45 protein-coding genes and 3 tRNA genes (1 of these 48 only partly in view) are annotated in these 56,641 nt (G+C 69.3%); 14 read left to right on the top strand and 34 right to left on the bottom strand.

The genetic code is table 11. The features are described 5' to 3' along the window. A protein-coding gene (locus tag ACGTNG_RS10730; RefSeq protein ID WP_394577007.1) for a hybrid sensor histidine kinase/response regulator crosses the window boundary here: on the top strand, positions 1 to 3,721 show its 3' portion. 227 nt of this gene lie to the left of the window's left edge; 3,721 of the gene's 3,948 nt are visible here — the last part of the coding sequence; its start codon lies off the left edge, out of view; its stop codon occupies positions 3,719 to 3,721. A gap of 164 nt (positions 3,722 to 3,885) precedes the next feature. Here ACGTNG_RS10730 and ACGTNG_RS10725 read toward each other — a convergent pair whose 3' ends face one another. The 3 genes from ACGTNG_RS10725 to ACGTNG_RS10715 form a co-directional block, all read right to left on the bottom strand. Then, positions 3,886 to 4,548, bottom strand: a complete 663-nt coding sequence (locus ACGTNG_RS10725) for a LuxR C-terminal-related transcriptional regulator (RefSeq protein WP_394577006.1) — start codon at positions 4,546 to 4,548, stop codon at positions 3,886 to 3,888. 217 nt (positions 4,549 to 4,765) lie between these two features. Beyond that, a complete protein-coding gene (acs, locus tag ACGTNG_RS10720; protein WP_394577005.1) occupies positions 4,766 to 6,715 on the bottom strand; it encodes an acetate--CoA ligase in 1,950 nt (649 codons plus the stop codon). Between the two features lie 163 nt (positions 6,716 to 6,878). Continuing rightward, positions 6,879 to 7,439 (bottom strand): SprT family zinc-dependent metalloprotease, encoded by a 561-nt coding sequence (locus ACGTNG_RS10715; protein WP_394577004.1) that lies wholly within the window; start codon positions 7,437 to 7,439, stop codon positions 6,879 to 6,881. 101 nt (positions 7,440 to 7,540) lie between these two features. On the opposite strand from ACGTNG_RS10715, the gene ACGTNG_RS10710 reads away from it, so the two are divergent. Beyond that, positions 7,541 to 8,191, top strand: coding sequence for a YecA/YgfB family protein (locus tag ACGTNG_RS10710; RefSeq protein WP_394577003.1), 651 nt, complete (start codon positions 7,541 to 7,543; stop codon positions 8,189 to 8,191). A 29-nt stretch (positions 8,192 to 8,220) separates the two neighbouring features. Here ACGTNG_RS10710 and ACGTNG_RS10705 read toward each other — a convergent pair whose 3' ends face one another. Continuing rightward, on the bottom strand, positions 8,221 to 9,342 hold the full coding sequence (locus tag ACGTNG_RS10705) for a phospholipase D-like domain-containing protein (protein ID WP_394577002.1): 1,122 nt from the start codon (positions 9,340 to 9,342) through the stop codon (positions 8,221 to 8,223). A 126-nt stretch (positions 9,343 to 9,468) separates the two neighbouring features. Here ACGTNG_RS10705 and plsB point away from each other — a divergent pair, with 126 nt between their 5' ends. Then, positions 9,469 to 11,922, top strand: coding sequence for a glycerol-3-phosphate 1-O-acyltransferase PlsB (gene plsB / locus ACGTNG_RS10700; protein ID WP_394577001.1), 2,454 nt, complete (start codon positions 9,469 to 9,471; stop codon positions 11,920 to 11,922). A 30-nt stretch (positions 11,923 to 11,952) separates the two neighbouring features. Here the strand turns inward: plsB and ACGTNG_RS10695 are convergent, their stop codons facing one another. The 6 genes from ACGTNG_RS10695 to ampD all read right to left on the bottom strand — a co-directional run bounded on the left by ACGTNG_RS10695 (position 11,953) and on the right by ampD (position 20,155). After that, entirely contained in the window at positions 11,953 to 12,657 is a 705-nt protein-coding gene (locus tag ACGTNG_RS10695) for a class I SAM-dependent methyltransferase (protein ID WP_394577261.1), read from the bottom strand. Positions 12,658 to 12,716: 59 nt separating this feature from the next. Beyond that, entirely contained in the window at positions 12,717 to 13,421 is a 705-nt protein-coding gene (gene tsaB / locus ACGTNG_RS10690; RefSeq protein WP_394577000.1) for a tRNA (adenosine(37)-N6)-threonylcarbamoyltransferase complex dimerization subunit type 1 TsaB, read from the bottom strand. A 121-nt stretch (positions 13,422 to 13,542) separates the two neighbouring features. Next, positions 13,543 to 14,199, bottom strand: coding sequence for an adenylate kinase (gene adk, locus ACGTNG_RS10685; protein ID WP_138181359.1), 657 nt, complete (start codon positions 14,197 to 14,199; stop codon positions 13,543 to 13,545). 264 nt (positions 14,200 to 14,463) lie between these two features. After that, positions 14,464 to 16,494, bottom strand: a complete 2,031-nt coding sequence (aceF, locus tag ACGTNG_RS10680) for a pyruvate dehydrogenase complex dihydrolipoyllysine-residue acetyltransferase (RefSeq protein WP_394576999.1) — start codon at positions 16,492 to 16,494, stop codon at positions 14,464 to 14,466. A gap of 75 nt (positions 16,495 to 16,569) precedes the next feature. Further along, the gene (aceE, locus tag ACGTNG_RS10675) at positions 16,570 to 19,242 is read right to left on the bottom strand and encodes a pyruvate dehydrogenase (acetyl-transferring), homodimeric type (protein ID WP_394576998.1); all 2,673 of its coding nucleotides are present in this window, start codon (positions 19,240 to 19,242) and stop codon (positions 16,570 to 16,572) included. A gap of 349 nt (positions 19,243 to 19,591) precedes the next feature. Beyond that, positions 19,592 to 20,155, bottom strand: a complete 564-nt coding sequence (gene ampD, locus ACGTNG_RS10670; protein ID WP_394576997.1) for a 1,6-anhydro-N-acetylmuramyl-L-alanine amidase AmpD — start codon at positions 20,153 to 20,155, stop codon at positions 19,592 to 19,594. 78 nt (positions 20,156 to 20,233) lie between these two features. Here ampD and nadC point away from each other — a divergent pair, with 78 nt between their 5' ends. Next, positions 20,234 to 21,085: a carboxylating nicotinate-nucleotide diphosphorylase gene (gene nadC, locus ACGTNG_RS10665; protein WP_394576996.1), complete on the top strand. Its 852-nt coding sequence runs from the start codon at positions 20,234 to 20,236 to the stop codon at positions 21,083 to 21,085. 27 nt (positions 21,086 to 21,112) lie between these two features. Here the strand turns inward: nadC and ACGTNG_RS10660 are convergent, their stop codons facing one another. After that, positions 21,113 to 21,673 (bottom strand): GNAT family N-acetyltransferase, encoded by a 561-nt coding sequence (locus tag ACGTNG_RS10660; protein WP_394576995.1) that lies wholly within the window; start codon positions 21,671 to 21,673, stop codon positions 21,113 to 21,115. Positions 21,674 to 21,766: 93 nt separating this feature from the next. Between ACGTNG_RS10660 and tsaA the strand changes: the two genes are divergently transcribed. Beyond that, on the top strand, positions 21,767 to 22,495 hold the full coding sequence (gene tsaA / locus ACGTNG_RS10655; protein ID WP_394576994.1) for a tRNA (N6-threonylcarbamoyladenosine(37)-N6)-methyltransferase TrmO: 729 nt from the start codon (positions 21,767 to 21,769) through the stop codon (positions 22,493 to 22,495). A 235-nt stretch (positions 22,496 to 22,730) separates the two neighbouring features. Here tsaA and purC read toward each other — a convergent pair whose 3' ends face one another. The 4 genes from purC to dapA are packed head-to-tail and all read right to left on the bottom strand — an operon-like array spanning position 22,731 to position 26,170. After that, on the bottom strand, positions 22,731 to 23,444 hold the full coding sequence (gene purC / locus ACGTNG_RS10650; RefSeq protein ID WP_394576993.1) for a phosphoribosylaminoimidazolesuccinocarboxamide synthase: 714 nt from the start codon (positions 23,442 to 23,444) through the stop codon (positions 22,731 to 22,733). Positions 23,445 to 23,484: 40 nt separating this feature from the next. Beyond that, on the bottom strand, positions 23,485 to 24,270 hold the full coding sequence (locus tag ACGTNG_RS10645) for an MBL fold metallo-hydrolase (RefSeq protein ID WP_394576992.1): 786 nt from the start codon (positions 24,268 to 24,270) through the stop codon (positions 23,485 to 23,487). After that, positions 24,270 to 25,238 carry a lipoprotein, NlpB gene (locus tag ACGTNG_RS10640; protein ID WP_394576991.1) on the bottom strand — a complete coding sequence of 323 codons (969 nt, stop codon included), beginning with the start codon at positions 25,236 to 25,238 and terminating at the stop codon, positions 24,270 to 24,272. The genes ACGTNG_RS10645 and ACGTNG_RS10640 overlap by 1 nt, the downstream gene beginning before the upstream one ends. Before the next feature lie 47 nt (positions 25,239 to 25,285). Further along, a complete protein-coding gene (gene dapA, locus ACGTNG_RS10635; RefSeq protein ID WP_394576990.1) occupies positions 25,286 to 26,170 on the bottom strand; it encodes a 4-hydroxy-tetrahydrodipicolinate synthase in 885 nt (294 codons plus the stop codon). A 228-nt stretch (positions 26,171 to 26,398) separates the two neighbouring features. Here dapA and ACGTNG_RS10630 point away from each other — a divergent pair, with 228 nt between their 5' ends. Further along, entirely contained in the window at positions 26,399 to 26,872 is a 474-nt protein-coding gene (locus tag ACGTNG_RS10630; protein ID WP_394576989.1) for a peroxiredoxin, read from the top strand. A 57-nt stretch (positions 26,873 to 26,929) separates the two neighbouring features. Here the strand turns inward: ACGTNG_RS10630 and ACGTNG_RS10625 are convergent, their stop codons facing one another. Together ACGTNG_RS10625 and ACGTNG_RS10620 are read right to left on the bottom strand one after the other, a co-directional pair. Then, positions 26,930 to 28,030, bottom strand: a complete 1,101-nt coding sequence (locus ACGTNG_RS10625) for an AI-2E family transporter (protein WP_394576988.1) — start codon at positions 28,028 to 28,030, stop codon at positions 26,930 to 26,932. Continuing rightward, positions 28,027 to 28,275 (bottom strand): sulfurtransferase TusA family protein, encoded by a 249-nt coding sequence (locus ACGTNG_RS10620; RefSeq protein WP_394576987.1) that lies wholly within the window; start codon positions 28,273 to 28,275, stop codon positions 28,027 to 28,029. Before ACGTNG_RS10620 ends, ACGTNG_RS10625 begins: the two co-directional genes overlap by 4 nt. A gap of 142 nt (positions 28,276 to 28,417) precedes the next feature. Between ACGTNG_RS10620 and ACGTNG_RS10615 the strand changes: the two genes are divergently transcribed. Then, on the top strand, positions 28,418 to 29,926 hold the full coding sequence (locus ACGTNG_RS10615; protein WP_394576986.1) for a M48 family metalloprotease: 1,509 nt from the start codon (positions 28,418 to 28,420) through the stop codon (positions 29,924 to 29,926). A 126-nt stretch (positions 29,927 to 30,052) separates the two neighbouring features. On the opposite strand, the gene nadA is transcribed toward ACGTNG_RS10615, so the two are convergent. The 8 genes from nadA to ACGTNG_RS10575 form a co-directional block, all read right to left on the bottom strand. Then, positions 30,053 to 31,081 (bottom strand): quinolinate synthase NadA, encoded by a 1,029-nt coding sequence (nadA, locus tag ACGTNG_RS10610; protein WP_349758143.1) that lies wholly within the window; start codon positions 31,079 to 31,081, stop codon positions 30,053 to 30,055. 270 nt (positions 31,082 to 31,351) lie between these two features. After that, positions 31,352 to 31,427, bottom strand: a tRNA-Lys gene (locus ACGTNG_RS10605). A gap of 41 nt (positions 31,428 to 31,468) precedes the next feature. Further along, positions 31,469 to 31,544: transfer RNA gene (locus ACGTNG_RS10600), tRNA-Lys, on the bottom strand. Positions 31,545 to 31,625: 81 nt separating this feature from the next. After that, positions 31,626 to 32,483, bottom strand: coding sequence for a 23S rRNA pseudouridine(2605) synthase RluB (gene rluB, locus ACGTNG_RS10595; protein WP_394576984.1), 858 nt, complete (start codon positions 32,481 to 32,483; stop codon positions 31,626 to 31,628). After that, a complete protein-coding gene (scpB, locus tag ACGTNG_RS10590) occupies positions 32,480 to 33,385 on the bottom strand; it encodes an SMC-Scp complex subunit ScpB (RefSeq protein ID WP_394576983.1) in 906 nt (301 codons plus the stop codon). The genes rluB and scpB overlap by 4 nt, the downstream gene beginning before the upstream one ends. Beyond that, positions 33,382 to 34,338, bottom strand: a complete 957-nt coding sequence (locus ACGTNG_RS10585; protein WP_394576981.1) for a segregation and condensation protein A — start codon at positions 34,336 to 34,338, stop codon at positions 33,382 to 33,384. Before ACGTNG_RS10585 ends, scpB begins: the two co-directional genes overlap by 4 nt. A 132-nt stretch (positions 34,339 to 34,470) precedes the next feature. Next, on the bottom strand, positions 34,471 to 36,282 hold the full coding sequence (radD, locus tag ACGTNG_RS10580; RefSeq protein WP_394576980.1) for a DNA repair helicase RadD: 1,812 nt from the start codon (positions 36,280 to 36,282) through the stop codon (positions 34,471 to 34,473). A gap of 68 nt (positions 36,283 to 36,350) precedes the next feature. Beyond that, a complete protein-coding gene (locus tag ACGTNG_RS10575; RefSeq protein ID WP_394576979.1) occupies positions 36,351 to 36,866 on the bottom strand; it encodes an AmiS/UreI family transporter in 516 nt (171 codons plus the stop codon). Between the two features lie 227 nt (positions 36,867 to 37,093). Between ACGTNG_RS10575 and ACGTNG_RS10570 the strand changes: the two genes are divergently transcribed. Then, the gene (locus tag ACGTNG_RS10570; RefSeq protein WP_394576978.1) at positions 37,094 to 37,306 is read left to right on the top strand and encodes a hypothetical protein; all 213 of its coding nucleotides are present in this window, start codon (positions 37,094 to 37,096) and stop codon (positions 37,304 to 37,306) included. A 116-nt stretch (positions 37,307 to 37,422) separates the two neighbouring features. Here the strand turns inward: ACGTNG_RS10570 and purL are convergent, their stop codons facing one another. Continuing rightward, positions 37,423 to 41,370: a phosphoribosylformylglycinamidine synthase gene (gene purL, locus ACGTNG_RS10565; protein WP_394576977.1), complete on the bottom strand. Its 3,948-nt coding sequence runs from the start codon at positions 41,368 to 41,370 to the stop codon at positions 37,423 to 37,425. A 211-nt stretch (positions 41,371 to 41,581) separates the two neighbouring features. Between purL and mltF the strand changes: the two genes are divergently transcribed. After that, entirely contained in the window at positions 41,582 to 42,991 is a 1,410-nt protein-coding gene (gene mltF / locus ACGTNG_RS10560) for a membrane-bound lytic murein transglycosylase MltF (RefSeq protein ID WP_394576976.1), read from the top strand. Here the strand turns inward: mltF and tadA are convergent. Continuing rightward, entirely contained in the window at positions 42,988 to 43,473 is a 486-nt protein-coding gene (gene tadA, locus ACGTNG_RS10555) for a tRNA adenosine(34) deaminase TadA (protein WP_394577260.1), read from the bottom strand. The genes mltF and tadA overlap by 4 nt on opposite strands. A gap of 85 nt (positions 43,474 to 43,558) precedes the next feature. On the opposite strand from tadA, the gene ACGTNG_RS10550 reads away from it, so the two are divergent. After that, positions 43,559 to 44,374 (top strand): acyl-CoA thioesterase, encoded by an 816-nt coding sequence (locus ACGTNG_RS10550; RefSeq protein WP_394576975.1) that lies wholly within the window; start codon positions 43,559 to 43,561, stop codon positions 44,372 to 44,374. Positions 44,375 to 44,417: 43 nt separating this feature from the next. Continuing rightward, positions 44,418 to 44,493: transfer RNA gene (locus ACGTNG_RS10545), tRNA-Thr, on the top strand. A 111-nt stretch (positions 44,494 to 44,604) separates the two neighbouring features. Here ACGTNG_RS10545 and ACGTNG_RS10540 read toward each other — a convergent pair. Next, positions 44,605 to 45,090 (bottom strand): hypothetical protein, encoded by a 486-nt coding sequence (locus ACGTNG_RS10540; protein WP_394576974.1) that lies wholly within the window; start codon positions 45,088 to 45,090, stop codon positions 44,605 to 44,607. A gap of 154 nt (positions 45,091 to 45,244) precedes the next feature. Continuing rightward, positions 45,245 to 46,387, bottom strand: a complete 1,143-nt coding sequence (locus ACGTNG_RS10535) for a 4-helix bundle domain-containing protein (protein WP_394576973.1) — start codon at positions 46,385 to 46,387, stop codon at positions 45,245 to 45,247. Positions 46,388 to 46,536: 149 nt separating this feature from the next. Between ACGTNG_RS10535 and ACGTNG_RS10530 the strand changes: the two genes are divergently transcribed. Continuing rightward, entirely contained in the window at positions 46,537 to 47,211 is a 675-nt protein-coding gene (locus tag ACGTNG_RS10530; protein ID WP_394576972.1) for a Fe2+-dependent dioxygenase, read from the top strand. Between the two features lie 24 nt (positions 47,212 to 47,235). Here ACGTNG_RS10530 and ACGTNG_RS10525 read toward each other — a convergent pair whose 3' ends face one another. Both ACGTNG_RS10525 and ACGTNG_RS10520 read right to left on the bottom strand, forming a co-directional pair. Continuing rightward, positions 47,236 to 48,510, bottom strand: coding sequence for a Y-family DNA polymerase (locus ACGTNG_RS10525; RefSeq protein WP_394576971.1), 1,275 nt, complete (start codon positions 48,508 to 48,510; stop codon positions 47,236 to 47,238). Continuing rightward, entirely contained in the window at positions 48,507 to 48,992 is a 486-nt protein-coding gene (locus ACGTNG_RS10520) for a LexA family protein (RefSeq protein WP_394576970.1), read from the bottom strand. Before ACGTNG_RS10520 ends, ACGTNG_RS10525 begins: the two co-directional genes overlap by 4 nt. A 104-nt stretch (positions 48,993 to 49,096) precedes the next feature. Between ACGTNG_RS10520 and ACGTNG_RS10515 the strand changes: the two genes are divergently transcribed. Beyond that, the gene (locus ACGTNG_RS10515) at positions 49,097 to 51,061 is read left to right on the top strand and encodes an acyl CoA:acetate/3-ketoacid CoA transferase (protein ID WP_394576969.1); all 1,965 of its coding nucleotides are present in this window, start codon (positions 49,097 to 49,099) and stop codon (positions 51,059 to 51,061) included. A 67-nt stretch (positions 51,062 to 51,128) separates the two neighbouring features. On the opposite strand, the gene ACGTNG_RS10510 is transcribed toward ACGTNG_RS10515, so the two are convergent. Next, complete coding sequence (locus tag ACGTNG_RS10510; protein ID WP_394576968.1) at positions 51,129 to 54,212, bottom strand: bifunctional diguanylate cyclase/phosphodiesterase; 3,084 nt, start codon at positions 54,210 to 54,212, stop codon at positions 51,129 to 51,131. 198 nt (positions 54,213 to 54,410) lie between these two features. Here ACGTNG_RS10510 and ACGTNG_RS10505 point away from each other — a divergent pair, with 198 nt between their 5' ends. Then, on the top strand, positions 54,411 to 55,691 hold the full coding sequence (locus ACGTNG_RS10505; RefSeq protein WP_394576967.1) for an MgtC/SapB family protein: 1,281 nt from the start codon (positions 54,411 to 54,413) through the stop codon (positions 55,689 to 55,691). 27 nt (positions 55,692 to 55,718) lie between these two features. Here the strand turns inward: ACGTNG_RS10505 and ACGTNG_RS10500 are convergent, their stop codons facing one another. Both ACGTNG_RS10500 and ACGTNG_RS10495 read right to left on the bottom strand, forming a co-directional pair. Beyond that, a complete protein-coding gene (locus tag ACGTNG_RS10500) occupies positions 55,719 to 56,216 on the bottom strand; it encodes an SRPBCC family protein (protein ID WP_394576966.1) in 498 nt (165 codons plus the stop codon). Positions 56,217 to 56,348: 132 nt separating this feature from the next. Further along, positions 56,349 to 56,570, bottom strand: a complete 222-nt coding sequence (locus tag ACGTNG_RS10495; protein ID WP_394576965.1) for a hypothetical protein — start codon at positions 56,568 to 56,570, stop codon at positions 56,349 to 56,351. Positions 56,571 to 56,641: the final 71 nt, after the last annotated feature.

Raw genomic sequence — 56,641 nt, 5'->3', positions numbered from 1 at the left:
GATCCTCACCCTGCTGCTGTTCTGGCCGGTGCTGGCCAAGATGATCCGCGTCGCCAAGCACCAGAACGTCACCTCCATCGCCGACTTCATCGCCTCGCGCTACGGCAAGACCCAGTCGCTGGCGGCCTTCGCGAGCCTGGTGGCGCTGATCGGCACCCTGCCCTACATCGCCCTGCAGCTGAAGGCGGTCTCGACCTCCTTCAGCGTGATCACCTCGGCCTCGGACATCACCCGGGCCCCGCTGTTCGGCGACACCGCCTTCTACGTGGCGGTGGTGATGGCCGCCTTCGCCATCCTCTTCGGCACCCGCCACACCGATGCCACCGAGCACCACGAGGGGCTGATCCACGCCGTGGCCTTCGAGTCGCTGGTCAAGCTGGTGGCCTTCCTGGCGCTGGGGGCCTACGTCACCTGGGGCATGTTCGACGGCCTGGGCGACCTGTTGGGCCGCGCCGAGGAACAGCTGGCGCTGCAGCGCCAGCTCGCCGACCAGGACTTCGGCCAGAGCTTCTGGGCCCAGACCCTGCTGGCGATGCTGGCGATCCTCTGCCTGCCCCGCCAGTTCCACGTCGCGGTGGTCGAGAACATCCACCGCGACGACGCCACCAAGGCGCGCTGGCTCTTCCCGCTCTACCTGCTGGCCTTCGCCTTCTTCGTCATCCCGATCGCCGCGGCAGGCCTGACCATCTTCTCCGAGAGCCGCATCGAGCCCGACACCTACGTGCTCGCCCTGCCGATGGCGGCCGACAACGCCTGGCTGACGCTGCTGACCTTCATCGGCGGCTTCTCGGCGGCCACCGGCATGGTGATCGTCGCCGCCGTGGCGGTCTCGATCATGATCTCCAACGAGATCGTCATCCCGGCGCTGTTCCGCCTGCGCTGGTTCGATACCAAGCCCCGCGACTACGGCCGCCTGGTGCTGCGCGCCCGGCGCATCACCATCGTGGTGATCCTGGCGATGGCCTACGGCGTCTACCACATGATCGGCGAGTTCAGCTCGCTGGCCAACATCGGCATGCTCTCGTTCGCCGCCGCGGCGCAGTTCGCCCCGGCGCTGATCGGCGGCCTCTACTGGAAACGCGGCAACCGGCTCGGGGTGATCGTCGGCATGAACGCCGGCTTCGCCATCTGGGCCTACAGCCTGCTGATGCCGACCATGATCACCACCGGCGTGCTGCCGCTCGACTGGGCCGACGGCGGCCCCCTGGACATCGCCTGGCTGGCCCCCACCTCGCTGTTCGGCCTCAACGTCGGCGACAGCTTCACCCATGGCGTGATGCTCTCGCTGGGGGTGAACCTCTTCTGCTACATCTTCGTCTCCCAGATGACCCCGCAGCGGGTGGTCGAGCGCATCCAGGCCTCGCTGTTCGTCGACAGCGTCGAGACCCGCCAGACCTCGGTGAACCGCCCCTGGACCGGCGCCACCACCGTGGGCGATCTGAAGGTGCTGTGCGAGCGCTTCCTGGGCGCCGGCCAGGTGAGCCGCGCCTTCGACGACTATGCCCGGCGCACCGGCAAGCCGCTGGAGGACAACACCCGGGCCTCCATCGACGTCATCCAGTTCACCGAACGCTTCCTCGCCTCGGTGCTCGGCGCCTCCTCGGCACGCATCGTCGTCAACTCCGCCCTGCAGGGCCGCGGCATCGGCATCTCCGACGTGATCTCCATCGTCGACGAGGCCTCCCAGGTACTGGAGTTCAACCGCGCCCTGCTGCAGGCCACCATCGAGAACATCAACCAGGGCATCAGCGTGGTCGACCAGAACCTGCGCCTGGTGGTGTGGAACCAGCGCTACCTGGAGCTGTTCCGCTTCCCCGACCACCTGATCCGCGTCGGCGCGCCGATGGACAAGATCTTCCGCTACAACGCCCACAACGGCGAGTACGGCCCCGGCGACCCCGAGGAGCACGTACGGCTGCTGATCGACAACATCCGCGAGGGCCAGCCGCACCGCTACGTGCGCTACCGCCAGGACGGCAGCGTGCTGGAGGTCCAGGGCAACCCCATGCCGGGCGGAGGCTTCGTCTACACCTACCAGGACATCACCCAGCAGAAGCGCATCGAGGAGGCGCTGATCCGCTCGGAGAACAACATCCGCATCTACACGGATAACGTCCCGGCGCTGATCGCCTACTTCGACAAGGAGTGTCGCTACCTCTTCACCAACCGCGCCTACGAGCAGGCCTTCGAGATCGACCGCAACGCCGTGATCGGCAAGCGCATCGATGAGGTCATCGCCCCCGACATGGCCCGCGAGCGGGCCCCCTGGATCGAGCGCGCGCTGGCCGGCGAGCGGGTGAACTTCGAGGTCTCGCTGCCCATCGGCGAGGCGCGGCGCTACATGCTGGTCACCTACACGCCGCACTTCGGCGACAGCGGGGCCATCCTCGGCTTCTTCGCCCTCTATCAGGACATCACCGAGCGGCGGCGGGCCGAGATCGCGCTGAAGGAGACCAACGAGACCCTCGAGGAGCGCGTGCGCGAGCGCACCCAGGCGCTCTCCGAGGCCAACGCCGCGCTGCGCCAGGAGAACCGCGTGCGTGCCGAGGCGGAGCTGGCCCTGCGCCAGGCCAAGCAGCTCGCCGAGGACGCCAACGCCTCCAAGACGCGTTTCCTGGCCGCCGCCAGCCACGACCTGCTGCAGCCGCTCAACGCCGCGCGGCTCTTCACCTCGGCGCTGGCCCAGGAGATGGACGCCGAGGACATGAAGCGCACCATCGGCCATATCGACAACTCCCTGCAGGCCGCCGAGGAGCTGCTCGGCACCCTGCTCGACATCTCCAAGCTCGATGCCGGCGCCCTGACGCCGCGGCGCAGCCACTTCGCCCTGGCCGACATCATCCGGCCGCTGCGTGCCGAGTTCGCGGTGATGGCCGAGGAGCGCGGGCTGGACCTGGTGGTGGTGCCGACCGGCCAGTGGGTCGACAGCGATCCCCAGATGCTGCGCCGGATCGTCCAGAACTTCCTGTCGAATGCCATCCGCTACACCCAGGCGGGTCGCGTGCTGCTGGGCTGTCGCCGCCACGGCGACCGGCTCACCATCGAGGTGTGGGACTCCGGCCCGGGGATTCCCGAGGCCAAGCAGGCCGAGATCTTCCAGGAGTTCCGGCGCCTCGATCAGGCCACCCGGCACAAGGAGAGCGAGAAGGGGCTGGGGCTCGGCCTCTCCATCGCCGACCGCATGGCCCGGGTGCTCGACCACCCCATCCGGGTGCGCTCCCGGGAGGGCGTCGGCACCATGTTCTCGGTCAGCGTGCCGACGGTGGCACCGCGCACCGCGACCCAGCAGGCCGAGGACGCCGCGCCGAAGCGGGCCGGCAACAAGCTCGACGGCACGCGCATCCTGTGTATCGACAACGAGTCGCTGATCCTCGAGGGCATGAAGGCGATGCTCTCGGGCTGGGGCTGCGAGGTCTTCACGGCGACGACCATCGGCGGCGCCAAGTCGGTGCTACGCCACCTGGACGGCGGCCCGGACGCGATCCTCGCCGACTACCACCTGGACAACGAGGTCACCGGCCTGATGGCCCTGGAGGCCCTGGGCGATCGGCTGGAGGTGGCCGTGCCGGGCATCGTGATCACCGCCGATCGCACCGAGGAGGTCGCCGAGGAGATCAAGCGGGCGGGCTATCAGCTGCTGTTGAAGCCGGTGCGCCCAGCCGCGCTGCGCGCCCTGCTCACCCGCACCCTGCAGGCCAGCCGGGCGGAGCGACACTCCTAGCGCCGCGACCAGGCGGCCAGTGCTCGTTCGGTCGAGGCCCGATCGAGCACAGGCCCGCTCACGAAAGCTCCGCTAGCGAAAGCCCCATCAACGCAACGCCCCGCCGGAGGCGATCCGGCGGGGCGTTATCAGGCGTGCAGTGCGAGGCGAGTGAAGGCCCCGGGTCAGGACTCGACCTTGGGCGGCTCGACCTCGAGCTTCTGGGCGGCGATCACCGCCTGGGTACGGGAGTGCACGCCGAGCTTTCTGAGGATGGCGGTGACGTGGGCCTTGATGGTCGCCTCGGAGACACTGAGCTCATAGGCGATCTGCTTGTTGAGCAGCCCCTCGGTGAGCATGTTGAGCACCCGGAACTGCTGGGGGGTCAGCGAGGCGATCGCCTCGGCGAACTTGGTCTCGTCCTCGTTAGCCTCGCCGAGGGCGTCGGCCATCTCGGCCGGCAACCACACCTCGCCGTCGAGGATCTCGCCCACCGCCTCGGCGATCAGCTGCAGCGACGAGGACTTGGGAATGAAGCCCGAGGCGCCGTAGTCGATGGCGCGGCGCACCACGTGGACCTCGTCGCTGCCCGAGACCACCGCCACCGGGATGTCCGGCGTCTGGCCGCGCAGCTGGATCAGGCCGGAGAAGCCGTGGGCGCCCGGCATGTGCAGGTCCAGCAGGATCAGGTCGGCATCGGGATGCCGGGTGACCACGTCGGTGGTGGCCTCCATGGTATCGGATTCGACGATCTCGGCCTGGGGCGCCAGCTGACGCAGGGCCTGGGTCAGGGCCGCGCGGAACAGCGGATGGTCATCGGCAACGATGAATTTCTGGGCAAAGGCCATGGATCTTCCTCCGGTTCCTCGGGCGGCGGACCGACGACCGCCATGCTGGGCTCTCTATTGTAGTCGCATGTTACCCCATGGCCCCGGCGATTCCCAAGAGGCGAGAAACAATGAACTCCCGATCGGGTCGCGGGCCCTTCCCCGCCATCGCCACGACATGAAGAAGCCGGCCCCGTGGGGCCGGCTCGGTTACCGCTGTCTCGCCGGGACGCCACCCTCAGCGATTGGCGCGATGCTCGATCAGCTCATCGACCACCGAGGGATCCGCCAGGGTGCTGGTGTCGCCCAGGCCGTCGCACTCGTTGGCGGCGATCTTGCGCAGGATACGGCGCATGATCTTGCCCGAGCGGGTCTTGGGCAGCCCCGGCGCCCACTGGATGACGTCCGGCGAGGCGATCGGGCCGATGTCCTTGCGCACCCACTGGGTCAGCTCCTTCTTGAGCTCGTCGCTCTCCTCGAAGCCGTCGCCCAGGGTGACGTAAATGTAGATGCCCTGCCCCTTGATGTCGTGGGGGAAGCCGACCACGGCCGCCTCGGCCACCGCCTCATGAGCCACCAGCGAGGACTCGATCTCGGCGGTGCCCATGCGGTGACCGGAGACGTTGAGCACATCGTCGACGCGGCCGGTGATCCAGTAGTAGCCGTCCTCGTCGCGGCGGCAGCCGTCACCGGTGAAGTACATGCCCTTGTAGGTCGAGAAGTAGGTCTGCACGAAGCGATCGTGATCGCCCCAGATGGAGCGCGCCTGCCCCGGCCAGGAGTCGAGGATCACCAGGTTGCCCTCGGTGGCGCCCTGGAGCTCGTTGCCCTCGTTGTCGACCAGCGCCGGCATCACGCCGAAGAACGGCAGGGTCGCGGAGCCCGGCTTGAGGTCCGTGGCGCCAGGCAGCGGGGCGATCATGATGCCGCCGGTCTCGGTCTGCCACCAGGTATCGACGATCGGGCACTTCGAGTTGCCGATCACGCGATGGAACCACTCCCAGGCCTCGGGGTTGATCGGCTCGCCCACCGAGCCGAGCAGGCGCAGGCTGTCGCGCTGGCTGGAGGCCATGACGTCGTCGCCGTGGGCCATCAGCGCCCGCACCGCGGTGGGGGCGGTGTAGAGGATGCTGACGTTGTGCTTGTCGACGACCTCGCCCATGCGGCCGTGGGTCGGATAGCTCGGCACGCCCTCGAACATCAGGGTGGTGCCGCCGTTGGCCAGCGGGCCGTAGACGATGTAGCTGTGGCCGGTGACCCAGCCCACGTCGGCGGTGCACCAGTAGACCTCGCCGTCCTGATAGTCGAAGACATAGCGGTGGGTCAGGGAGGCATGCAGCAGGTAGCCGCCGGTAGTGTGCTTGAGGCCCTTGGGCGCGCCGGTGGAGCCGGAGGTGTAGAGGATGAACAGCGGATCCTCGGCGTTCATCTCCTCGGCCGGGCAGTCGGTGGACTGCTTGGAGACGACGTCCTCGTACCAGACGTCGCGGCCATCCTTCCAGTCGATCTCGCCGCCGGTGCGCTTGACCACCAGCACGTTCTCGCAGACCTCGGTGCCATCGCGGGTCAGGGCGGCATCGACGTTGTCCTTGAGCGGCACCTGCTTGCCGCCGCGCACGGACTCGTCGGCGGTGATGATCAGCTTGGACTGGGCGCCGATGACGCGCTGGGCCACGGCGTCCGGCGAGAAGCCGCCGAAGACCACCGAGTGCACCGCGCCGATGCGGGCACAGGCCAGCATCGCCATGGCGGCCTCGGGAATCATCGGCATGTAGAGGGTGACCACGTCGCCCTTGCCGACCCCCAGCTCCTTCAGGCCGTTGGCCAGCTGGCAGGTCTGCTCATGGAGCTGACGGTAGGTGAGGGTCTTGTCATCCTTGGGATCGTCGCCTTCCCAGATGATCGCCGGCTGGTCGCCGCGGGTCTCGAGATGACGATCGAGACAGTTGACGCTGGCGTTGAGGGTACCGTCCTCGAACCAGCGGATGTCCACGTTGTGGGCATCGAAGGAGGTGTGCTTGATCTTGGTGGGCGCCTTGAACCAATCCAGGCGCTTGGCCTGCTCGCCCCAGAACCCCTGCGGGTCGTCCACCGACTGCCGGTACATGGCCTGGTAGGTGGCCTTGTCGGCGTTGGCCTTGGCGGCAAAGTCGTCGCTTACCGGGTAGACGTTCTGATGCTCGGTCATGGATATGCCTCTGTCCGGGAGGATGCGCCCTCCTGGTGGATGTTGCCGGCCGCGTTGTTGTTGGACGAACCGACTCCATAAAACTGTCCACCAGCATATACGTCCCGGCGCGGCCTTCCCCTTAGACATTGGTATGATCAAATTTCTTTTTTATAACAATGACTTAAACGGTCTTTTCAAACACCGAGCGGTCGCAATAGACCAAGGTCTGAGCGCAGTGACGGCAACGATAGCGGCTGCCGCGACGGGCCAGGGCGTGGCGACGCGCCGTGAAGCCGTGCTCGCGACAGGCGCAGCGGTAGCGATAGGGGGCGGGACTCGCCCGCCGGGTATCGAAGCGGTGGGTGGTGCTGGGGACGAGGCCGAACAGCGAGCGCATCACGGTCTGCCATTCGCGACCGTGGGGACGCGCCCGGGGGCCGTCCTCGAGGTGATGCACCAGCCAGTGGGCCATCTCGTGAGGCACCACCTCGACCAGGAAGGCCCGGCGGTTCTCGTCGAGGAGCACCGGATTGAAGCGCAGCCCGCCGCGCCCGAAATGGGCCTGGCCGGCCGACTTGCCGCGCAGGTCCAGCCACACCGCCGGGCGCGGCAGGGCCGGATGGACCTCGCGGCACAGCCGCCAGGCCGCCTCGACCCGCTCGATCAGGGCGCGGTGCAGGGCCTCGCGCTCGAGGGCATCGAGTCGGGCGGTATCGGGGTCGGGAAGCGCGGGAGCCATCATGGGATGCTAGAATGGCCGGTCTGTCTCGACACGACAAGCCCGGGCACCGCGCCCGTGGCGTCACTCCGTCCACCCTGCACCGTTTCCCTGCGAGAGCCGTCATGTCCGATGCCGAAACGCCCCTCCCCCAGCCGCTGCTCGAGGACCAGGAGCTCGACCTGCTGGATGACTTCCTCGACTCCGAGCGCGTCGATGCCGACGCCCTGGACCTGATCGGCGCCCACGGTTTCCTCGTCGCGCTGGCGGTGGCGCCGCGCGACGTGCCGGCCGCGACCTGGGTCGCCGAGCTCTTCCATGGCGAGCCGACCTTCGAGGACGACGCCGAGCGCGAGGCGATCCTCGGGCTGCTGGAGAGCCTGCGCGGCAACGCCATCGAGGTGCTGGAGGGCGGCGGGCTGCCGGAGCTGCCCTTCGAGCTCGAACTGGGTGAGCTGGCGCCCGAGGAGACGCCGATCGGCGACTGGTGTGCCGGCTTCATGGAGGGCGTGTTCCTCGACGAGGCCGCCTGGTTCGACGACGACGAGGAGGCCGCCGCCACCCTGCTGCTGCCCTTCATGCTGCTCTCGGGGCTGTTCGAGGACGAGCCCGACATGGCCGAACTGGCCGGCGACAGTGCGCGACTGGAGAGCCTGGTCGGCCAGCTGCCGGAGCTGCTGCTCGATCTCTACCTGCACTATCGCGTGCCGCCGGAGACGCCCAAGCCCAAGCCTCGGCGCAAGGCGCCCGCCGGTCGCGGCAAGGGGAAGCGCTGAGCGTCGGGCGCCGAGCGCCCGGCACGACGCTAGGTCAACCGCGTCAGCAGGCCGTCCACCAGGCCGAACAGCCACTCCTTGAAGCGCTGCCAGCGCGGCCGCCTCGCCCAGGCCGCGGGATCGATCTCCTCGCTGGTCGCGAAGTTGCGCTCGAAGAGCTCGGCAACCCGGGCGGCGAAGCGGGCATCGTCCACCTCCTGGTTAGCCTCCAGGTTCCACTGCAGGCTCCAGTGATCGAAGTTGCAGGAGCCGAGGCTGACCCAGTCGTCGACCAGCGAGAACTTGGCGTGGATGAAGGTGGGCTGGAACTCGAAGATGCGCACCCCGGCGCGCAGCAGCCGGCCGTAGAAGCGCTGTCCGGCATAGCGCACGCCGGGGTGGTCGTGCAGCTCTCCGGGCAGCAGCAAGCGCACGTCGACGCCGCGCCGCGCCGCCCGCGCCAGGCGCCTGCGCAGGGTGAGCGTGGGCACGAAGTAGGGCGTGCAGATCCACAGCCGCCGGGTCGACGCCGCGACCCGACGATGCAGGGAGTGGCGGATCGCCTGATAGCGATACCCCTGGCCCCACACCACGCGTCCGCGCATGCCGTGATAGCCCTCGTCGCGGTAAGGGGACAGCTCGATGCCCCTCACCAGCGAGGCCGCACCGGGTCCGCGGCTCAGCGGCGAGTCCCACACGCGGCAGAACAGCCGCACCCAGTCGCCGACCACCGGCCCCTCGATGTGCACCGCGACCTCGTACCAGGCATCCAGGAACTCGTCCACGGCACCGAAGCCGCCGGTGAAGGCCTCGGCACCATCGACCACCACCAGCTTGCGATGATCCCGGGTGAGGTTGCGCACCGGCGACTCGAACCCCAGGGGATTGAAGAAGCGCAGCGCCACTCCGCCGGCCTCCAGGCGCCGGCGGTCGGCCTCGTCGAAGCCCATGGCGCCGTAGCCGTCGAGCAGCAGCATCACCGACACGCCGCGCTCGGCGGCCCTCAGCAGCGACTCGGAGAGGGCCGTGGCCAGCCGCCCCGTCTCCATCAGGTAGAGCTCGATCAGCACGAAGTGGCGAGCCCGATCGACGGCCTCGAACATCGCCGGCAGGAAGCGCGCCGCCTCGGGCAGCAGCGCGAAGTGATTGCCGTCTCGCCACATGCCGTGCATGGCTCCGTCCCTGTCGCCCACCCTTTACGGCATTGACGCATGTTTACCGCCCGGGGAAAAGGCCATCCCTGCCCGACGGGACGAGGAGCGTTATACTGACGGCTCATTTCCGGACGGGGCAGACGGATGGGCCTTGCACGCATGCTCGCCGGCGCCCTGCGCGCGGCGCTCACGCCGCTGATCAGGCGCTGGACCCGGACCCGGCTGATCGAGCCCGCCCCCACGGCGCTGCCGCTGGAACCGACGCTGCCGGTGCTCTACGTGCTGTCGCGCCCGGCGCTCTCCGACACCCTGCTGCTGGAGACCCTGGCCCGCACCCACGGCCTGCCGGGGGCCAGCGGACGACGCCGCACGGGGAGCGTGACCGTGCCCGCCTGCCTGGCGCTGCCTGCCCCGGGGCGCCGCCTGAGGCGCCGCGGGCGGCGACCGACGGCGCCCTTCCAGCCGCTGATAGAACAGTACCGTCGCGATCCCGCCCACGACGTGCAGCTGGTGCCGGTGAGCGTCTTCTGGGGGCGCGCCCCGGGCAAACGCTTCGGCGTCTGGCACCTGCTGGCCGCCGACAGCTGGCGTCTCACCGGGCGCCTGCGCCGCCTGCTCTCGGTGGCGGTCAACGGGCGCGACGTCGAGGTGCAGTTCGGCGCGCCGCTGCGCCTCTCCGAGCTCGATGACGACCGCGACCCGGCGCTCACCAACCGCAAGGTGGCCCGGCTGCTGAGAGGGCATTTTCGGCGCACCCGCACCCGGGTACTCGGCCCCGATCTCTCCCATCGACGCACGCTGATCGACGGCGTGGTGGCCAGCGCCGAGGTGCAGCGCGCCATCGGCGAGGTGGCCGCGGCCGAGAAGGCAACGCGCCCGCGGATCGCCCGACGCGCCCGCCGCTACGGCCGCGAGATCGCCTCCGACATGACCTACCCGGTGATGCGCTTCATGGCCGGCGCCCTGCGGCGCCTGTGGAACCGCCTCTACGATGGCGTCGAGGTGCGCGGCCTGTCGCGGGTCAAGGCCCTGGCCGGCGAGCACGCCCTGGTCTACGTGCCCTGCCACCGCAGCCACATCGACTACCTGCTGCTCTCCTACGTGCTCTACCGCGAGGGGCTGATGCCGCCGCACATCGCCGCCGGGCGCAATCTCGACATGCCGCTGATCGGCCCGTTGCTGCGCCGCGGCGGCGCCTTCTTCATGCGCCGCAGCTTCCGCGACAATCGCCTCTACGCGGCGGTGTTCAACGAGTACCTGCACCGCCTGCTGTCGCGGGGCCATCCCCTGGAGTACTTCATGGAGGGGGGGCGCTCGCGCAGCGGCCGCCTGCTGCCGGCCCGCCCGGGGATGCTCGCCATGACCCTGCGTTCCTTCCTGCGCAGCCGACGGGAGGGCGGCCGGGATGTGCTCTTCGTGCCCGTCTATCTCGGCTACGAACGCATCCTCGAGAACGCCAGCTATCAACGCGAGATGCGCGGGGCCGAAAAGCGCCGGGAGTCGCCGCTGGCGCTCGCCGGCGTGACGCGACGGCTGCGCCAGCCCCACGGGCGGGTGGACGTGAACGTCGGCGAGCCGCTGTCGCTCTCCGCCTTCCTCGACGCCCAGGTACCGGGCTGGCGGCAGGCGCCCGACGCGCCGCGCCCGGCCTGGCTCAACCGGATCGTGCCGGCGCTCGGCGAGACGCTCTCGCGGCGCATCAACGCCGCCGCCGCCCTCAACCCGGTCAACCTGGTCGCCCTGGTGCTGCTGGCCACGCCCCACCGCGCCATCGAGGTCGGGCTGCTGACCCAGCAGCTGGCGCTGCTGGTGGCCCTGCAGCGGCGCCTGCCGGGCGGTCGCGACGCGAGCCTGCCGACGGGCACGCCCGAGGCGTGGATCGAGCAGGTGGCGACGCTGGGCATGATCGACCGTCACCCCCATCCGCTGGGCGACATCATCGTCGCCGACGAGCGCCAGGCCGGGCTGCTGGGCTGGTACCGCAACAACGTGCTGCACCTCTTCGCCCTCGCCGGCCTCACCGCCTTCGCCTTCCGACACCAGGCCGCCCACCGCCTGGACGACCTCGCGGCCCTGCTCGGCCCCGGCTGGCCGATACTCGCCCGGGAGCTCTCCATCGAGCCCGCCCCCGCGCTACGCGACGACCTGGCCGCGATGCTCGAGGCACTGGGCGAAGAGGGCCTCCTGGAGCGCGAGGGCGAGGGCTGGCGGCGGCCCCGGGAGTCGCTGGCGGCCGGGGAGCAGCTCGATATGCTCGGTGCGCTGATGCAGCCCTCGCTGGAGCGGGGCTACCTGCTGCTCTCGGTGCTCTTGAGCGAGCCCTCGGGGCACTTCACCGCCGAGGCCCTCACCGAGCGCAGCCGGCTGCTGGCCGAGCGGCTGGCCCTGCTCTCGGGACGCGACGCCCCGGAGTTCTTCGATGCGCGGCTGTTCGCCGGCCTGGTGGAGAGCCTGACGGCCTGCGGATGGCTCGCCGCCGACGACGGCCGCCTGACGTTCGACGAGGCGCTGCGCGAGGCGGCCCGGGAAAGCCGGGCGCTGTTCGACCCGGCGCTGCGCCATCGACTGCAGCTGGTCAGCCGCCGAGGTGAAGAATGAAAGATGAAGGGTGAGAGGCGAGGAGCGCGCTCAGGCGCCGAGTCGGCGATGCACGTAGAGGTCGTAGCGGCTGGTCTTGTCCGCGATGACGTGGCGCGGCGGCGGGCCCTCCAGGGGCGGCGCCTTGCGCGGTCGCTTGACCACCACCCGATGGGTCGCCACGTCGAGCGCCGCCTCGAGCAGCCGCGGGGCGTCCGGGTCGTCGCCGGCCAGGGTGCGGAAGAGCCGCATCTCCTTCTTGACCAGCGCGGACTTCTCGCGGTGGGGAAACATCGGATCGAGGTGGATCACCTCGGGGGCAACCTCGCGGCTCGCCACCAGCGTGGACAGCGCGCGGCCGGCATCGCCATGCACCAGGTGCATGCGCGCGGCGATCTCGCGAGTCTCGGGATCGGCCAGGGCACGCGCCAGGCCGTCCTCGAGCAGAGCGAAGATCGCCGCGACCCGCTCCACCATCAGCACCTCGGCGCCCAGGCTCGCCAGCACGAAGGCGTCACGGCCGAGCCCCGCGGTGGCGTCCACCACCGAGGGCGTGACGCCCTTGGCCAGGCCGCAGGCGCGGGCGACGAGCTGGCCGCGACCGCCGCCGAAGCGCCGCCGGTGGGCGGCGCGCCCGGCGACGAAGTCCACCGCCAGCGGATGACCGTAGCGGTGCGGGTCGCCGGCCAGCACCAGGCGATCGGACTGGCGGGCCAGGGTCAGTTCGGGCTCGTCCGCGCCGCCCTCATCGACCATGGGTAGCCCCAGGCGCCGGGCCAGGGGATAGAGCGCGGAATCGCGGACCGCGACGCGGCTCATCGGCTCTTCTGCCAGGCGACCTGGTCGCGCAGGTAGACCGGCTGCACCTCGTGCGCCGGACGGGCCTCGCCCCGCGCCAGCGCCTCCATGGCCAGCAGCGCCATGTCGGCGGCCTCGGCCTCGACCTCGGGCAGGCAGAGGCCGAGCCCCGCCTGCACCTCGACGTCCATCTGCTCGCGGAAATTCCAGCCCGACCCGATGCCGACCCAGTCGGCGTCACCCTGCCCCTCGGGCAGGCGCAGCCGCTCCGGAGGCATCACCGCCTCCTCCGAGAGCGCCTCCACGCGGCCGTCGTGGCACTGCCAGGCGGCCACGTAGATCTCCCCCATGCGGGCGTCCAGGGCGGTGATCAGCCGGCGATAGTGGTAGCGACGGTGCCCGCCCAGGGCCAGCGCCTCGAGCGTCGAGACGCCGACCATCGGGCGGTCCAGGCCGAAGGCGAGGCCCTGGGCGACGCCGGCGGCGATGCGCAGCCCGGTGAAGGAGCCCGGTCCCCGCCCGTAGGCCACGGCGTCGAGCGCCGAGGCCGCGAGGCCCGCCTCGGCGAGCACCTCGTCGACCATCGGCAGCAGGCGGCGGGTATGCTCCCGCGGGGTCAGGGCAAAGCGTGAGATCAGTTCGTCGGCGTGGCCGTCGCGACGGCGCAGCAGGGCGGCGGAACAGGCGCTCGAGGAAGCGTCCAGGGCCAGCAGGATCGGCATGGGACATCACGTCGTGGCGAGAAATGTCCGCGCATTATACGCGCGCCGCCGCCTACGACGAAGGCCCGCGAATGCGGGCCTTCGGCGACGTGCAGTGCACGAATGAGACTGGAGGCGAGACTCAGCCTTCGAGGGCCTCGATCACCTGACCGGTGATGTCGTCGATGCTGCCCACGCCCTCGACACGATGGTAGGCCGGCGCCGCCTCGGGCGCTTCCTTGGCCCACTGCTGGTAGTAGTCGACCAGCGGCGCGGTCTGCTCGTGGTAGACCGCCAGGCGGTTGCGCACCGTGGACTCACGGTCGTCGTCGCGCTGGATCAGCGCCTCGCCGGTGACGTCGTCCTTGCCCTCTTCCTTCGGCGGCTGGTACTCGAGGTGGTAGACGCGACCGGAGCCCGGGTGGACGCGGCGGCCGGCCAGGCGCTTGACGATCTCCTCGTCATCGACGGCGATCTCCAGCACGTGATCGATCTTCACCTCGGCATCGCGCATGGCCTGGGCCTGCGGGATGGTGCGCGGGAAACCGTCGAACAGGAAGCCATTGGCGCAGTCGGGCTGGCTGATGCGCTCCTTGACCAGGGCGATGATGATGTCGTCGGACACCAGGCCGCCGCTGTTCATGATCTCCTTGACCTTGAGCCCCAGCTCGCTGCCCTCCTTCACCGCGGCGCGCAGCATGTCGCCGGTGGAGATCTGCGGGATGTTGAATCGTTCGCAGATGAACTGGGCCTGGGTACCCTTGCCGGCACCCGGGGCGCCCAAAAGGATCAAACGCATCTGACTGCTCCTTATAAGTGTGTTTCTGGTCGACGAAGAAAGGTAAGGAGCGAACGATAACCGCGCCGCCGGGCGCAGACAAGCGAAGGCCCCCGATCCAGGTCGTTAAAGAGGAAAAAAAGAGTTCGGCATCAAGCCCCTGCGACCAAGTTGCACTTTGGTCTGCCCCGCTTGAGCCAAGCCCTGCGTGGGGAGTGTCCCGCAAACGACAACGGCGCCTTGCGGCGCCGTTGCGTGGGTCGAGTGCTCGGGTCGACGCCTGCCTTACAGCAGCAGACGGCGGATGTCCGTCAACACCTGACCCAGGAAGGCGGTGAAGCGCGCGGCATCGGCGCCGTTGACCGCCCGGTGGTCGTAGGAGAGGCACAGCGGCATCATCAGCCGCGGCTGGAAGGCCGCGCCGTCCCACACCGGCTTCATCTGCGCCTTGGAGATGCCGAGGATGGCGACCTCCGGGGCGTTGACGATCGGCGTGAAGGCGGTGCCGCCGATGGACCCCAGGCTCGAGATGGTGAAGCAGCCGCCGGTCATCTCGTCGCGCTTGAGCTTCTTCGACTGCGCCTTGCCGGCCAGTTCCACTGACTCCTTGGCCAGCTCGATCAGCGACTTCTGGTCGGCGTTGCGGATCACCGGCACCATCAGGCCGTCCGGGGTGTCCACGGCGATGCCGATGTGCACGTACTTCTTGTGCACCACGGTCTCGCCGTCGCTCTTCAGGCTGACGTTGAACTGCGGGTACTTCCTCAGCGCGAAGGCGCAGGCCTTGATCAGGAAGGGCAGCGGCGTGAGCTTGGCACCCTGCGCCTCGGCCTCGGCCTTCATCGACTTGCGGAAGGCCTCCAGCTCGCTGATGTCCGCCTCGTCGAACTGCGTGACGTGGGGCAGGTTGACCCAGCTGCGGTGCAGGTTGGTGGCGCCCATCTTCATCAGGCGACCCATCGGCTTCTCTTCCACCTCGCCGAACTGGCTGAAGTCCTGGTCCGGGATCGGCGGAATGCCGCTGCCGGCAGCGGCCGGTGCCGCCGCGGCGGGCGTCGCCGCCTTGCCGTCCATGACCTGCTTGACGTAGGCGTGGACGTCCTCCTTGAGCACGCGCTCCTTGGGGCCGCTGGGCTTGACCAGCCCCAGGTCGACGCCCAGCTCGCGGGCCAGCATGCGCACCGCCGGACCGGCGTGCACCAGCTTGCCGTCGCGCGGCTTGTGGGCGGCCATCTGCGCCTCGGGGCTCGGCGAGCCGGCGGGCGTCCCGGAGGCCTTGGCGGCCGGCGCCTCGGCCTTCTGCTGCGGCTTCTCCGCCTTCTTTTCGGGCGCCTTCGCCGCCGGCTTGGCGGCGGGCTTGCTGCCCGCTACCTCGATGTAGCCGATCAGGTCGCCCTCGGAGACGGTGTCGCCCTCCTTGACGGTCAGCTCGAGGAGCTTGCCCTTGTAGGGGCTGGGCACGTCCATGGAGGCCTTGTCGGACTCCAGGGTGATCAGCGGGTCCTCCTCGTCGACCTCGTCGCCGGCGCTGGCGGCGATCTCGATGATCGGCACGTCGGCGGAACCGGAGAGGTCCGGCACGCGGACTTCCTTGCGCTCCGGCTCGCCGCCGCCGGCACTCTCTTCCTCGGCCGGGGCCTCGTCCTGCGGGGCGCTCTCGGCCGGCGCGGGCGCCGACTCGGCGGGCTCGGCGTCACCGCTGCCCTCGCCGGTACCCGCGTCCTCGACGTCCATGGTGCCGATGACGTCACCCTCGGAGACGGTATCGCCCTCCTTGACGGTCAGGCTGACGATCTTGCCGGCCTGGGGGCTCGGCACGTCCATGGAGGCCTTGTCGGACTCCAGGGTGATCAGGGTGTCTTCCGCGTCGACCTGGTCGCCCTCGGCCACCGCCACCTCGATGATCTCCACGTCGGCGGAGCCACCGAGGTCGGGCACCTTGATCTCGACGGTCTGCTTGCCGCCGCCACTCTGCTTGGCCGCGGGCTTCTCCGGCTCCGGCGCGGGCTCGGCCGCCTGCTCGGACTCGGGGGCCTGCTCGGCCTCTTCCTTGCCACCGGCGTCGGCGTCGCCGCCACCCTCGGCCTCGATCTCGACGATGTCGTCGCCCTCGGAGACGGTATCGCCCTCCTTGACGAGGACCTTCAGCACCTTGCCGCCCTTGGGCGCCGGCACGTCCATGCTGGCCTTGTCGGATTCCAGCGTGATCAGGGTGTCCTCGGGGGCGATGACGTCGCCCTCGGCCACCGCGATCTCGATGATCTCGACATCGGTATCGCCACCGATGTCCGGAACTTTGATGATTTCGCTACTCAAGGTCGCGCTCCTTCAAACTCTTGACGGGGGCGGGCCCGCGGGCCCGCCATGCCACCGAATCGCTCGGGCGACGCCTCACACCGCAAGCGGGTTGGGCTTGGCCGGATCGATGCCGTACTTCTTGAGCGCCTCGCCGACGACCTTGCGATCCAGCTCGCCGCGGTCGGCCAGCGCCTTGAGCGCGGCCACGGTGACGAAGCGACGATCGACCTCGAAGAAGTGACGGAGCTTCTCGCGGGTGTCGGAGCGGCCGTAACCGTCGGTGCCCAGTACATGGTAGTCGGTCGGCACCCAGGCGCGGACCTGGTCGGCGAACAGCTTCATGTAGTCGGTGGAGACGATCGCCGGACCCTCACGGCCCTCCAGGCAGGCGGTGACGTGGGGCTTGCCCACCTCGGCCTCGGGGTTGATGAAGGCCTGACGGTCGATCTCCAGGGCCTCGCGACGCAGCTCGTTGAAGCTGGTGACGCTCCAGATGTCGGCGCCCACGCCCCACTCCTCGGCGAGCATCTCGGCGGCCGCCTCGACCTCGCGCAGGATGGTGCCGCAGCCCATCAGCTGCACGCGGCCCTTCTTGCCCTGGGTCTCGCGCAGCAGGTACATGCCCTTGATGATGTCGTCGGCGGGCACTTCCTCCAGCGCCGGCTGCTCGTAGTTCTCGTTCATCACCGTCAGGTAGTAGAAGCAGTTCTCCTTGTCGGTGAACATCCGCTTCAGGCCGTCCTGGACGATCACCGCCACCTCATGGGCGTAGGTCGGATCGTAGCTGCGGCAGTTCGGGATCATCGACGCCTGCAGGTGACTGTGGCCGTCCTGGTGCTGCAGCCCCTCGCCGTTCAAGGTGGTGCGACCGGCGGTGCCGCCGACCAGGAAGCCGCGGGCCTGCATGTCGCCGGCGGCCCAGGCCAGGTCGCCGATGCGCTGGAAGCCGAACATCGAGTAGTAGACGTAGAACGGCAGCAGCGTCGTGGCGTTGTTCGAGTAGGAGGTCGCGGCGGCGATCCACGCCGACATGGCGCCGGCCTCGGTGATGCCCTCCTCGAGGATCTGACCCTTCTGATCCTCGCGGTAGAACATGATCTGGCCCTTGTCCACCGGCTCGTACTTCTGCCCTTCCGAGGTGTAGATGCCGAGCTGGCGGAACATGCCCTCCATGCCGAAGGTGCGCGCCTCGTCGGGGATGATCGGCACCACGCGCTCGCCGATCTTCTTGTCCTTGACCAGGCCGTTCAGGATGCGCACGAAGGCCATGGTGGTGGAGACCTCGCGCCCCTTGGAACCGCCCGTCTGGGAGGCGAAGGTCTTGTCTTCCAGCGCCGGGATCGGCAGCGACTCGAAGTCGTTGCGACGGCTCGGCAGGTAGCCGCCCAGGCGCTCACGCTGCAGGTGCATGTACTTGAGCTCCGGGGAGTCGTCCTCGGGCTTGTAGTACGGCACCTCCTTGAGCTGCTCGTCGGTCAGCGGAATGCCGAAGCGGTCGCGGAAACGACGCAGCGCCTCGTACTCCATGGTCTTGACCTGGTGCGCCTCGTTGGCGGCCTCGCCGTCGCCGCCGCCCATGCCGTAGCCCTTGACGGTGTGCGCCAGGATCACGGTGGGACGACCGTTGGCGTTCTGGGTCGCCTCGTGGTACGCCGCATAGACCTTGAACGGGTCGTGGCCGCCACGGTTGAGCTTCCAGATGTCCTCGTCGGACATGTCCTTGACCATCTCGGCGGTCTCCGGGTACTTCCCGAAGAAGTGCTCCTTGGTGTAGGCGCCGCCGTTGGCCTTGTAGTTCTGGTAGTCGCCGTCGACCGCCTCATCCATGCGCTTTTGCAGGATGCCCTTGGTGTCCTTCTCGAAGAGCGGATCCCACAGGCGGCCCCAGACGACCTTCTGCACGTTCCAGCCGGCGCCACGGAAGACGCCCTCGAGCTCGTCCATGATCCGCGAGTTGCCGCGGACCGGGCCGTCGAGGCGCTGCAGGTTGCAGTTGATGACGAAGATCAGGTTGTCGAGCTTCTCGCGGCTGGCCAGGTGGATGGCACCGAGGGACTCCGGCTCGTCGCACTCGCCGTCGCCCATGAAGCACCAGATCTTGCGATCGTGCATGTTCTTGAGTTCACGGGAATCCAGGTACTTCATCACGTGGGCCTGGTAGATGGCCTGGATGGGGCCGAGGCCCATGGATACCGTGGGGAACTGCCAGAAGTCCGGCATCAGCCAGGGGTGCGGGTAGGACGAGAGGCCGTCACCGTCCACTTCCTGGCGATACTTGTCCATCTGGTCTTCGGTGAGGCGGCCCTCGAGGTAGGCGCGGGCGTAGACGCCCGGCGCCACGTGACCCTGGATATAGACCAGGTCGCCCTCGAAGTCGCCGTTCGGCGCGCGGAAGAAGTGGTTGAAGCCCACGTCATACAGGGTCGCCGCCGACATGAAGCTGGCGATGTGCCCGCCCAGGCCCGGGTTGGCGCGGTTGTTGCGGATGACCTGGGCGATGGCGTTGTAGCGGATCAGCGAGCGGATGCGACGCTCCATGAACAGGTCGCCCGGCATCGGCGCCTCGCGGTGCACCGGAATGGTGTTGCGATGCGGGGTCGTCACCGAGAAGGGCACCTGCATGCCATCACGCCGCACCCGGTCGGCCAGGCGAGTCATCAGGTACCGGGCACGATCCTCGCCCTCGCGATCCAGGACCGATTCCAGGGAATCCAACCATTCCGTGGTTTCGACCGGATCGAGATCTTCTCTTGTTTCCAGACTCATAGACGTCTCTCCGAATGACGGTGGGGTACTACAGCCCCGCAGAGGGGCGAAATGGCACTCATGATCGGGGTTGGCGCCCCATCGCGTCAGGCCTGTAGTTGTTTTACAAGACAATGTACAGGGTGCCCTGCTGATGGCGCGAAGATACCGTAAACGCTGGTCCCTGCCAATTCAAGATAGAGTGGAAATATTTTTCAAATTCCCATATTGCACCGCAGCGTAGGGGATTAGCGGGCATTTTTGCGTCGAAACCGGCCGGATTCTTGTCGCTGTCCAGCCGCTGTAGGCGCACTACCCCGCGCGACTCGCCCGACGCCGGCGTGGCGCAGCCGGCGCATCGCGTTGGTGCCTAAGTACGTATTTTTCCAAGCTCCTGGCGAAAGTAGGCCCAGTCGAAGGCCGGGCCGGGGTCGTTCTTGCGCAGCGGGGCAACCCGGGCGTGGCTGGTGATGCGACGCGGCGTGAGCGCCGGATAGCGCGCCAGCAATGCCGCCGTGGCGCTTGCCAGGGCCAGGTACTGGGCGCCGGTATAGGGCGTCACCTCGTCCCCCTCCAGCTCGATCCCCACGGCGAAGTCGTTCAGCGCTCGGCGCTCGAGGGCGCCATCCTGCCAGCGCGAGCGCCCGGCGTGCCACGCACGCGCCTCGAAGGGCACGAACTGCACGCACTCCCCGTCGCGGCGAATCAGCAGATGGGCCGAGACGCGCAGCTCGGCGATCGTGGCGAAGAAGGGGTGCGCCGCGGGATCAAGCCGATTGGTGAAGAGCCGCTCGATATGCTCGCCGCCGAACTCGCCCGGCGGCAGGCTGATCGAGTGCAGCACCAGCAGCGAGACCTCCCCCGCCGGGCGGTCGTCCTGGTTGGGCGAGCGAAGCCGCCGAGCCGGCACCAGCCAGCCGTCGTCGATGCGCATGGTTTTTCCCTGACGTCGATGCATGAGTTTCCCCTATAATGACCCGCTCAAGCTTCCCCGCACAGAGATGGACCCGCCATGCATTATCAGGACGCCATTGCCGAAGAGATCCGTGACAGTGCCGCTCGGCTGCTGGCCGAGGACGTCGGCCCCGGCGACATCACCGCCCAGCTGATTCCCGAGAAGCAGATGGCCCGCGCGCGGGTGATCACTCGCGAGACGACGATCCTCTGCGGGGTGGCCTGGGTCGATGAGCTCTTCCGGCGGCTCGACCCCCGGGTCAGCCTGCACTGGCAGGCCGCCGACGGCGACCGCCTCGAGGCCGGCCAGGCCTTCCTCGAGCTGGAGGGGCCGGCGCGCAGCCTGCTCACCGGCGAGCGCGCCGCGCTCAACCTGCTGCAGACCCTCTCGGCCACGGCGACCCGAACCCGCCACTACGTGGACCTGCTCGAAGGCACCGGAGTGCGCCTGCTCGACACCCGCAAGACCCTGCCCGGCCTGCGCCTGGCGCAGAAGTACGCGGTGACCTGCGGCGGCGGCCACAACCATCGCATCGGCCTCTATGACGCCTTCCTGATCAAGGAGAACCATATCGCCGCCTGCGGAGGGATCGAGGCGGCGGTGAAGGAGGCCCGGGACATCGCCCGTGATCTGCCGGTGGAGGTGGAGGTGGAGACCTTCGAGGAGCTTGACCTGGCGCTGGCCGCCGGCGCCGATGTCATCATGCTCGACAACTTCAGCCTCGACGACATGCGCGAGGCGGTCGCCCGCAACGCCGGCCGCGCCACCCTGGAGGCCTCGGGCAACGTCGACGAGACCACGCTGTGCGCCATCGCCGAGACCGGGGTTCACTGCATCTCCAGCGGCGCGTTGACCAAGGACCTGAAGGCCATCGACCTGTCGATGCGCTTCATCGACGAACCGGGCTGACACTCCCACGGGCGACCCGGAGACCGCTCAGGTCTCGACGGCGACGAGACGCTTCTCCAGGCACTGGCGATAGAGCCGCTCGCCGCCGCGCTCGACCCATTCGTCGCCGAGCCGGGTCCAGCCGCGGCGCACCAGGCCATCCGCCAGCACGGCGCTGGCCTCGACCCGGGCCCGGCTCACCCCCTGCTCCAGCAGCATCCGCTCGGCATGCACCAGCAGCGTCGAGCCGATGCCGCGTCGGCCCAGCGACGGCCAGACGTAGAGGGTCTCGATCCGCCCCTCGAGCAGATCCAGCTCGAGAAATCCCACGCAGCGCCCCTCGCAGTCGGCCACCAGGGTGGTGAAGAGCGCCTGGCGCGCCGACCAGGCACTGGCATCCCGCGGCAGGGCCATCGCCCAGGCCTCACGCTCGGCTAGCGTGTAGTGCCCCGCCGCCCCCTGCATCACGGCGTGATGAAACACCTCGGCCTGGTCGGCGGCGTCGCGGACGCGCGCGGCCCGGTAGACGATACGCGGGCCACGGCGCGCTTCGGGGCGAGCCTCGATGGGCGGCTCGGCGCCGTCGGTGGGATGGTCGGCATGACGCATGCGTGAGCTTCCTGCGATGATGATCAGGCCAGCAGACTACCCAAGCCCTGCCTCGGGGCCAATCCCCGCGACGGAAAAGCGCAAGGATACGCCATGAACGACCGCCCCGCCCTGCCCGACGCCTTCGACCTGACGCCCGTCGGCGTCATCGAGAGCGACTTCCCGGACAAGTTCGGCATTCCGCGCCAGCCGGGGCTGGCGAGTGAGGCCCGGGCGAGCCTCGTGCTGCTGCCGCCCTTCGACGATCCGCTGACGGTGAGGGGCCTCGACGCCTTCAGCCACCTCTGGCTGACCTTCGTCTTCCACCAGAGCCCTGAGCACTGGACGCCGCTGGTGCGCCCGCCGCGCCTGGGCGGCAACGCCCGGGTGGGCGTCTTCGCCAGCCGCAGCACCCACCGCCCCAACCGGTTGGGGCTCTCGCTGGTGGAGCTCGTCGACATCGATACCGAGCGCGGCGTGCGGCTGATCCTGCGCGGCGCCGACCTGGTCAGCGGCACCCCGGTGCTCGACCTCAAGCCCTACCTGCCCTGGGCGGAGTCGCGCCCCGAGGCGCGCGCCGGCTTCGCCCCCGAGGCGCCGCCGACGCTGGCGGTGGCGCTCTCCCCGGCGGCCGAGGCGGTGCTTACGCGCCGCGAGGACGGCGACAGCCTGCGCGCGCTGATCCGCCAGGTGCTCGCCCAGGATCCGCGCCCGGCCTATCGCCGGGGCGCCGAGGAACGGGTCTACGGGGTGCGCCTGCGCGACGTGGACGTGCGCTTCCGGGCCCAGACCGACGCCGCGGGCGAGACGCGCCTGGAGGTCGTCGAGATAGTGACAATGTAGACAAGGACACATACGACGACGCCCTCCGTAGAGGGCGTCATCGTATGCCGTTCGATCATTTCGACCGGGCTAGTCTGAATGATCCACATGGCAAGAAGATGTGCTGATTCATGTCGCGAGCGATGAGAGGCTGGCCGCCGCCGGAGCACAGCCACCGGAATGTAGCCTGCTACATGAGGATGGCGAGCACCGCCGGCGGCCAGGATATCGAGCGCAGCAATGAATCAGTGCGTCTTCAAGAGAAGTCGATGCCGATCCGCCGGCCAACCTCCTCGTAGGACTCGATCACGTTGCCGAGCCCCTGGCGGAAGCGGTCCTTGTCGAGCTTCTCGCGGGTCTTCGCGTCCCACAGGCGGCAGCCGTCCGGGGAGAACTCGTCGCCCAGCACGATCTTGCCGTGGAAGAGCCCGAACTCGAGCTTGTAGTCGACCAGCAGCATGCCGCCGTCTTCGAACAGCGCCTTGAGCACCTCGTTGACGCGGAAGGTCAGCGCCTTCATCTCGGCCAGCTGCTCAGGCGTCGCCCAGCCGAAGGTCTCGGCCAGCGACTCGTTGATCATCGGGTCGTGCAGCTCGTCGTTCTTGAGGAACAGCTGGAAGGTCGGCGGAGTGAGGGTCTGCCCCTCCTCGACGCCGAGGGTCTTGACCAGGCTGCCGGCGGCGATGTTGCGCACCACGCACTCCACCGGAATCATCTCGAGGTTCTTGACCACGCACTCGTCATCGGAGAGCAGGCTCTCGAAGTGGGTGGGGATCCCCGCTTCCTGCAGCTTGCCCATGATGAAGGCATTGAAGCGGTTGTTGACCTGGCCCTTGCGCTCGAGCGCCTCCACGCGACGGCCGTCGAAGGCGCTGGTGTCGTTGCGGAAGTGCAGGATCAGGCGGTCCGGATCGTCGGTCGCATAGACCGACTTGGCCTTGCCGGCGAAGAGTTCTTGGCGCTTTTCCATGGGAGCCTCCAGAGGCGAGGATACGGGTAAGGATGGTCGGTCAGCCGAGGGTCTGCCACGCCAGGCCATCGTCCTGGGCGGCGATCCTCAGCCGGGAGTCGTCGCCGTCGAGCAGGGGCACCAGGGCTTCCAGGGCCAGCTCGGGGCGGTTGTTGTGTTCGGACAGGTGCGAGCAGACGATGCGCTGCAGGCGGTCGAGCCCCAGCCGCTGCAGCAGCCAGGCTGCCTGGACGTTGGCCAGGTGGCCCCAGTCGCCGCCCACGCGTCGCTTGAGGCTGGCGGGATAGGGCCCCTCGGCGAGCATCCGGCGATCGTGGTTGCACTCCAGCACCAGGCCGTCGCAGCCGGCGAAGGCCTCGACCACATGCGCGCTGGGGTGCCCCAGGTCGGTGAGCAGGCCGAGCCGACGGCGGCCACCGGCGATGCAGAACTGCACCGGCTCGCGGGCATCGTGGGGCACGGTGATCGGGTCGATGGAAAGTCCCTTGATGGCGAACCTCGCCTGGGGGGTGATCCAGTGACGGTGCGGCAGCTCGCCGAGCCGACCCGACAGCCAGGTGCCCGGCGTCAGGTAGACCGGCACCTTGTGACGGCGCGCCAGGGGCCCGACGCCGCGGATGTGATCGCCATGTTCGTGGGTCACCAGCACGGCGTCGAGCTGGCGGGGGTGCAGCCCCAGCCGGGCCAGGCGGCGCTCGGTCTCCTTCAGGCCGAAGCCGCAGTCGACCAGCAGGTGCGTCTCGCCGTCGCTGACCAGGGTGGCGTTGCCCTTGCTGCCGCTGCCCAGGGAGGCGAAGGTCAGGCCACCCGACGCCGCATCGTTCATCAGCGCAGCAGGCCCGCCACCCGCTCGAGCAGCTCGCGCTGATCCTCCTCGGAGAGCGCGCCGGCCTCGCCGACGCCCACCGCGCGCAGCACGCTCTGCTCGGGGCCACGGGCCTCGAGGGTCAGCCGCACCGGCTGCGGCTCGGCGCCGAGCTCGAGGGACGCCAGCGAGCTCAGCAGGCCCTGCTCGCGCCCTTCGCGGGTCAGGTAGTCGACCAGGAAGCTGTGCGCGCTCGGATCGCGCTCACGCAGTTCACGGCGGCCCTCGACGGCGAAGTCGATCTCCAGCTGGTGGCTGAGCTCGGCCCACAGGCGATCGATGTCGTAGGGCAGGATCACCTGCCAGTCGTCACCACGCTGCTCGAAGCGGGCGCGGTCCTGCACCTCGGGGCGCTGGGCGGTCAGCGACGCCGCGCTGGCCGAGGCGCTGAGCGACTGGAAGTGGCGCTCCAGCGCCCGCAGGCAGCCCGCATCGACGCTGCCGCCGCGCTCGCAGTGCAGCTCGCTGTCACCGCGGCGCAGCCCCTGGCGGACGCTCAGCCGGGCCTGTTCGGTCGAAAGCACGCCGCGGCTCGGATCCCGGGCGACGACGTCCAGGCCGCGGGCCTGCGCGAAGCGCTCGAGCTCCGGCCACACCGAGGCCGGCTCGGCGCCCACCACCAGCCAGGCGTCGCTTGCGATCTCGCGGCGCTCGACGTAGCCGCGCTCCCGGGCACGTCCCGGCGAGAGGGCCTGGGGCAGCGGTGCCTCCACCACGCCGTCCTCGGCGGGACGCGCGCCGCTCACCTCGGGTACCGGCATGGCATCGCGGTAGCGCGCCGGGTTGCGGGCCTCCGGCAGCACCAGGGGCGCCGTCTCCTCGGCCTCGGCGTAGTCGAGGTTGCGATCGTGATAGTAACCATCACGGGCGCAACCGACCGTGGCCAGTGCGACCGTCGCCACCAGCATCCCTTTCAGCGCAGAGTTCATGCGTCCACCTTGCCTCGTGTTGTGCGGAGTGCGATGCCGGGCACCGCTCAGTCGTCGATCATCCCCGCCAGCTGCAGGGCCTCGCTGACGGTGGAGTGGTACTTCTCGGAGAGCCAGGTCAGCGGCAGGCGGATGCCCGGCTCCACGTAGCCCATGCGATGCAGCGCCCACTTGACCGGGATCGGGTTGGACTCGACGCCCAGGTTGGTGTGCAGCGGCAGCAGGCGGGTGTTGATCTGGTGGGCCTTGTCGGCATCGCCGGCCACGGCGGCGCTGCACAGCTCGTGCATGGCCCGCGGCGCGACGTTGGCGGTCACCGAGATGTCGCCGTGGCCGCCCATCAGCATGAAGTCGCAGGCGGTGGCGTCGTCGCCGGAGTAGAGCATGAAGTCGCTGCCCTTGAGGCGCGCGATCAGGTCCTCGGCGCGCTCCAGGTTGCCGGTGGCATCCTTGAGGCCGATGATCCCGTCGACCTCGGCGAGGCGCATCACGGTCTCGTTGTAGATGTCGGAGCAGGTGCGGCCCGGGACGTTGTAGAGGATCACCGGCAGGTCGCTGGCTTCGGCGATGGCCTTGAAGTGCTGGAACAGGCCTTCCTGGGTCGGCTTGTTGTAGTAGGGCGCCACCGTCAGGCAGTAGTCGGCCCCGACCTCCTTGGCGTAGCGGGTCAGCTCGACCGCCTCGGTGGTGTTGTTGGAGCCGGTGCCGGCGATCACCGGAATGCGTCCGTTGACCTCTTCCACCACGGTGCGGATGACGTCGAAGTGCTCGGCGAAGGACATGGTCGTCGGCTCGCCGGTGGTACCGGCCGCCACGATCGCATCGGTGCCGTTGTCGAGATGAAAGTGCACCAGGCGGCGCAGGGCCTCCCAGTCGATATCGCCGTTGACCTTCATCGGCGTCGCCAGCGCGACGATACTTCCAGTGATCATCCTCTCGATTCCTCTCGATTCACCTGCATTCACGGCCTGCCGGCCCCCGGGAAGCGCCGGGACCTGCCCCGGGGCCAGGGGCCAAATGGTACTCAGGCCTCGAGAGCCTGTACAGCCGCGACTTTACAGTTCGCCGCGCCTTGCGTGTAATCGACGCTCATGGGTCCCACCCGCGCCGTCCGACCGGCGGTGTTTTACCATTCCACACCCCCTGCAAGGAGTCGTTTCATGAGCGTCAGCCTCGGCGAGCCCGTCCCCGATTTCACCGCCATCGCCACCGGCGAAACCACCCTCACCCTCTCCGAGCTGCGCGGCCGGCAGGTGGTGATCTACTTCTACCCCAAGGCCAGCACCCCGGGCTGCACCACCGAGGGCGGTGACTTCCGCGATCGCAAGGAGGCGTTCGAGGCCGCCAATACGGTGATCATCGGCGTCTCCCGGGACGGCATCCGCGCCCAGGAGAACTTCAAGGCCAAGCAGGGGTTCAACTTCGCGCTACTCTCCGACAAGGACGAGGCCGTCTGCCGGCTGTTCGACGTCATCAAGCTGAAGAAGCTCTACGGCAAGGAGCACTTAGGGATAGAGCGCAGTACCTTCCTGATCGATGCCGAGGGCCGGCTCGCCCGCGAGTGGCGCGGCGTCAAGGTCAAGGGCCACGTCGAGGAGGTCCTCGAGGCGGCAAAGGCCGTGCACGCCGGCTGACGCCCCCAGCATCGCGCGTCGGGCGGCGCCCTATGGGACCCGCCCGAGCGGGTCGCCTCAGGGCTCGACGGGCGTGTCCGACGCCTCCTGGCGGTGACGCTGCTTGATGCCCCGCGGCCAGGCGTAGACCAGCGCCTTGAGCAGGGTCGCCAGGGGGATCGCGAAGAAGATCCCCCAGAAGCCCCAGATGCCGCCGAAGAACAGCACCGCCAGGATGATCGACACCGGGTGCAGGTTGACCGCCTCGGAGAACAGGATCGGCACCAGCACGTTGCCGTCCAGCGCCTGGATCACGCCGTAGGCCACGATCACGTAGAGGAACTGATCGCTGATGCCGAAGTGGAAGCCCGCCACCGCGGCCACCGGCAGCGTGGCCACCGCGGCACCGATGTAGGGCACCAGCACCGACAGCCCCACCAGCACCGCCAGCAGCGCCGTGTAGGGCAGCCCGAAGAAGGCGAAGGTGAAGAACGCCACGCCGCCGACGATGATGATCTCGGTGAACTTGCCGCGCACGTAGTTGGCAATCTGGTCGTCCATCTCCTGCCAGATGCGGGTCATCAGGTCGCGCCGCTGGGGCAGCAGCGAGACGGTGAAGCCCACCAGGCGGTCGCGATCCTTGAGCATGAAGAAGACCAGGATCGGCACCAGCACCAGGTAGATGATCAGTGCCAGGACGTTGCCCAGCGAGGCCAGCGACAGCGTCAGGGCACGCTGGCCGAGCTGGGTCACCTCGCGGCCGGCCATGCCGATCCAGTTCTGGATCTGGTCCGGCGTCACCAGCTGCGGATAGCGCGCCTGCAGGTCATCGAGCAGCTGCTGGCCGCTGGCGAACATCCGCGGCGTCTCCTGGATCAGGTTGACCAGCTGCGTCCAGATCAGCGGCATCAGGATCAGCGCCATGGCCAGCAACACGCCGATGAAGCCCAGGAAGACCAGGATCACCGCCATCAGGTGGGGCACGCGGCGACGCGTCAGGCCGTTCACCGCCCCCTGCAGCAGGAAGGCGATGACCAGCGCAGTGAGGAAGGGCGCCAGCATGTGGCCCATCCAGATCACCACGGCGAAGCCCAGCGCCAGCACCACCAGCAGGATCACCGCCTCCTCGTCGGAGAAGTAGTGCTCGATCCAGCTACGGAATACCGACCTCAGGGTCATGAAGGCGATGCCCCCCCCTTGCGGATCCAGTAGTGGTAGACCTCGCCCCGCTCCTCCCTGGCCGGCATCTCGTGGGGGCTCTGGGCCACGAAGGTCTCGAAGTCGCGCCAGGAGCCCGCGTCGGTGGCCTGGATCTCGAGCAGCTGACCGGGCGCGAGGCGTGACAGGGCCTGCTTGGCCTTGAGCAGCGGCAGCGGACAGGGAAGACCGCGGGCATCGAGCAGGTCGTCGGGTTGCAGCGCCATGTTGTCTCCCGGGAGAATGCAGTGAGTCGTGCAGGCCGACGGGCCCACACGCAAGTTCCTGCGATTTAAAGGCACTTTGCGGACCGAATCAATGTCAGAGCGGAACGTCCGCCCCTGCTTTCGCCCCGTGACGAGGATGGCCATGCTGCGTCGAACCGGAACCTGCCTCACCGCCAGCGCCCTCTGCCTGGCACTCGCCCTGCCGGCTCAGGCGCAGTCCGCGGCCCCCTTCGAGGCGCCCGACCTGACCGACCGCGGCGGCACCCCGATCGCCAGCGGCGACTACGGCCTGCCGAGTCTCACCCACGGCGGCAGCCAGGCCATCAGCGGCGAGGAGCTGCGCCTGGGTCGCGCCTGGCTGCGCCAGTTCCGCGCCCGCGCGCCCGAATGGCAGGACGCCATCGCCCAGGACTACGTGGAGTCGCTGGTCGCCCGCCTGCTGCCCCACAGCGGCCTCACCCAGGCGCGTACCGTCGTCACCCTGGTGGAGAGCCGCCTGCTCAACGCCTTCGCGGTGCCGGGCGGGGTGATCGGCGTCAACGCCGGGCTGTTCGCCTTCGCCGAGCGCGAGGCGGAGTTCGCCTCGGTGGTCGCCCATGAGCTCGGCCACCTCGCCCAGCGCCACTACGCCCGCGGCCGCGAGCGCGCCGAGCAGACCCAGATCCCGACCATGGCGGCCATGCTGGCCGGCATGCTGATCGCCGCCGGGAGTGGCGGCGATGCCGGCATCGCCGCCGTCATGGGGAGCCAGGCGGCCCTCATCCAGGACCAGCTGCGCTACTCGCGGCGCTTCGAGCAGGAGGCCGACCGCGTCGGCCTGCAGGCGATGGCCGGGGCCGGCTACGACCCGGACGCCATGGTCGAGATGTTTCGCGCCATGCAGCGCATGGTCAGCCTGCAGGGCGGCAACCCGCCGGAATTCCTGCTCTCCCACCCCATGACCGAATCGCGCATCAGCGATACCGAGGCCCGTGCCAGCCAGACGCCCGTGGCGACGCCGCGCGACGAGCCGCTCGAGTACGCGCTGATCAGGGCCCGCGCCCTGCTGGCGATCCATGAGCGCGATCCCCAGCAGGCCGCCACCCAGCTGGCCCAGGACCAGGCCCCCGCGGCGGCACGCCGCTACCTGTCGGCGCTGATCGACGCCCGCGCGGGGCGCACCGACCGGGCGCTGGGCGAGCTCGACGCCCTGGCCCGCGCGCACCCGGACCTCGCGATGCTGCCGGCCACCGCGGCCCAGGTGGCCTTCGCCGCCGGACGCACCGACGACGCCATCGCACGCAGCCGGCGTCAGCTGCGGCTGATGCCGGACTACGCGCCGACCCGCCGACTGCTCGGCGAGGCGCTGCTGCAGCGGGATCCCGACGAGGCCTACCGGGTGCTGCGCGAGCTGGCCGAGCGCCGCCCGGAGGACCCGCAGGTGTTCACGCTGCTCGCCGAGGCCGCCGGGCGCAGCGGCCGGGAAGCCTGGGGCCACCTGGCCCGCGCCGAGCAGCTCCAGCTCACCGGCCGCATCGACCGCGCCATTCGCCAGCTCGAGGTGGCCAAGGACGTGGCCCGGCAACGCGGCGAACCCGCCGCGGCGAGCGCCATCGAACAGCGTCGAGAGGCCTTCCTCGGCTATCGCGAGACGCTGGAGGAGTTCCGGTAGCACCGAGCAAAAGGCGACCAGCCGCCGGAGCGTCGACAAACAGAAACCCTGCTGGATTCAGCATCCAGCAGGGTTTCTCGTTTTCTGCCTCGGCACCCGCCGCCCGTCACCGAGCGGCTGGACCGCCTACTTCTTGAAGTTGAGCATCCGCTCCAGCGGCTTGAGGGCGGCCAGGCGCAGCGCGTCGTCGACGAACACCTCCCCCGTTCCCTGGCGCAGCGCGCCGGCCAGGTTGTCCAGGGCGTTCATCGCCATCCACGGACAGTGGGCGCAGCTCTTGCAGGTGGCGCCGTTGCCGGCGGTGGGCGCCTCGAACAGCGTCTTCTCCGGCACCGCCTGCTGCATCTTGAAGAAGATGCCGCGATCGGTGGCGACGATCAGCCGCTCGTTGGGCAGCTCCTTCGCCGCGGTGATCAGCTGGGAGGTGGACCCCGCCACGTCGGCCAGCTCCACCACCGAGGCCGGCGATTCCGGATGCACCAGCACCGCGGCATCGGGATAGAGCGACTTCAAGTCCTCGACGCCCTTGGCCTTGAACTCCTCGTGGACGATGCAGGCCCCATCCCAGAGCAGCATGTCGGCGCCGGTCTGCTTCTGGATGTAGCCGCCGAGGTGCTTGTCCGGGGCCCAGAGGATCTTCTCGCCGCGCGCCTGGAGGTGCTCGATCACGTCCACCGCGATGGACGAGGTCACCACCCAGTCGGCGCGCGCCTTGACCGCCGCGGAGGTGTTGGCATAGACCACCACGGTGCGATCGGGATGGGCATCGCAGAAGGCGCTGAACTCATCGGCCGGGCAGCCCAGGTCCAGCGAACAGGTCGCCTCCAGGGTCGGCATCAGCACGCGCTTCTCGGGGGAGAGGATCTTGGCCGTCTCGCCCATGAAGCGCACGCCGGCCACCACCAGGGTATCGGCCTCGTGGCGGGCGCCGAAGCGCGCCATCTCCAGGGAATCGGCCACGCAGCCGCCGGTCTCTTCGGCCAGCTGCTGAATGGCATCGTCGGTATAGTAGTGCGCCACCAGCACGGCATTGTTGGCCTCGAGGAGCGCCTTGATCTCGTCGATGCGCGCCTCATCCTCGGCGGGAATGCGGGTGGGGCAATAGGTGCGTGCCAGCTGCTCGCGCAGATCGGCACGGGAAGTCATGATCGTCATCGTGTCTACCACTGTGACCGGCAGGGGCTCCCCCTGCAATGCACCAGGTGTCGCCGCTCGTGCACTCCGCACGGGGCCACACGCCAGAGGGTCAACCGCTGCGTCTGTCGCGATGGCCGACCCAACGCCATTCTAGACCAGAATGCCCGCCCATTGTTCGATTCCGGGGAGAAAGTCTCGCAGCGCGAACGTCCCCGGCCGGGCTCGAGCAGCATCGGGCGCCCCAACGCAGAACGCCCCCGCTTCCGGGGGAAGCGAGGGCGTCGAATCTGGTGGGTCGTGTAGGATTCGAACCTACGACCAATTGGTTAAAAGCCAACTGCTCTACCAACTGAGCTAACGACCCATGACGCATGGCGGCTCAGTCGCCATGGTCTCAGGTTCGGATGGTGGGTCGTGTAGGATTCGAACCTACGACCAATTGGTTAAAAGCCAACTGCTCTACCAACTGAGCTAACGACCCTTCCGAACGGGTGCAGATATTACTGATCCGCCCCCGTGATGGCAAGCGATTTTTGCCTTTCGTCGAACAGAACGCGACGCGTCACCGCTGACGCTGATTCTTCGGCTTGCGCATGGCCTGCACCGGGCGGCGCTTGTGCTTGTCGCGACTCCAGCGATTCTTCTCGTCCGGGGTCAGCTCCGGCACCTTGCGCGCCGCCAGGCCGGCCGTCGTGGCCAGGTCATCGATCTCGTCCTGGGAGAGCTCCACCCACTCCCCGGCCTTGGTGCGCTTGTCGAGGAAGATGTTGCCGTAGCGCACCCGCTTGAGGCGGCTCACGGTCAGACCCTGGGACTCCCACAGCCGGCGCACCTCACGGTTGCGGCCTTCCATGATCACCACGTGGAACCAGGTGTTGATGCCCTCGCCGCCGAACTCCTGCACGTCGGTGAAGTTCGCCGGGCCGTCGTCGAGCATCACGCCCTCGACCATCGCCTTGACGTTGGCCTGGGTGACCTCGCCCATGACGCGCACCGCGTACTCGCGCTCCACCTGGGTGGAGGGGTGCATCAGCTTGTTGGCCAGTTCGCCGTCGGTGGTGAACAGCAGCAGGCCGCTGGTGTTGATGTCCAGGCGGCCGATGGCGATCCAGCGCTCGCCCTTGAGGCGCGGCAGGCGATCGAAGACGGTGCGGCGCCCCTCGGGGTCCTTGCGGGTACAGAGCTCACCCTCGGGCTTGTTGTACATGATCACCCGCCGCGGCACCTCCTCGGCGGCGCGCAGGGTCACCGGACGGTCGTCGAGGGCGACCCGGTCGCGTGTCTCGATGCGGTCGCCCAGGGTCGCCACCTTGCCGTTGACCTTGACCCGGCCGTCGGCGATGGCCGTTTCCATCTCGCGGCGCGAACCCAGCCCGGCACGGGCCAGGACCTTCTGCAGTTTCTCGGTGGTAGTGCTCATCGGTCATCATTCTCACTGGATGTGGATTCCGTCCCCGCGGCAGCGTCATCGTCGACGCGGCCCCGGGCACGTTCGGACAGGCGAGCCTCCAGATCGGCGAAGCTCAGCCCTGCCCGCTCGGACGCCGTCCCGGCGTGGTCGTCGTCGGCCCTCCCGGCCGTCGTATTGGTCGTCTCCGAGACCGTCTCGGCGCTCTCGGCATCGACCTCACCGCCCTCCTCGGGCGGTGGCGTCTCGTCATCTGACCCGTCGTCAGTCTTGTCGTCGGTCTCGTCTTCCGCGTCGGCGTCATCCACCGGCGCGTCGGCCTGGGCCAGCAGGTCGTGCTGGGGCGGCGGCGCCTCCTCCTCGAGGGTCGGCTCCTCGAACTGCTTGAGCTCGTGCATCGGCGGCAGCTCGTCGAGAGTGCGCAGGCCGAAGTCGTCGAGGAAGCTGCGCGTGGTGGCATAGACCGCCGGGCGGCCCGGCACGTCGCGGTGGCCCACCACGCGCACCCAGCCGCGATCGAGCAGGGTGCGCATGATCGAGCCGCTCACCGACACCCCGCGCACCTCCTCGATGTCGCCGCGGGTCACCGGCTGGCGGTAGGCGACCAGCGCCAGGGTCTCGAGCAGCGCCCGGGAGTAGCGCTGGGGACGCTCGTCCCATAGCCGCGATACCCAGGGCGAGAGCCGCGGGCGGATGCGCAGCTGATAGCCCGAGGCGGTCTCGAGCAGCTCCAGGGCGCCCCGCTCGTGGCGCAGGCCGAGCCGCTCGAGGGCGTCGCGCAGCGCGCGACGCGGCGGCTGCTCGTGCTCGTCGAAGAGCCCCTCCAGGCGATCCAGCCCCAATGGCTCGCCGGCCGCCAGCAGCGCGGCCTCGAGGATATCGTCCAGGGCATTGGGGGATTCCATGGCGGTCATGCCGGTTCGCTCCCTTCGTAGTCATCATCGTGGCGCGCGTCGTCGAAGGGGCTTTCATCGAAGGGGCTCTCGTCGCCCGCCTCGTCCTCCAGGGCCTCCTCCTCGAAGGCCGCCTCCTCGTCCAACCGCGCCCGCACGTGGATCGGCGAGAGCGGGGCGTTCTGGACGATCTCGATCATCGCCTCCTTGGCGAGCTCGAGGATCGCCATGAAGGTCACGACCACCCCGGCGCGCCCCTCCCCGAGGGTGAACAGCGCCTCGAAGGGGGTATAGTGCTCCCGCGTCAGCTTCGCCATGATCGCCAGCATGCGCTCCCGGGTCGAGAGCCCCTCGCGGCTGATCTGGTGGGCCTGGTTGAGCTCGGCGCGGCGCAGGATGCCGGCCAGCGCCCCGAGCAGCTCGTCGAGCTCCACGTCGGGGTGGATCACCCGCGCCTCGAGGGCCGGCAGCGCGGCCCGCGCCGGGAACCAGTCGCGACCCAGGCGCGGCAGCTCGGCCAGCGCCTCGGCGGCATGCTTGAGGCGCTCGTACTCCTGCAGGCGGCGGATCAGCTCGGCGCGCGGGTCCTCTTCGTCGTCCTCGTCGCCCTCCTTGGGCGGGCGCGGCAGCAGGGTACGCGACTTGATCTCGGCGAGCATCGCCGCCATCAGCAGGTACTCCCCGGCCAGCTCGATCTCCATGGCCTTCATCAGCTCCACGTACTCGATGTACTGGCGCGTGATGGCCGCCACGTCGATGGCGAGGATATCCAGGTTCTGGCGGCGAATCAGGTAGAGCAGCAGGTCCAGCGGCCCTTCGAAGGCCTCCAGGAAGACCCGCAGGGCTTCCGGCGGGATGTAGAGATCCTCGGGCAGCTCGGTGATCGGCTCGTCGAACAGGCGGCCCAGCACGTCGGCCTGGACGGCATCGCTGTCGGCCCGCTCGGGCGCTTCACTCTGGGGCGTATCGCTCACGCGGGGCCTGGCCTCTCGACTGCACGGCGGATGATCGACCGTGCAGTCTAGCAACTTCGGGGCCGGGAGGGTAATCGCTGGCGGGCCCTGGAGGGCCCGAAATGACGCTGCGGCGGGCGCTCACGGCGCCTGTCACGCCAGCGAGTCGGCCCGGCGATAGCGCCCGGTGTAGTCGAAGAGCTTCTCGCGCACCTGCCAGTGGCGCCCGACCTTGCGCCCGACCACGAAGTCCGGCGCGCGCAGCCGGCGCTGCTCGGCGATCACCTCCTCCGGCGTGGTGGGCGACCAGCGAGCGCCCGGTGCGCGCAGGTGGTCACGCAGGAAGGCCGCGGCGAAGGCGCCGCGCTGGGCCGGCGTCTCCAGGGCGAACCACTCGGCGAGGGTCACGCCCTCCTCGTCGTGGTAGGTGACCTTGAGGCGCGGCAGTCCGCGGCCGTTGACGGTGGCCTCGAGCTGCATCCCGCCGACCCGCAGCACCCGGGCGTCGCGCAGCTTGAGCGCCTCCTTGAGCTTGTCGTCGGCGTCTACCAGCAGCGCCTGACAGCCGTGGCAGCGCCGGGCGGCGATGTCGTTCTCGGCGCCGCAGTCGGGGCAGGTCTTGAAGCGGAAGCGAAACGAGCACTGCTCCATCGCCGGCGCTGCCGATCTGGACGTCGTGTCTGTCGCGCGGGGGCGGGCGCGCGTGGAAGGCACCAGCCCCTGGCAGCGCCGCCCGAAGTGCTCGATGACCAGCTCACCGTCGCGCTTGCCCCAGAAGAGGTTGGGGTGGTCGCACTCGGGGCACGGCACCTGCACCGGCTCGCTGTCGCCGTCCGGCTTGGGGCTGCCCACCTCCGGGGCATAGAGGTCCCAGGGATTGCCGGCGTAGTCGAGGATCAGGCAGTCGGCCTTGCCCGGCGAGAGGCGCAGGCCGCGCCCGACGATCTGCTGGTAGAGGCTCACCGACTCGGTGGGGCGCAGGATGGCGATCAGGTCCACGTGGGGGGCGTCGAAGCCGGTGGTGAGCACCGCCACGTTGACCAGGTACTTGAGCTCGCGGGCCTTGAAGGCGGCGATGAGGCGCTCGCGCTCGGCCGAGGGGGTCGCCCCGGTGACCAGCGCCGCCTCGCCGGCCGGCAGGTAGCCCAGGATCTCCTCGGCGTGGGCCACGCTGGCCGCGAAGAGCATCACGCCGCGGCGCTCCCGGGCGCGCTCGACCACCTCGGCGATGATCCCCGGGGTGGCGCGGCTGCCGGCGACGACCCGATTGAGTTCCTCCTCGCGGAAGAACCCGCTGGAGGACGGCGCCAGTGCCGAGAAGTCGTAGCGCTCGACGGCGGCATCGACCCGCCGGGGCTCGACCAGGTAGCCCTGGCGCACCATCAGGCGCAGCGGCTGCTCGAACACGCAGTCGCGAAAGAAGCACGCCTCGTCGCCGCGCACCATGCCGTGGTGGTGGCGATGGTAGATGAACCCCTGACCCAGCCGATAGGGCGTGGCGGTCAGCCCCAGCACCTTGAGTCGTGGATTGGCCTGGCGCAGGCGGTCGATCACCCGGCGATAGCTGGCCTCCTTCTCGCTCGAGACCCGGTGGCACTCGTCGATCACCAGCAGGGTGAACTGGCCCTCGTCGAAGCGCTCCAGGTTCCTCACCACCGACTGCACCGAGCCGAACACCACCTGGCGGCCGCTCTCCTTGCGCCCCAGGCCGGCACTGAAGATATCGGCCTCGAGGCCATAGGCCTGGTACTTGGCGTGATTCTGCTCGACCAGCTCGCGCACGTGGGCCAGCACCAGCACCCGCCCCCGTGCCAGGCGCGCCAGCTCGGCGATCACCAGCGACTTGCCGCTACCGGTGGGCAGCACCACCACCGCGGGCTCGTCGGAGGCCCGGAAGTGCTCGACCACCCGGGTAACGGCCTGGTGCTGGTAGGGGCGCAGCTGGGGCACGGACGTTTCGGGCATGGCCACCTCCTGTCGGCGAAGCCGCCATCCTACCGGGCGGCGGCGTCCGCGTCAGGCGTCCCGCGCACTCAGCTGATCAGGCCCTGCAACAGCAGGTAGCCCGGCACCCAGGCGGTCACCAGCCCCTGAGTCAGGGAGGTGCGCGCCATCAGCGGCTGCAGGTGCGGGCGGTGGCAGAGCATCAGGTAGAAGCCGAACCAGAGCGACGCCCAGGCCAGCCAGTTGGCACCCGACCACCAGCCCCACAGGCCCTCGGCCACGGCGAGCTGCAGGAGCCCGGTGGGCAGGGCGGTGAGCGCCACGAACAGGCAGAAGTAGCCCAGGCCGTGGCCGGAGCTGCCGTTGCGGCGATTGATGGCCACCCAGAGGTAGGTCAGGGCGAACAGCAGCGTCATGGCCGCGGTGCGCACGCTGGCGGCATCGGCCCCGGGGCCGAAGGCCGCATAGGCGGCCACGGCGAGGCTCACCCCGCCGACGAAGAAGTTGATCACCTGGATCTCGCGATCCTCGATGCGTCCCATCATCCACAGGCCGTTGAGCACCAGCACCGCACCCACGTAGAGCAGGCTCAGCCCTTCATGCATCGTCGTCTCGCTCCCTCGAATGGCGGCATCCGGCCCCGTGCCGTCCGCCTCGAGCGCTCTTATAGACCGCCCCGGCCGGCAAGGCAACAGAAGTGGAATTATTTTTCATTTTAACGACAGGGCACAGCCGGCGATGGACGGGCCTTGACCTCGTGGCCTTTCGCCATGATATCTAAAGGGACCAAGGGAAGAATCGATTGCCCATAGCCGAAACAGGAGAGGCGCAGATGAAAGTGAAGACCAGCCCGGAATGTCCCAAGTGCGGCCATCGCATGAAGCGATTCCCGCCCGGCCGCAAGGACGAGTACCACGTTCACTGCGCCGAGTGTAACTACGACTTCGGCCGCTTCGATCATTTCCAGGCGCAGTTCCGCCACGCCATCGAGGAGCTCGAGGAACAGCTGAAGCACCGCGATACCGCCGACGACGATCGCGGCTGATCGTCGCGCCGACACCGCCGTCGGGTCGGCATCGCACCATCAAACGCCGACGCCCGGGACCAGGTCCCGGGCGTCGGCGTTTCATCGACGGCGCGAGCGGCGCCGCACCTCGCGAATCAGCCCAGCCAGGTCCGGGCGTTGCGGAACAGGCGCATCCAGGCCCCATCCTGGGTCCACTCGGCGGGACGCCAGGAGTTGGTCACCGCCCGCACGACCCGCTCCGGGTGCGGCATCATGATGGTCACGCGGCCGTCCGGCGTGGTCAGGCCGGTGATGCCGGAGGGCGAGCCGTTGGGGTTGGCCGGATAGCGGGTGGTCACCTGGCCGTGGTTGTCCAGGAAGCGCAGGGCGACCTGGCCGCTGCCCTGCAGGCTGCGCAGGTGGGCGCTGTCGCGGAACTCGGCCCGGCCCTCGCCGTGGGCCACGGCGATGGGCAGGCGTGAGCCCTCCATGCCGGCGAGCAGGATCGATGGGCTCTCCTCCACCTGCACCATCGAGACCCGCGCCTCGAACTGCTCGGACTCGTTGCGCACGAAGCGCGGCCAGGCCTCGGCACCCGGGATCAGCTCCTTGAGCTGGCCGAGCATCTGGCAGCCGTTGCACACGCCCAGCGAGAAGCTGTCGTCGCGCTCGAAGAAGGTCGCGAACTGCTCCCGGGCACGGGGGTTGAAGAGGATCGACTTGGCCCAGCCGCCGCCGGCCCCCAGCACGTCGCCGTAGGAGAAGCCGCCGCAGGCCACCAGGCCCTTGAAGGCCTCCAGGCTCACCCGCCCCTCGAGGATGTCGCTCATGTGCACGTCGACGGCCTCGAAGCCGGCCTTGTCGAAGGCCCAGGCCATCTCCAGCTGGCCATTGACGCCCTGCTCACGCAGCACCGCCACGGCCGGGCGAGTCGTGTTGATGAAGGGGGCCGCAATGTCCTCGTCGACATCGAAGGTCGGCTGGGCCGAGAGCCCCGGGTCGCGGCCGTCGAGCAGCCCATCGAACTCGTTCTTGGCGCACTCGGCGTTGTCGCGCAGCGCCTGCAGACGGTAGCTGGTCTCGGCCCAGGTGCGCTCGGCCAGCAGCCGGGTGGTCTCCAGCAGCGGCTCCTCGAACAGCGTCACACGCACCTGGTCGTCGTAGCGCGGCCGGGCGATGACGCCGCAGGTCTCGATGCCCGCCGCGGCGAACTGCGCCAGCACCTCCTCGGTATCCTTCCGGTTTACCTGGATGACCGCACCGAGCTCCTCGGTGAAGAGCGCGTTGAGGGCGTCGACGGGCTCGTCGATCATCCAGTCGAGCTTGATTTCCAGGCCCGTGTGGGCGGCGAAGGCCATCTCCAGCAGGGTCACCAGCAGGCCGCCGTCGCTGCGGTCGTGGTAGGCCAGCAGCTTGCCCTCGGCGTTGAGCCCCTGGATCACCGTGAAGAAGGCGCGCAGGTCCTCGGGATCGTCCAGGTCCGGGCACTCGTCGCCCACCTGACCGTAGACCTGGGCCAGCGCCGAGCCGCCCAGGCGGTTCTTGCCGGCGCCCAGATCGATCAGCAGCAGATCGGATTCGTCCTGCTCCAGGTTGACCTGGGGCGTGAGGGTGCGCATGGCGTCGGTGACCGGAGCGAAGCCGGTGATCGACAGCGACAGCGGCGAGGTGACGCTCTTCTCCACGCCCTCGCCCTGCTCTTCACTCGAGCCGTTCTCCTCCTGCCAGGCGGTGCGCATGGACATCGAGTCCTTGCCCACCGGGATGGCGATGCCCAGGGCCGGGCAGAGTTCCATGCCCACGGCGTGCACGGCGTCATACAGCGCCTGGTTCTCGCCGGGGTGGTCGGCGGCGCTCATCCAGTTGGCCGAGAGCTTGATGTCCTCGATCTTCTCGATCGGCGCGGCGGCCAGGTTGGTGATCGCCTCGGCCACTGCCAGTCGTGCACTGGCGGCCGGGTCGATCAGCGCCACCGGCGGACGCTCGCCCATGGCCATCGCCTCGCCGGCATGGGTGTCGAAGCTCGCCGTGGTCACGGCGACGTCGGCCACCGGTACCTGCCAGGGGCCGACCATCTGGTCGCGGGCCACCTGGCCGGTGATCGAGCGGTCGCCGATGGTGATCAGGAAGCTCTTGGAGGCCACGGCGGGCAGGCGCAGCACCCGGTCCATCGCCTCGCGCAGGTCGAGGTTGTCGAGCATCACGCCGGAGAGGGTGTTGGTCTGGCGGGTGAACTCGCGCTGCATCTTCGGCGGCTTGCCGAACAGCACGCTCATCGGCAGATCCACCGGCTGGCTCTCGAAGTGGCCATCGGTGACCGCCAGGTGGTGGGCCTCGGTGGCCTCGCCGACCACGGCATAGGGGCAGCGCTCGCGGGCGCAGAGCGCCTCGAAGGTCTCGAGGTCCTGAGGGGCCACGGCGAGCACGTAGCGCTCCTGGGCCTCGTTGCACCAGATCTCCAGCGGGCTCATGCCCGGCTCGGCATTGGGCACGGCGCGCAGGTCGAACAGCCCGCCGCGCTCGCCGTCCTTGACCAGCTCGGGCAGGGCGTTGGAGAGCCCGCCGGCGCCGACGTCGTGGATGAAGCGGATCGGGTTGTCGTCGCCCATCGCCCAGCAGCGATCGATGACCTCCTGGGCGCGGCGCTCCATCTCGGGGTTGCCGCGCTGCACCGAGGCGAAGTCCAGGTCGGCGCTGGAGGCGCCGGAGGCCATGCTCGAGGCGGCGCCGCCGCCCAGGCCGATCAGCATCGCCGGGCCGCCCATCACGATCAGCTTGCCACCGACCGGGATCTCGCCCTTCTGGACGTGGCCGTCGCGGATGTTGCCGTAGCCGCCGGCCAGCATGATCGGCTTGTGGTAGCCGCGCCGCTCGATGCCGTCACGGCCCAGGGCGTCCTGCTCGTAGGTGCGGAAGACGCCGGCGAGGTTCGGGCGGCCGAACTCGTTGTTGAAGGCGGCGCCACCGATCGGCCCCTCGAGCATGATCTGAAGCGCCGACTGGATGCGCTCGGGCTTGCCGTAGTCGAAGGCCTCCCAGGGCTGCACGAACTCGGGGATGCGCAGGTTGGAGACGGTGAAGCCGGTCAGGCCCGCCTTGGGCTTGCCGCCGATGCCGGTGGCGCCCTCGTCGCGGATCTCGCCGCCGGCGCCGGTAGCCGCGCCCGGATGCGGTGCGATGGCCGTGGGGTGGTTGTGGGTCTCCACCTTCATCAGGATCTGGATCGGCTCCTGGGAAGCGCCGTAGACGGCGCGCTCCTCGCCCTGGCCGGTGAGCGGCGCGGGATAGAAGCGCGGCGCTTCCGAGCCCCGGATCACCGCCGCGTTGTCGCTGTAGGCGGAGAGGATGTCGCCGGGCGAGCACTCGTGGGTGTTCTTGATCATCTTGAACAGCGAGCGCTCCTGGGCCTCGCCGTCGATCAGCCAGTCGGCATTGAAGATCTTGTGGCGGCAGTGCTCGGAATTGGCCTGGGCGAACATCATCAGCTCGACGTCCGCGGGGTTGCGACCCAGCTCGCGGAACGCCTCGCAGAGGTAGTCGATCTCGTCCTCGGCCAGCGCCAGACCCAGCTCGACGTTGGCGATCTCGAGGGCCTCACGGCCGCCGTCGAGGATGTCCACGCTGCCCAGCGGCGCCGGGGCGTGATGGGCGAAGAGCCGGGCGGCGTCGGAGGGATCGGCCAGCACGGTCTCGGTCATGCGGTCGTGCAGGGCGGCCTGGAGGCTCTCGAAGGCGGCCTCGGCGAGCGTGCCGGCCACCTTGACCCGATAGGCGATGCCGCGCTCGATACGCTGCACCCGGGAAAGCCCGCAGTTGTGGGCGATGTCGGTGGCCTTGGAGGACCAGGGGGACTGGGTGCCGATGCGCGGCACCACGAGGAACAGCTGGCCTTCGCCATGGGGCGCATCCTCGCGCGCGGGGCCGTAGTCGAGCAGCTGCTCCAGCAGACGCCGCTCGCCCTCGTCCAGGTCACCGTCATGATCGACGAAGTGGACGTAGTCGGCCTGCAGGGACTCGACCTCGGGAACGGATGCGCGCAGGGCGTCCAACAGCTTGGCATGACGGAAAGCAGATAGGGCGGGCGCGCCTCGCAGTTCGAGCATATCCTGGAGCCTCTGATACAGGGGGGAATTCGGGGCCGCGGCCGGCGGCAACGAGCGCACATGATACTGGAAAGCACCGGGCGCGAGAAATCGGCGAAGGTGACAGCCATCGATTAGCTGGTTATGGTTGAGGGTCTCATCGCCGCACGCCGCCCCTATGCCCGCATTCGCGACCGCCCCTTCCCGGCGCCACTGGCGCGGGACCGTCCTGATGTGCAGTGCCCTGCTGCTGGCATTGCTGCCCCACCGCGGCGGCCCCCCGGAGGCGTCGCACCTCGAGGAGGTGCTCGCCCGGGACTTTCTCAGCGTGCATACCCGCAATACCCCCACCACCTACTACGAGGGGCGCGAGGGCCCGACCGGGTTCGAGTACGAGCTGGTGCGCCGATTCGCCGATCACCTGGGGGTCAGCCTGACCCTGGACGCCGACCACCACATCCCCGGCGTGCTCGAGGCGGTGCGCGAGGAGGGCGACCTGGGCGCGGCCGCCCTGCCCCTGAACCCGACGCTCGAGGGCGTGCTGTTCAGCCGACCGATCATGCCGCTGCAGCCGCTGCTGGTCTATCGCCGCGGCCTGCATCCGCCCGAGGACATCGCGGAACTGGAAGGGCTGGAGATCGGCACCCTGCGCGGCTCCGGCACCGACCGGGTGCTGCGTGAGCTGCAGGTGGAGCACCCGTGGCTCAGCTGGAAGGAGTCCGCCGAGCTGGAGGTGGCCGAGCTGCTCGGCCAGGTGGCCGACGGCACCCTGGACGCCGCGGTGATCTTCGAGCACCAGTTTCGCCTCAACCGGTTGTTCTTCCCCGAGGTCGAGGACGGCTTCACGCTCGGCAAACCGCTCTCCCTGGCCTGGGCCTTCCCCGCCGGCCGCGGGCTGGGGCTGGTCGGCGAAGCCAACCGCTTCCTCGACGCACTGCGCCGCGACAACGAGCTCGACGCCCTGGTTGCCCGCTACTTCGGCCACGACGACTACCTCGAATACGTGGGGGCCCGCACCTTCATCGCCCATGCCCGCGAGCGCCTGCCCCGCTTCGGCGAGCTGTTCCGCGAGGCCGCCCGCAACACCGGTTTCGACTGGAAGCTGCTGGCCGCGCTGGGCTACCAGGAATCCCACTGGGAGCCCCGGGCCACCTCCCCCACCGGGGTGCGCGGCCTGATGATGCTCACCAACGCCACCGCCGGCGAGCTCGGCGTCGACAACCGCCTCGACCCCGCCCAGAGCATCCACGGCGGTGCCCGCTACCTGCGCCAGGTCGAGGAGCGCCTGCCGGCATCGATCGAAGGTGACGACCGCCTGTTCATGGCCATGGCCTCCTACAACGTCGGCCTCGGCCATCTCTACGACGCCCGCAAGATCACCGAGATGCGAGGCGGCGATCCCGACCGCTGGCGCGACGTACGCGAGTCACTGCCCCTGCTCCAGGAACGCGAGTGGCACAGCAAGACGCGCCACGGCTACGCCCGGGGCGGCGAGCCGGTGATCTACGTGCGCAATATCCGCCGCTACTACGAGATCCTGGCCTACCTCGATCGCAGCCAGGAGCAGTTCCACGAGCTAAATGCCCGGCGGCCTGACCGGGCCGACGTCGAGCTCTTCGAGCAGATTCCGCCGGTCCTCTAGCCGGCCGCGCCGTCGCCACCTTCGTGACCGCCGCGGCGGGCGGAGAAGAACGCCTTGAGCAGCCGTGAGGCGCGGGCGGCCAGCACACCGCCCTCCACCGTCACCCGGTGGTGATACCAGGGCTGGGCGAAGAGATTGGCCTTCGATTCCACCATGCCGCTGCGCGGCTCGGCCGCGCCGTAGACCACCCGGGCCAGGCGGGCATGGATGATCGCCCCGGTACACATCAGGCAGGGTTCGAGGGTCACGTAGAGGGTACAGCCGTCCAGCCGGTAGTTGCCGAGCCGCTCGCCGGCGGCGCGCAGCGCCTGGATCTCGGCGTGGGCACTCGGATCATGGCCGCCCACCGGAGCATTGAAGCCGACACCGACGATCTCGCCCGTGGCGTCCACCACCACCGCGCCCACCGGCACCTCGCCGGCGTCCAGGCCCCGCCGGGCCTGGTCCAGCGCCCGATGCATGTAGAACTCGTCGCTGCGCACTGTGCGGAACTCCCGTAGACTGGATGGCATTAAGACGATCGTATGATACCGGTGGCGTCCCTGCACGCCACCGCTCGGAGGAACGATGACACCCGATGCCCTGAACGCCCTGGTGGACCTGCTCGGTCTCGAGACCCTGGAGGAGAATCTGTTTCGCGGCCGCAGCCAGGACCTCGGACTGCCGCAGCTGTTCGGCGGCCAGGTGCTGGGCCAGGCCCTCTCGGCCGCCAGCCAGACCGTCGACCCGAGCCGGCGGGTCCACTCCCAGCACGGCTACTTCCTGCGCCCGGGAGACCCGCACCGTCCGGTGGTCTACCAGGTGGATGCGGTGCGCGATGGCGGCAGCTTCACCACGCGCCGGATCACCGCCATCCAGAAGGGGCGGCCGATCTTCTTCTGCAGCGCCTCCTTCCAGGGCGCGGAGCAGAGCATCGCGCACCAGACCACGGCGCCCGCGGTGCCCGCGCCCGAGACCCTGCAAGAAGGTGACGCCCGCCTCGAGCGCTTCCCCGGCCACCCCATCGAGTTTTTGCGCATCGACGAGAGCGCCGAGCCCGGCGAGGCCTCCCGCAAGCGCCTGTGGTTTCGCCTGGTGGGCGAGCTGCCCGACGACCAGGCGCTGCAGCGCAGCCTGCTCGCCTACAGCTCCGACTTCAACCTGCTGACCACCTCGCTGGTGCCCCACGGCATCGCGTTTCGCGACCCCCGGCTGCAGATCGCCAGCCTCGATCACGCCCTCTGGTTCCATCGCGACGTGCGGGTCGACGACTGGCTGCTCTACGACATGGACAGCCCCTGGGCCGGCGGGGCGCGCGGCTTCGCCCGCGGCAGCCTCTATGACCGCCAGGGCCGGCTGGTCGCCTCCAGCGCCCAGGAGGGACTGACCCGGCTGCGTTCCTGACCCTTGGCAGTGCGCCCGACCCGGCGCTATCCTGCCCCCTGCCGCCGCAATAGCTCAGCTGGTAGAGCAACGCACTCGTAATGCGTAGGTCGGAGGTTCGAGTCCTCTTTGCGGCACCAAAAAACTATAGAAAAACGGCCACTTCGCCCATCGGGGCGGTGGCCGTTTTTCATCATGGGCGCTCGAGTTGTCCCCTAGGCAGCAAGCGACGAAAAGGATGGAGCCGGTGATCACCCGTTGCTGAAGTAATCGACCCGACCATCGCAGTTGCTGACGTAATCGGGCAGGTCGTCTCGGCGGTCGTACCAGCGCATCGTCTTGCAACGGGAGCCATATCCCCCGCTGGTATCCACGTCGTCCGGCCGGCCGAGGATGTCGATCACGTCCTTCTCTTCCATGCCGATCAGGATGATGCCGCGGCTGCGGGCCTTTACCAGCGCGTTACGGCTGATGCCCATGTCCCTGGCTCGCTCGCTCACCGAGCGCGGCACCGACGAGGGGCGCCTTGACGCAGTGCCTTGAGGGTCGCCACCAGCGCGAGAGCGGTCGGTGTCGGGCAGGGAGGAGAACGATTGCGGCTCGGGCGCCGCGTAGCGGGAGACGCCGCCGCCCTGGAAGGCCTCGCCCCCCGAGCAGCGATCGCGGTATGCGCCGTCCGGGCATTTCATGATCTGCGCCTGCCCCATCAGCGGCAGGAGCAGCAGCACCATCGCCATGTATCGCATGCTGTCCTCCTTGGCAGACTCACAGGGTAGCAGCCTGCCAAGGGCGTCATGTGCCGGATGGGCGTTCGCTGACGCCACGCGTCGGCGATCTCGTCGGTTGCCGTGCCGCCGCCATGCCCGCGGCATGACGGCGACGGATCGTGCCTCAGTAGTCGCCCAGCAGCTGCTCCAGGCGGAAGACGGCACCCGAGAGCTCACCGAAGCTCATCGCCGGCTGTGCCGGGGCCTCGGCCGATGGCCAGGCCTGCAGCACCTCGTCGTAGGCGCTCAGCAGGGCCTGGTAGCCCTCGGCGTCCTCGCCTGCGCCGAACACCTCGCCCTGGCGCTCGAGCAGCTGGCGTCCCACCTGCATCATGCCGCGTCCATCCTGATACTCGACGACGTTGGTGAATTCGCCCTCCTCGACGGCCTCGGCATACTCGTACAGCGAGGCGGTGACCAGGGCGCGATGCACCCGGCTGATGAAGGCGGGATCCTCGAGCAGCGCTGCCTCGGTGGTGGCCATGGCCTCCTCGAGCGTGGTCTCGACCTCGGCGTAGCGTGATTCGAGCGCCTCCCAGGCCAGTCCCTCACGGGCGCCCTGCTCGAGGGTCTCGAGCGAGGACTGGACGGCCTCGTCGACGCCCCGGGACGCCAGGGCCGACTCCACGGACGGATACTGCTCGTCGAGGGGGTGGGCGAAATGCACCACGGCAGCATCCTGCTCGCCCTGGCGATAGAGCTCACGGGCGACCTCGAGGTGGCCCTGCATCATGGCCAGGCGGGTGTAGGTGACGCCGGGATTGTCGGCGGGCGCGGTGGCGTTCTCGCCGCCTTCACCGCCTTCGCCGCCTTCACCGCCTTCACCGCCTTCACCGCCTTCACCGCCTTCACCGCCTTCACCGCCTTGGGCAGCATCCCAGCCGGAGAAGACCGCCAGCGGGTCGGGGCCCAGGCCGCCGCCTTCGCCACCTTCGCCACCTTCGCCACCTTCGCCACCTTCACCGCCTTCGCCGCCTTCGCCGCCTTCGCCGCCTTCGCCGCCTTCATGGTGATGGCTTTGCTCGCCGCCTTCACCACCTTCACCACCCTCGTGGTGCTGGCTCTGCTCGCCGCCTTCACCACCTTCGCCACCCTCGTGGTGACGGCCCTGCTCGCCGCCTTCGCCACCCTCGTGGTGCTGGCTCTGCTCGGCGGCATTCATCTCGCCCTCGTGGGCCTCGACGCTGTCGGCCCAGCCGGCGCTCGCCGTGCCCAGCAGGACACTCGTTCCGACGCCGATCCAGAGCTTGGTGCGGGTAGTGGCCATGATGCGCGCTTCCTCTCGTTGCATGGGTATCGTGACATGAAGTTGGGCGGCAGACACCGCGATGAAACGATAGTACCGTCGGCACACGGAACGCAAATCCTTTTCATTCAGATATACTGGGTGCCACCCCCATCCCCATGGAGTCGATCGTGATCCTCTGCATCGCCCAGATCATTCCCGAGGAACTGCTTCAGCGCATCCAGTCCACCCTGGCCGACACGCCCTTCCAGGACGGGCGCGAGACCGCCGGCTGGCATGCCCGCACGGTCAAGCACAACCGCCAGGCCGAGGGCGGCCACCCCGCCGTGAGCGCGCTGCGCGAGGAGGTGGCCGGCCATCTCCAGCGCCATGCGCTGTTCCAGATGGCGGTGCGTCCGCGACGCATGAAGCCGCTGATGTTCAGCCGCTACGAGCCGGGCATGAGCTACGGCAACCACGTCGACGACGCGATCATGGGCAGCCCCGGCGGCGCCATGCGCACCGATATCTCCTTCACCCTCTTCCTCGGCGACCCGGACAGCTACGACGGCGGCGAGTTGCTGATCGAGACCACCGGCGGCGAGCAGACCTTCAAGCTACCGGCCGGCTCGCTGGTGCTCTACCCCTCCTCGACCCTGCACCGGGTCGAGCCGGTCACCCGGGGCGAGCGCCTGGCGGCGGTCGGCTGGGCGCAGAGCCTGGTCCGCGATCCCCAGCAGCGGGAGGTGCTCTTCGACCTGGACACCACCCGCCGGCGACTCTTCGAGGAGAGCGGCAAGACGCCGACCTTCGATACCCTCTCGAAGAGCCTCGCCAACCTGCTGCGGATGTGGGCCGACACCTGATGCGTCGCCTCGCCGGCGGGTGCCTCAGCCGGTGCGGACGCGCATCAGCTCGTCCCAGCGGGTGGTATAGCGCGGCGTGCGCCGCTCGCAGCGCAGCGCCCAGGCGGTGCCCGCCCGCGGCAGGCCGAAGCGCACGGTATCGCGCCCCATCTCGCGGTTGAGCCGATCCACCGCCGCCATCAGCCGCTGGCTGCGGCCACGCTCGGCCTCGCTGCGCGGCGCCAGCAGCGAGAGCTGATGGCGCTCGGCCTCCACCAGGTCGAGCAGCATCACCCCGCACTTCTGGTAGCGCGGCCCCTCGAGGAAGATCGCCTCGAGCCCCCGGGCGGCGGCCGCGAGCAGCGCTCGGCTGTCGTCGCTGGGGGCCGGCAGCGGCACCACCGCGCTGTTGCGGTACTGGCGTTCGCCGACCCGGTGAGGGTTGGTGCGCAGGAAGACCATCACCGCCCGGGCCTGGCTGCCCTGGCCACGCAGCTTCTCGGCGCCCCGGGCGGCGTGCTGGCGCACCGCCTCCTGCAGGTCGGCGAAGGCGCCGGTAAGCCGCCCGAAGGAGCGCGAGACCATGATGCGCTGGCGCGGCTCGGTGAGGTCATCGAGCACGATGGCCGGGCGACCGCGCAGTTCCCAGACGATGCGTTCCAACACCACCGAGAAGTGGCGGCGGATCTGCTTGGGATCGGCCTCGCGCAGCTGCCAGGCGGTGTGGATCTCCATCAGTGCCAGCCGCTCGGCGGTGCGTCGCGCCACGCCCCACAGCTCGGTCACCGGCAGCCTCTCGAGCAGCGCACGGGTGGCGGGGGCGTCGACCTCGAGCCGGCAGACGCCCTCGAAGGCCGCCTGCTTCTTGGCCGCGTGATTGGCCACCTTGGCCAGCACCCGGGTCGGCGCGAGCCCCACGCAGACCGGGATGCCGGTATCCCGGCGTACCGTCTCACGCAGCCGCTGGGCGTGAGCCTCCAGGCCCTCCGTCGCGAAGCCGGTGAAACCCACGAAGCTCTCGTCGATGGAGTAGGCCTCCACGTCCGGCGAGAACTCGTCGAGGATCCGGTTGACCCGCCGGCTCATGTCGCCGTAGAGCGCGTAGTTGCTGGAGAGCAGCACCGCCTGGCGGCGGATGGCCGGCGGCAGCAGGTGCAGGGGCGCACCCATGGCCACCCCCAGCGCCTTGAGCTCGTTGGAGCGCGCCACCACGCAGCCGTCGTTGTTGGAGAGCACGCCCACCGGCCGCCCCTCCAGTCGCGGGGCGAAGGCCCGCTCGCAGCTGACGTAGAAGTTGTTGCAGTCGACCAGCGCGATCACGACTCGCCCCCCGGCAGGGCATGCAGCACATGGGTGACCACGCCCCACACCTGGCACTCGCGCCCGGCCAGGGGGATCGGCGCGAAGCGCGGGTTGCTCGCCACCAGGAAGGTCCGCTCGCCGCGACGCTCCAGGCGCTTCACGGTGGGCTCGCCGTCCACGGCGATCACCACCACCCGGCCGGGCAGCGGCTCCAGGCTGCGATCCACGACCAGCAGGTCGCCGTCATGGATGCCGTCGCCGAGCATGGAGTCGCCCTCGGCGCGCACGAAGTAGGTGGCGGCCGGGCGGCGCACCACGTGGGCATGCAGGTCGATCTCCACGTCGAGATGGTCATCGGCCGGGCTCGGGAAACCGGCCCGCACCCGACACCCCATCAGCGGCTGGGTCGCCGCTCCCGGCAGCGCCACCGCGCGGCCGATCGGCCGCACGGCGGTAGACGTCGGCGAGGTCATGGGCACCCCCATTGATACTGTATTCATATACAGTATTCGCCACTCCCCTGCCGCTGGCAAGCCCCGCCGTCCGTCAGGCGGCGTGCTACCGTGAAGGCACCATCACAACACACCTCACCAGGACGCCGGCCATGCCCCATCCCCTGCTCTCCCGCCAGCCCTTCGCCGAGAAGGGCAAGGTGGTCTCCGCCCGCGAGGCCGTGAACCTGATCCGCGACGGCGATGCCCTGGCCACCGGCGGCTTCGTCGGCATCGGCTTCGCCGAGGGGCTCGCCGTGGCCCTCGAGGAGCGCTTCCTGGAGACCGGCCAGCCCCGCGACCTGACCCTGATGTATGCCGCCGGCCAGGGCGACGGCAAGACCCGTGGGCTCAACCACCTGGGGCATGAGGGGCTGGTGGCGCAGGTGATCGGCGGCCACTGGGGGCTGGTGCCTGCCCTGCAGCGCCTCGCCCTCGAGGGGCGCATCCAGGCCTGGAACCTGCCCCAGGGGGTGATCTCGCACCTCTTCCGCGACATCGCCGCCGGCAAGCCCGGCACCCTCACCCGGGTGGGGCTCGGCACCTTCGTCGACCCGCGCCTGGGCGGCGGCCGAATCAACGACGTCACCATTGATGAGCGCGTCTCGCTGCTGCCCATCGACGGCCAGGAGTACCTCTTCTACCGGGCCCTGCCGCTGCAGGTGGCGCTGCTGCGCGGCACCACCGCCGACACCCTGGGCAACGTCAGCATGGAGCGCGAGGCCCTGACCCTGGAGGCGCTGGCCATCGCCACGGCGGTGCGCAACTCAGGAGGCGTGGTGATCGTGCAGGTGGAGCGCCTCGCCGAGCACGGCACCCTGCACCCCAAGGACGTGAAGATCCCCGGCGTGATGGTCGACTGCGTGGTCGTCTGCGAGGACCCGGAGCACCACTGGCAGACCTTCAACACCGCCTACAACCCGGCCTTCTCAGGCGAGATCCGCGCGCCCATGGCGACGCCCGAGCCGTTGCCGCTCTCGGTGCGCAAGATCATCGCCCGGCGCGCGGCCTTCGAGCTCCGGCCCAACAGCGTGGTCAACCTGGGGATCGGCATGCCCGAGGGCGTGGGCGCGGTGGCCAGCGAGGAGCGCCTGCTCGCGCACCTGACCCTGACCGCCGAGCCCGGGGTGATCGGCGGCCTGCCGGCCGGCGGGCTGGACTTCGGCGCGGCGCTGAACACCCAGGCGATCATCGACCAGCCGGCCCAGTTCGACTTCTACGACGGCGGCGGGCTCGATATCGCCTTCCTCGGCATGGCGCAGGTCGACGCCACCGGCAACGTCAACGTCTCCCGCTTCGGCCCGCGCCTGGCCGGCGCCGGTGGCTTCATCAACATCAGTCAGAACGCCCGCCGGGTGGTGTTCATGGGCACCTTCGTGGCCACCAAGGAGACGCTCGCCGTCGTCGACGGGGCGCTGAAGCTGCCCGCGGGGGGCCAGAGCAAGTTCGTCACCGAGGTGGAGCAGCGCACCTTCAGCGGGGCGCTGGCCGCCGCGGACGGCAAGCCGGTCTGCTACATCACCGAGCGGGCCGTGTTCGAACTCACCCCGGAAGGCCTCGCCCTCACCGAGATCGCCCCCGGCGTCGATCTGGAGCACGACGTGCTGGCGCTGATGGACTTCATCCCGTTGATGCCCGAGCCGCCGCGCCGGATGGACGCGCGCATCTTCCACGAGGCACCCATGGGGCTCGCCGAGGAACTGCTGGAACGGCCGCTGGCAGAGCGCTTCAGCCTCGACGAGAAGGACGACGTGCTCTTCATCAACTTCGAGCACCTTCGCGTCGCCTCCCAGGCGGACATCGACGCCATCGAGCAGGAGGTCGAACGCCGCCTCGCTCCCCTGGGCCGCCGGGTCCAGGCGATCGTCAACTACGACCACTTCCGCATCGACGATGCCCTGCTCGCCCCCTACACCGAGATGGTGCGCGGCCTCGAGGCGCGCTTCTACACCCGGGTGACCCGCTACACCACCAGCGGCTTCATGCGTCGCAAGCTCGGCCATGCCCTGGAGGAGCGCGCCGTCCCGCCGCACATCTACGAGAGCGCCGAGGAGGCCCGCCAGCACCTGAAGACGTGATGCTTCACCGGCCCCCAACGACGACGGGTGGCCCAGCAGGGCCGCCCGTCGCATCGCGGAGCGAGAATCAGGTGGCTGGGCAGGTCGCCGCCAGCGCCTCGACCGGCACCGGCCGGCTGAAGAGATAGCCCTGGAAGGCCGCGCAGCCGTGGGCGGTCAGCCAGGCCCGCTGGGCCTCGTTCTCGACGCCCTCGGCGAGCACCTCCAGCTGCAGGCTGCGGGAGAGCGCGATGGTACTGGCGACGATGGCCGCGCTGGCCTCGTCCTCCAGCAGGTCGCGCACGAAGGACTGATCGATCTTGAGCTGGTCCAGCGGCAGGCGCTTGAGGTAGGAGAGCGAGGAGTAGCCGGTGCCGAAGTCGTCCAGGGCGAAGGTCACCCCGTGCGCCTTGAGGCGCTGCATGGTCTGGCGGGCCTCGTCGCGATCATGGACGAACAGGCTTTCGGTGACCTCGAGCTTGAGACGCGACGGCCGGGCCCCGGTGCGCGACAGGATGGAGAGCGTCTGCTCGGCGAAGCCCGGCTCACGAAACTGCTCGGGGCTGACGTTGACCGAGAGCGTCAGCTCGGCCATGGCCGGATCACTGGCCCAGGCCGCCAGCTGCCGACAGGCGGTCTCCAGCACCCAGCCGCCGATGGGCACGATCAGCCGGTTCTCCTCGGCCAGGGGGATGAACTCGGCGGGCGAGACCATGCCGCGCGTCGGGTGCGACCAGCGCAGCAGCGCCTCGGCGCCGATCATCCGACCATCGCCCCCCACCTGAGGCTGGTAGTGGAGCAGGAACTCGCCCCGGGACAGCGCCTGACGCAGGTCGGCCTCGAGCCGGGCACGCTGCTGGAGCTGTGCCTGCATCGCCGGATCGAAGAAGCGCAGGGTGTCGCGACCCGCCTCCTTGGCCTTGTAGAGCGCCATGTCGGCCTGCTGGAGGACCTGCTCCAGGGTCGTCTCGCGCTCGCGATAGAGCGTGATGCCAAGGCTCGCGGTCACCGACAGCTCGTCGTCGGCCAGGCGCATCGGCGAGCGCAGCGTGCCGAGCAGCTTGTAGGCGATACGCTCGGCCACCACCGCCACGTGCGCCTGATCGCCCCCGAGATCGTGCAGCAGCACGGCGAACTCGTCGCCGCCCAGCCGCGCCAGGGTGTCGGTCTCGCGCAGCACCCGATTCAGCCGCCGGGCGACCTGCTGCAGCAGGTCATCGCCGACCCGGTGCCCCCGGGTGTCGTTGACCCGCTGGAAGTTGTCCAGGTCGAGATAGAAGAGCGCACCGAACTGGCCGCTGCGATAGCTGTCCTTCAGCGCACCGGAGAGGCGATCCAGCATCAGTCGGCGGTTGGGCAGCCCGGTCAGGGGATCGAAGAAGGCGAGCTGGTGGATCTCCTCCTCGGCCGCCTTGCGCCGGGTGATGTCGTTGAAGGTGGCCACGTAGTGGGTCAGCTCGCCGGCGTCATCGCGCACCGCGCTGATGGTCAGCCACTCGGGGAAGATCTCGCCGTTCTTGCGACGGTTCCAGATCTCGCCCTGCCAGCTACCGTGCCGCTGCACGCTCTCCCAGAGCGCCTCATAGAAGGCGTCGTCGTGCCGCCCGGAACTGAGCAGGCTCGGATCGTGCCCCAGCACCTCCGCCTCGGCATAGCCGGTGATGCGGGTGAAGGTCTCGTTGACGCGCAGGATCGCGCCCCGCTCATCGGTGACCAGCATCCCCAGATGCGTCTCGAAGGCCATGGCGGCGATGCGCAGCTGGGCCTCGGTGGCACGCGTCTCGGTGACCTCGCGCACCACGGCCAGCACGCCGCCGAGAGCGCCCCCCTCGTCCAGCGAACTGAGGATCGCGTGGAAGTCGCGCGGCACGCCGGCCAGTGTGACGCGATAGTCGAACTCCACCGGCTCGCCGCTGGCCCGCAGCTCATCCAGGGCGCGATCGAGCTGACGCGCCACGTCCGCCGAGAGGACCTCGCGGTAGTGACGCTGCAGCAGCGCCCCGGCGTCGCCGACCAGCTGGTCGCGGTCGACGGTATGCACGTAGACGAAGCGTCCCTCCGCATCGAAGACGAAGATCATGTCCTGAATCGAGCCGACCAGGGCGCGTAGCTGCGCCTCGCGCTCCAGCACCGAACGCCGCGCCTGCTCCCGCTCTTCCAAACGCCAGCGCAGCTCGGCTTCCAGGCGCCGCAGATGGAGGTAGTGCCGCAGCAGCCATCCGCCCAGCACCGCCACCAGCAAGTACACGCCCACCAGCAGCCACAGGCGGTGGAACCAGTCGCTCAAGGCCCCGTCGAGGCTCTCGCCGACCACCACCAGCAGGGGCAGGTCCGCCAGGCGCTGCATCGCAAAGAGCCGCTCGCTGTCGTCCAGCGGTGAGACGATGCGCAGCCTCGTCGAGGGCTGGCCGCTCTCCAGGAAGGTCTGTGTCATAGGCTCGCTGACCTGCCGGCCGACTATGCCCGTCGTGCCGCCCACATCGATGGCCGGCCAACGGGCCAGCAGCCGCATGTCGGTATCGAGGATGGCGATGCTCTCCCCCGAAGCCAGGTCCAGGCGGGCGAGGGTGTCACCGAGGACGGCGGGATCCAGGAAAGCGACCACCAGACCACTGAAGTTCCCGTCCTCATCGTCCAGGCGATGGGCATCCACGAGGTGATACTGCCGGGTCGCGGCCGACCAGGTGAGCGTCGAGACCCGGTGATCCAGGTCGGGCCGGTCGACGAGGGCACCAAACCAGGACTCGCGGCCGAGATCCTTGCCGGCGGGAAAGGCCGGATCGGTCGCGGTGATCACGCGTCCGTCGGGACCGACGACCGCGATGCTGTCGATGACCTCGAGGCGATCCTGTTGCTGGCTCAGCCGGGCCTCGAGTCCGGAGACGCTGCCCTGGCGCTCGAGCAGGTTCCGGCGCATGGGAGACTCGAGCAGGCGGGCCAGGCTCGAGAGCCGCTCCTCGCTGGCCGCGAAGGCCCCCGCGACCCATTCCGCCACCAGGTCGGTCCGCGCCCCGGCGCGCTCCCATGAGCGGTCGAGAGCGTGCTGGTGGCGGTCGACGAGCACCCAGGCCAGGAAAGCCGCCAGCGCCAGAAGCGCCAGCAGGTAGGTGCCGATGGCGTGCAGCCGAGGCCAGCCGTGTCGCGTGCCGGCGGTGCGTGGAGAGTCCTTCATGCCGCCCGATATCCTTGTCGTAACGCCGGTGAGGCTCCCTCAGTGTAACGGATAGTAGGGAACTGTCCTGCCTCGACCCCGCCGGGCCGCCCCGGCGAAGCGGCCGGCGCGCCGGCGGCCTGACATTGATGTGACGACGCCCAGCGGCCACCCTGAAGGCATCCGCCGATCACCGGACGACACGGGGGCGCCCTCGCCATGGACGATGTCGCCAGCGACTTTCTCATCGCCAACGAACCCGCGCTGCGCCTGGGCGTGGCGCTGCTGCTGGGCGCCCTGATCGGCATCGAGCGCGGCTGGGTCGCCAGGGAGCAGCAGTCCGGCGAGCGCATCGCCGGCATCCGCACCCACGCGCTGGTCGGCCTGCTGGGGGGCATCGCCGCCCTGCTCTCCGAGGCCGTCAGCGACTGGGCCTTCCCGCTGATCTTCCTGGCGCTTGCCGCCACCAGCCTGGTCGCCTGGCGGGCGAGACTGACCCGGCACCATGACTACAGCATCACCGGCCTGGTGGGGCTGCTGCTGACCTTCTGCTTCGGCGCGGTGGCGGTGGCGATCGACCTGGCACTGGCCACCGCCGGGGCGGTGATCACCGCCGTGATCCTCGACAACAAGCACGAGATCCACGGCCTGCTGAACAAGCTGCAGGCCCATGAGCTCGATGCCGGCCTCAAGCTGCTGCTGATCAGCGTGGTGATGCTGCCGCTGCTCCCCGACCGTGGCCTCGGCCCAGGCGAAGTGCTCAACCCCTACGAGATCTGGTGGATGGTGGTGCTGATCGCCGCGATCTCCTTCGTCGGCTACTTCGCCATGCGCGTGGGCGGCACCGAGAAGGGCATCCTCTTCACCGGGCTGTTCGCCGGCCTCTCCTCCTCCACGGCGCTGACCCTGCATTTCGCCCGGCTGTCGCGCCAGAGCCACGAGATCGAGGCGATGCTGGCCGCCGGCATCCTGGTGGCCTGCGGCACCATGTTCCCGCGGATCCTGATCTATGCCGCGGTGATCAGCCCGGGCCTGCTGCCCCGCCTGCTGCTGCCGATCGCGGTGATGGGCCTGTTGCTCTACCTGCCGGCGCTGCACCTCTGGCGCCGCCATCGTCGCACCCTCAGGGTCGACAGCCCGACGCCGATCCAGAACCCCCTGGAGCTGCGCACCGCGTTGCTGTTCGGCGGGCTGCTCGCGCTGATCATGCTGCTCGGCGAGTGGCTGCGCGAAGGGCTGGGCGAAGCCGGTATCTACCTGCTGGCCGCCGCGTCGGGCGTGGCCGATGTGGACGCCATCACCCTATCGCTGACCCGCATGTCACTGGAACGGATCGCCCCCGCCACCGCGGTGCTGGGGATCATCATCGCCGCCGCGGTCAACAACCTCTTCAAGTCGGGGCTGGCCAGCGCCTTCGGCACGCGACGGCTCGGCCTGCGCGTCGCCCTGCCGATGGTCGCCTCCATGTCGGCGGGTCTGGCGCTGGCCTGGCTGACGTGAGCGCCGAACTCGACGTGGACGCGCGGTTCACTGCCGATCGATCGCCAGCAACGGCACGTCTAGCCATCGGGCCAGGCCCTGGGCGCCGTCGCGCATCACGGCATGGTGATTCCAGGCGAAGATCGGCTCGGCGAGCGGCATGAGAAGCGCCATCCAGCGCCGAACGGGGCGCACCCGCCATTCGTAGCGCACTCGGGTGACGCCCCGCGCCTCGCTCAAGTGCCAGCGACCGACTCCCCGCACGTCGCCATGGGCGACGCCCTCGATCAACCGGCCCGGCACCACGTGAGTCACGCGCACGTCGAAGCGCAGGGGATACCCCAGTCGACTCCGCCAGCGATAGCGATAGCACCGGCCGATGCCACGGACATCTCCCGCTGCCAGCTCCTCCACGGCGCGCAGGCTTTTCCACCAGGCGGGCCAGTCCGAGGTATCGACGAGCGCCCGGTAGATTCGGTCGAGGGGCGCCTCGAACCACCAGGTGGTGACGTAGCAAAGCTCCGCGGTGCTCGAATGCCTGGTCATGGTCCGAGGCGCGCGCTCGTTCCCCGTGCCGGTCGCGATGATCCCGTCCTGCGTCGGATAGGCGACCGGACGGTGACATGCAGGCAGCATGGCAACACGCTTGCCACGCAGCGCGCGTCACCTGGCCTGAGGCTAGGGGCTCTCGTAGGGCCGGGACGAGAGGTCGTCGGGACCGTGGCGATTGAGGATCTCTTCCGCCTCCGGCTGCGACGTCTCTGGGACGATCACCTTGACCTCGCTGGTCTGTCTGTCGAGAAACAGCTTCTCCCGGGGATAGCCCTCGGAGACCAGCTCATCGAAGGCGTTGATGGCCTTGTCGATGCTGCCATAGGCAGCGGTAACGGTCTGTGTCATGACACCCTCCACAACCGGGGTATGGAGTATCCGGCACCGGGCGGTGCCGGGAGGCGACGAGAGGGACGTGC

It is taken from the genome of Halomonas sp. B23F22_3 (assembly GCF_043496965.1).
Taxonomy (GTDB): Bacteria; Pseudomonadota; Gammaproteobacteria; order Pseudomonadales; family Halomonadaceae; genus Halomonas.
The sequence above is the reverse complement of the archived record's forward strand: the minus strand, read 5'-3'. Positions and strand labels throughout refer to the sequence as shown.

Coding starts and splice junctions, on each gene's coding strand:
- ACGTNG_RS10725 (WP_394577006.1), bottom strand. CDS start 4,548: ATGGCCTTTGCCCAGAAATTCATCGTTGCCGATGACCATCCGCTGTTC.
- acs (WP_394577005.1), bottom strand. CDS start 6,715: ATGACCGAGCATCAGAACGTCTACCCGGTAAGCGACGACTTTGCCGCC.
- ACGTNG_RS10715 (WP_394577004.1), bottom strand. CDS start 7,439: ATGATGGCTCCCGCGCTTCCCGACCCCGATACCGCCCGACTCGATGCC.
- ACGTNG_RS10710 (WP_394577003.1), top strand. CDS start 7,541: ATGTCCGATGCCGAAACGCCCCTCCCCCAGCCGCTGCTCGAGGACCAG.
- ACGTNG_RS10705 (WP_394577002.1), bottom strand. CDS start 9,342: ATGCACGGCATGTGGCGAGACGGCAATCACTTCGCGCTGCTGCCCGAG.
- plsB (WP_394577001.1), top strand. CDS start 9,469: ATGGGCCTTGCACGCATGCTCGCCGGCGCCCTGCGCGCGGCGCTCACG.
- ACGTNG_RS10695 (WP_394577261.1), bottom strand. CDS start 12,657: ATGGTCGATGAGGGCGGCGCGGACGAGCCCGAACTGACCCTGGCCCGC.
- tsaB (WP_394577000.1), bottom strand. CDS start 13,421: ATGCCGATCCTGCTGGCCCTGGACGCTTCCTCGAGCGCCTGTTCCGCC.
- adk (WP_138181359.1), bottom strand. CDS start 14,199: ATGCGTTTGATCCTTTTGGGCGCCCCGGGTGCCGGCAAGGGTACCCAG.
- aceE (WP_394576998.1), bottom strand. CDS start 19,242: ATGAGTCTGGAAACAAGAGAAGATCTCGATCCGGTCGAAACCACGGAA.
- ampD (WP_394576997.1), bottom strand. CDS start 20,155: ATGCGCATCGACGACGGCTGGCTGGTGCCGGCTCGGCGGCTTCGCTCG.
- nadC (WP_394576996.1), top strand. CDS start 20,234: ATGCATTATCAGGACGCCATTGCCGAAGAGATCCGTGACAGTGCCGCT.
- ACGTNG_RS10660 (WP_394576995.1), bottom strand. CDS start 21,673: ATGCGTCATGCCGACCATCCCACCGACGGCGCCGAGCCGCCCATCGAG.
- tsaA (WP_394576994.1), top strand. CDS start 21,767: ATGAACGACCGCCCCGCCCTGCCCGACGCCTTCGACCTGACGCCCGTC.
- purC (WP_394576993.1), bottom strand. CDS start 23,444: ATGGAAAAGCGCCAAGAACTCTTCGCCGGCAAGGCCAAGTCGGTCTAT.
- ACGTNG_RS10645 (WP_394576992.1), bottom strand. CDS start 24,270: ATGAACGATGCGGCGTCGGGTGGCCTGACCTTCGCCTCCCTGGGCAGC.
- ACGTNG_RS10640 (WP_394576991.1), bottom strand. CDS start 25,238: ATGAACTCTGCGCTGAAAGGGATGCTGGTGGCGACGGTCGCACTGGCC.
- dapA (WP_394576990.1), bottom strand. CDS start 26,170: ATGATCACTGGAAGTATCGTCGCGCTGGCGACGCCGATGAAGGTCAAC.
- ACGTNG_RS10630 (WP_394576989.1), top strand. CDS start 26,399: ATGAGCGTCAGCCTCGGCGAGCCCGTCCCCGATTTCACCGCCATCGCC.
- ACGTNG_RS10625 (WP_394576988.1), bottom strand. CDS start 28,030: ATGACCCTGAGGTCGGTATTCCGTAGCTGGATCGAGCACTACTTCTCC.
- ACGTNG_RS10620 (WP_394576987.1), bottom strand. CDS start 28,275: ATGGCGCTGCAACCCGACGACCTGCTCGATGCCCGCGGTCTTCCCTGT.
- ACGTNG_RS10615 (WP_394576986.1), top strand. CDS start 28,418: ATGCTGCGTCGAACCGGAACCTGCCTCACCGCCAGCGCCCTCTGCCTG.
- nadA (WP_349758143.1), bottom strand. CDS start 31,081: ATGACGATCATGACTTCCCGTGCCGATCTGCGCGAGCAGCTGGCACGC.
- rluB (WP_394576984.1), bottom strand. CDS start 32,483: ATGAGCACTACCACCGAGAAACTGCAGAAGGTCCTGGCCCGTGCCGGG.
- scpB (WP_394576983.1), bottom strand. CDS start 33,385: ATGACCGCCATGGAATCCCCCAATGCCCTGGACGATATCCTCGAGGCC.
- radD (WP_394576980.1), bottom strand. CDS start 36,282: ATGCCCGAAACGTCCGTGCCCCAGCTGCGCCCCTACCAGCACCAGGCC.
- ACGTNG_RS10575 (WP_394576979.1), bottom strand. CDS start 36,866: ATGCATGAAGGGCTGAGCCTGCTCTACGTGGGTGCGGTGCTGGTGCTC.
- ACGTNG_RS10570 (WP_394576978.1), top strand. CDS start 37,094: ATGAAAGTGAAGACCAGCCCGGAATGTCCCAAGTGCGGCCATCGCATG.
- purL (WP_394576977.1), bottom strand. CDS start 41,370: ATGCTCGAACTGCGAGGCGCGCCCGCCCTATCTGCTTTCCGTCATGCC.
- mltF (WP_394576976.1), top strand. CDS start 41,582: ATGTGCAGTGCCCTGCTGCTGGCATTGCTGCCCCACCGCGGCGGCCCC.
- ACGTNG_RS10550 (WP_394576975.1), top strand. CDS start 43,559: ATGACACCCGATGCCCTGAACGCCCTGGTGGACCTGCTCGGTCTCGAG.
- ACGTNG_RS10540 (WP_394576974.1), bottom strand. CDS start 45,090: ATGGCGATGGTGCTGCTGCTCCTGCCGCTGATGGGGCAGGCGCAGATC.
- ACGTNG_RS10535 (WP_394576973.1), bottom strand. CDS start 46,387: ATGGCCACTACCCGCACCAAGCTCTGGATCGGCGTCGGAACGAGTGTC.
- ACGTNG_RS10520 (WP_394576970.1), bottom strand. CDS start 48,992: ATGAATACAGTATCAATGGGGGTGCCCATGACCTCGCCGACGTCTACC.
- ACGTNG_RS10515 (WP_394576969.1), top strand. CDS start 49,097: ATGCCCCATCCCCTGCTCTCCCGCCAGCCCTTCGCCGAGAAGGGCAAG.
- ACGTNG_RS10510 (WP_394576968.1), bottom strand. CDS start 54,212: ATGAAGGACTCTCCACGCACCGCCGGCACGCGACACGGCTGGCCTCGG.
- ACGTNG_RS10505 (WP_394576967.1), top strand. CDS start 54,411: ATGGACGATGTCGCCAGCGACTTTCTCATCGCCAACGAACCCGCGCTG.
- ACGTNG_RS10500 (WP_394576966.1), bottom strand. CDS start 56,216: ATGACCAGGCATTCGAGCACCGCGGAGCTTTGCTACGTCACCACCTGG.
- ACGTNG_RS10495 (WP_394576965.1), bottom strand. CDS start 56,570: ATGACACAGACCGTTACCGCTGCCTATGGCAGCATCGACAAGGCCATC.